The organism is Glaesserella parasuis (assembly GCF_002015085.1).
GTDB lineage: Bacteria > Pseudomonadota > Gammaproteobacteria > Enterobacterales > Pasteurellaceae > Glaesserella > Glaesserella parasuis.
Map to the genome: position 1 here is coordinate 1 of NZ_MUXW01000015.1, position 57,671 is coordinate 57,671.

The window sequence follows — 57,671 nt, forward strand, 5'->3', positions numbered from 1 at the left end:
GTTTTATTAAAGAGAAGAAACTGCAGGTTAGAGATAGCCTGCGGTTTTTTGTTTTCTGTATACATATCTGATTTAATTCTCCGCTTTTACTTTTTTCCAAAAAATGTTAAATTGATCACATTTTTAATCCATTGAGATAATCACTGATGAAAGAGCTGATCTTACCTAAAATAAGTCAAAACTTAGCAAGCTCATCTCTTTTCCACGATCAATTATCTTATATAAAACATCGAGTTGATATGCTCGATCAGTTCCGTATTCATAACACGTTACGCAATCATTCCGAAGCTTTCCAAAGCGTTTTTTCATTATTACCCGCTTTATTACACTATAATATTCCAAGTTTGCCTGCGTATGTTGAAAATGCGCCAAAAGGTATTTTTAATTTCAACTTATCGGCTACTCAGAAAGCTCATTTGTCTACTTATTTTCCCTTGCCTGAAGATACAAAAAATATTGCTTTTGATGGTTTGTATGTGATGGGGAGCATTGGGTCAATTACGCAAACCTGTTTATCAGATTTGGATCTCTGGCTTTGCCATTCGCAATCTTTTAGTTCAGAAGAATCTGAATTGCTACAGAAGAAATTGAGTTTAATTCGGCAGTGGGCAAAACAGCAGGGGATTGATGTCAATTTTTATTTGATGAATCCAAATAGGTTTAAAGCAAAAAACTACAATAGCGATGTGTGTGACGAGCATAATGGCTCTGCACAGCATTTCTTCTTGCTTGATGAGTTTTATCGTTCGGCAATTCGTTTGGCGGGTAAACGGATTTTATGGCTACATATGAATAATGGCGAACAGGATTATGAGCAATATGTTCAGAAAGCGGTGAGTTTAGGGCAATTAAATCCAGCGGAATGGATAGACTTTGGCGATTTCTCTGCATTAGCGATTGATGAATATTTCGGGGCAAGTCTTTGGCAACTTTATAAAGGGATTGAAAGTCCTTATAAGTCTGCGATTAAAATTTTATTGTTGGAAAGCTATGCAGAAACTTACCCTGAAACACACCTTATTTCTAAGAAATTCAAGCAGTTATTGCTTTCAACAGCAGAAGTTAGCTATCATTTTGATCCGTATTTGGCTATGTTAGAGCAAGTAACAACATATTTAGAAAATCGTAAAGAGTTTGTTCGATTAGACCGCTTGCGTAGCTGTTTTTATATCAAGGCTTATGATGGTCAGCACGATAGCTGGCGTAAAGAAGCATTGAGAGAGTTGGTGACTCAGTGGCAATGGAGTGACCGTGAAATCCAATGTTTAAATAATTGCCGTCAGTGGAAAGTAAAAAAAGCGATGACGCATCAGCAGATGATTGTTGAACAGTTATTGCAAAGTTACCGTAATTTAATTCAATTTGCTCGCAAATTTCATATTGATCCCAGCATTTTGCCACAGGATACCGACATTTTAATGCGTAAACTCTATTCCGCATTTGAAGTCGTGCCAGGTAAAGTGCCTTTAATCAATCAAAATATCGCTCGAAATTTGGCTGAAGATGAAGTGACTTTCATTGAAGTCAATGAAGGTGTTTCAACTAAAGCAGGCTGGTATCTGATCAATCACGCCCCGTTAAGTTCCTATGACTCAACAACCCGTCACGTTCAGTATCAACGAACACTTATCAAATCAGTGGCTTGGGCTTATTTTAATCGAGTTATTACAGCCTCTACGCAAATTCACTTGGTCAGCCAAAGCCTCCAGCTTTCAACCTTACGTCAATTTATTACAGATTTACGCCTTTCATTTCCTGTCGTAACGCCAGCATTGAAAGATGATGATCTTTATCACCCAAATGAAATTCGTAACCTGATTGTCGCGATTAATTTAATTCAAGATCCCACAAAAGCTCTCCCTTCCTTGTCTAAAATGGAGATGGCACAACTGGATCTGTTTAATTTAGGTTCTTCTGAGCAAGGAATGATTGGTAGTGTTAGCATTATTTATCGCAATATGTGGAATGAAATAATGACACAGCACTTTGAGGGAAATGATGCTATTTTGAAATCCCTCAAGTTAATTTCTAATAAAATTTATCGTAATTCTGCCCCGCCACAATCGGTAAATGTATTTTGTTACAGCCATCAGTTAAAAAATGAGTTGCAAAATGCAGTAATGAGTTTGGTCAATCGTTGCATTACCGTACAAACAGGCTCAATTTTCCAACGCCAGCAGGCACAAACATTCAAAATGGCAGGGAAAAAATGGCAACTGATCTTTAATAAACATAATAATTTACAAAATATTGTTGCCGATGAACTCAACAATTTGAACGATGAGTTGTCAGAGTTTACTGGCAATATTCCTAAAGAGATTTATGATTTTGCCAGTGAAGGCTTTTTACAATTTTTCTTTGATGATAACACCGACGGCAGTTTTAATGTTTATGTCCTTGATAAAAATAACCAGACTGAATGTTATTGCAACTGTGTTGGGGATAAAGAAAATAAAATCCGTCGCATTAGCCGATCTTATTCAGACACGGAAAATACTAAAGAAAGCCTTAATAGCTTTAATTTTCCTCAGTTTTATCAGCTATTAAAACAAAATGATACAATTAAAATTGTACCCTTTAAGAGTAAACAACATCGAGAATTTTTAGAACCACATTAAAAATAGGAAAGTTTATGTCCTCAACTTTAGCTAACCCCGAATTAATTAAAACCGTGGTATTACTTGCAACAAGTATTACCATTGTTCCGCTTTTTAAACGAATTGGACTGGGCAGTGTATTAGGCTACCTCGTGGCAGGTTGCTTAATTGGACCTTCAGGTGCAGGACTATTCCAAGATCCAAATGCAGTTGTACATATGGCTGAGCTTGGGGTAGTGATGTTCTTGTTTATTATCGGCTTGGAAATGCACTCTGAGCGTTTGTGGAGTATGCGTAAAGCGATTTTCGGTCGAGGTTTTTTACAGGTCGCTCTATGTGGGACATTGCTCACTTTTGCAGGTATTTTTATTCTAGGTTTACCAAAAGAAGTTGCGTTCATTGCAGGAATGGGCTTTACACTCTCTTCAACTGCGATTGTAATGCAAGTGCTTGAAGAAAAAGGGATTAGTACTACACCTAAAGGACAGCGTATCGTTTCGACATTAATTTTTGAAGATCTAGCTATTGTGCCACTATTCGCTTCTATTGCATTTTTAGCACCTGAACAAGCTGGAGCAGAGCAAGGGACAAATTGGACTGCGATTGGTGCGGGCTTAGTGGGAGTGCTGATCTTAGTTGCTTCAGGTAAATGGTTAATGAACCCGCTGTTTAAGATGATTTCTAAAGCTCACATTCGCGAAATGATGACCGCAGCGGCATTATTAGTGGTATTAGGTTCTGCTTTGTTAATGGAATTGAGTGGTTTATCTATGGCAATGGGGGCATTCGTTGCAGGGGTTATGTTGTCTGAATCGTCGTTCCGTCATCAGCTAGAGGCAGATATTGAACCATTTAGGGGTTTATTACTTGGTCTATTCTTTATGGGCGTGGGAATGTCCCTCGATCTTTCTCTCGTACTAAATAATTGGTTATGGCTACTGGGTGTGATATTACTTTATGTGGTAGGCAAAGGGTTATCTATTTATGTTGTTGCATTAGTCACAAAATTAACTAACCGTGAAGCTATTATGCGTACAGCGATTATGTCGCACGGCGGTGAGTTTGCGTTTGTCCTTTTTTCTGCTGCCGCTACCGCAGGTGTTTTTACAGCAGATAATCAAGCGACTTTCACAGCAGCAGTGATTGTATCAATGCTTTTATCTCCATTGGTGGTGATCGTCATTCAACGTTTAGTGAATTTGAAAGCGAAAAAATCCACAGGAGAAGCTCAGCCAAATTTAGAGGGCATTGAATTTGCAGAAAATTTAGAAAGTAGTGTTCTTGTTATTGGCTTTGGACGTTTTAGCCAAATCGTCTGTCAAGTATTGTTAGCTCGCGGAATTAATGTTTCGGTGATTGATTCTGATGTTGAGAATATCCGTATGGCAACCCGTTTCGGCTTTAAGGTTTACTATGGTGATGGAGCAAGAATTGACGTATTAAGAGCCAGTGGTATAGCACAAGCAGACTGTGTGATTGTTGGTTTAGCTGAACCTGATCGCACTTTGCAAATACTAGAATTGATTAAACACGAATATCCATTAGTGCCTGTTTTTGCTCGTTCTTACGACCGATTAAATACTGTGAATTTAATTAAACATCACGTTGATTACCAAGTGCGTGAAACCTTTGAATCTGCTTTATTGCTGAGCAAGGTGACCCTTGAACGATTAGGTGCAACAGAAACAGAAGCTCAAGATGTAATTAACCTTGTTCGCCATTTAGATCAGGAGCGTTTGAACGAAGAAGTGCTACACGGTTTTTCCGATGAAATTGCGAAAAAATATTGGCGAGTTGAACCCTTCGTAAAACCAGCACACGAAGCGACAGCTTTAAATGAAGAAACTGCAGATATTTTAGAAGAAGTTGGCGAAAGTATTGAGGTGGTTGAAGTTGAACTTGATGATCAGCGTGAAATGGAAAAGATTAAGTTAGCGACTGATGAAAAGAAAGAAGATGAATTAAGTTAAAACAATTTTTAGCTATTTGAAAGTTAAATTACTTTATAATTTAACTTTAATATGAAATGTAAGATAGATTAAGACAATGATTGAAGCTGACAGAATTATCAGTGCCTCAGCAAAGAAAGAGGACGAAACTATCGATCGTGCAATTCGCCCTAAAATGCTTGCCGATTATGTCGGACAGCCGTCAGTGCGAGAGCAGATGGAAATTTTTATCAAGGCGGCTAAATTACGCAATGATGCTTTAGATCACCTGTTGATCTTTGGGCCACCAGGCTTAGGTAAAACGACACTGGCGAACATTATTGCAAACGAAATGGGCGTGAATATCCGCACGACATCAGGGCCAGTGCTGGAAAAAGCAGGGGATCTTGCCGCAATTCTGACAAACCTCGAACCCTACGATGTGCTTTTTATTGACGAAATTCACCGCTTGTCGCCAGCCATTGAGGAAGTGTTGTACCCTGCAATGGAAGATTATCAGTTGGATATTATGATTGGTGAAGGCCCAGCGGCACGTTCAATTAAACTCGATCTTCCCCCATTTACCCTCGTTGGGGCAACAACACGAGCAGGTTCTTTAACGTCGCCTTTGCGTGACCGCTTTGGCATTGTGCAACGCCTGGAGTTTTATTCCGTTGAAGATCTCACTTCGATTGTAAGCCGTAGTGCTGGCTGTTTAAATTTAAATCTTGCCACCGATGCCGCTTATGAAATTGCACGCCGTTCACGCGGAACTCCTCGTATTGCAAACCGCTTGTTACGCAGAGTACGAGATTTTGCAGACGTACGAAACAACGGCATTATTTCCTCTAACATTGCAAAACAAGCATTAACGATGTTAGATGTCGATTCCGAAGGCTTTGATTTTATGGATAGAAAATTACTTTCTGCTGTAATTGAGCGATTTGATGGCGGACCCGTTGGATTAGATAACCTTGCAGCCGCCATTGGCGAGGAACGGGAAACCATTGAAGATGTGCTAGAGCCTTATTTAATCCAACAAGGCTTTTTGCAACGTACACCAAGAGGGCGGATAGCAACGTCGAGAACTTATAGCCATTTGGGGTTGGTAAAATCTGAATAGTGTAAATCGGTAGAATTTTTAAGGTTCTACCGATTGTTTTTTGTTTTATTCATTGATTTTCTTTACTCAAGTCACATTTTTACAAATAATTTCTGTAAAAGTAACTTAAAAACTTTACAAAACTAATTTTTTAAGTTACTAATTACCAATTTTTAACATACAACTAAAATCGGAGATTATTTATGCAAACAACCTTTACCCGTTCTTTATTAGCCAGTGCGATTGCGCTTGGTCTTTCTGTTTCGGCTTTTGCAGCTAAAGTACCTGAAGGTACGGTGCTTGCAGAGAAGCAAGAAATTATTATTAATAACGGCTCAGAACCATCAAGTTTTGACCCTCATAAAACAGAAGGTGTGCCAGAAGCTCAGGTTTCTTATCAGTTACTTGAAGGCTTAGTTACCAAAGATTCTGCAGGTGAAATCATTCCTGGTGTGGCTGAAACCTGGAAAAGTTCTGAAGATTTCAAAACGTGGACCTTTAATTTACGCAAAAACGCAAAATGGTCTAACGGCGAACCTGTGACTGCTCACGATTTTGAGTTTTCGCTTAAACGTTTAGGCGATCCAAAAACCGCTTCCCCTTATTCTAGTTATTTAAACTATCTTCAAGTTGAAAATGCCCAAGAGATCATTGATGGTAAAAAAGCACCGAGTGAGTTAGGGGTTAAAGCTGTTGATGATTACACTTTAGAGATCAAATTAAGCAATCCAGTGCCTTATTTAGTCGGTATGATGACGCACCAAACGATGTTGCCTGTACCAAAAGCAGTCGTTGAGAAGTTAGGTGATGCTTGGGTGAAAAAAGAGAACTATGTGGGTAACGGCGCTTATAAATTAGTAGAACACGTTATTAATGAAAAAATCGTGTTTGAACGTAACCCATTGTATTGGAATGATAAAGAAACCGTGATTAATAAAGCGACATTCTTAGCCATTCCAAATGCAAGTACCGATGTTCAACGTTATCGTGCTGGCGATTTACATATTACAAACCATGAATTACCGCCAGAACAGTTCCCGACACTTAAGAAAGAAATTCCAAATGAAGTGTTTGTAACTCGCACACTTTCAACCTACTACTACGAGCCAAACAATGAGAAAGCTCCATTTAATGATGTGCGTGTGCGTAAGGCGTTAAACTTGGCTTTAGATCGTAATATTATTACCGATAAAATTTTAGCACAGGGGCAAACGCCGACTTATGTATTTACGCCTCCGTACATTACCGAAGGTCACTTAATTCAACAACCTGAGTATTCAAAACAGGATATGGCATCTCGTAAAGCAGAAGCGATTAAGTTGTTAGAAGAAGCTGGCTTTAGCAAAGCGAACCCGCTTAAATTTACGCTTTTATATAACACTAACGAGAACCATAAAAAAATTGCGATTGCAGCACAGTCGATCTTAAAACAAAACACAGGCGGTTTAGTTGATATTAAACTTGAAAACCAAGAGTGGAAAACCTTCTTAGATACACGCCGTGCAGGTAACTATGATGTGGCGCGTGCAGGTTGGGCGGCTGACTATAACCAAGCATCGACTTTCGGTAAGTACTTCTTGTCTAACTCAAGTAACAACACCGCTCGTTATAAGAGCGCGGCTTATGATGCTGAAATCAATGCGGCATACCAAGCAGGCAATGCGGAAGAGCGTGCGGCAGCTTATGCAAAAGCAGAAGCTCAGTTAGCGAAAGATTATGCAATCATTCCTATTTATAACTATGTAAACCCACGTTTAGTTAAGCCATTCGTGAAAGGTTATGAGGGTAAAGATCCGCAAGATAATATTTTATTAAGAAACCTTTATATCATTAAGCAGTAACTTTTAAGCGGTGCGATTTTTTAAAATCTTTGCAAATTTTGCCAAAAATCGCTCCGCTTGTTTTCTTTTGTTGTGTGGATCGGAGAACCGAGCAATGTTGAAATTTATAATAAAAAGGATTTTAGAAGCGGTTCCAACGCTTTTTATTTTAATCACATTTTCGTTTTTTCTAATGCGGTTAGCACCAGGTAGCCCATTTACCTCTGAGCGTGCTTATCCACCTGAAGTGATAGCAAATATTGAAGCCAAATATCACTTAAATGAACCCTTATATAAACAGTATTTTATCTACCTTGAGAACTTAGCTCAGGGGGATTTTGGTCCTTCTTTTAAATATAAAGATCAAACCGTTAATGATTTAATTGCTTCTGCTTTTCCTGTTTCATTTAAACTGGGGATTGTTGCTTTTTGCTTTGCGGTAACTCTTGGCTTGCTGGCAGGAACGGTGGCAGCCTTGAAGCAAAATAGTAGGTGGGACTACTTTATAATGTCCTTTGCGATGACGGGGATTATTATGCCGAGCTTCGTCTTTGCCCCTCTTTTAGTGTTAATTTTTGCCATTTATCTCAAATGGCTACCCGCTGGCGGTTGGAATGGCGGTCAGCTCTATTATATGGTGTTACCTGTTTTATCGCTTACCATTGCCTATGTCGCAGGGATTGCGCGTATTACGCGCGGTTCAATGATTGAAGTGCTACATTCTAATTTTATTCGTACTGCACGAGCTAAAGGCTTGCCGATGGGTAAAATCATTTTTAAACACGCTTTACGCCCAGCTATGTTACCTGTGATTAGCTATCTTGCCCCTGCGTTTGTGGGGATTATTACAGGATCAATGGTAATCGAAAGTGTCTTTGGTTTACCTGGTATCGGACAGCTTTTCGTCAATGGGGCATTAAACCGTGACTATTCCCTTGTGTTAAGTTTAACGATTTTGGTCGGCACATTAACCATTTTCTTTAATGCGGTGGTTGATATTCTTTATGCTGTGATTGACCCGAAAATTCGTTATTCATAAGGAGTGTGAGATGTTAATTAATAATAAGAAAAATCAAGAACTTGCAGAAAAATTAGCGGAACAGACCGCTGACATCGCCGTGGAAGGTCGCAGTTTATGGCAAGATGCTCGTCGTCGCTTTTTCCGTAATAAAGCGGCGGTAAGTAGTCTGATCATTCTCTTTTTTGTGGTGTTATTCATCACTTTTGCACCGATGTTAATGCCATTTAGCTATGAAGATACAGATTGGAATATGATGAGTGCCGCCCCTGATTTTGCATCAGGACATTATTTTGGTACTGATGCCTCTGGTCGTGACTTGTTGGTACGAATTGCAATGGGCGGACGAATTTCGCTGATGGTTGGGATTGCAGGGGCATTGATTGCCGTTGTCATTGGCACAACCTATGGGGCAATTTCGGGCTATGTTGGCGGCAAAGTCGATATGGTGATGATGCGTTTGCTCGAAATTTTAGGCTCATTCCCATTTATGTTCTTTGTGATTTTATTGGTGACATTCTTCGGTCAAAACATTCTGTTGATTTTTGTGGCAATCGGTATGATTGCGTGGTTAAGCCTTGCTCGTATCGTGCGAGGACAAACCCTTAGCTTAAAAAACAAAGAGTTTATTGAAGCGGCGATTGTCTGCGGTGTGCCGAAACGCCAAATCATCTGGAAGCACATTATCCCGAATGTATTAGGTATCGTGGTGGTTTACGCTTCCCTTGAAGTGCCAGCATTAATACTCTTTGAGTCCTTTTTAAGTTTCTTAGGTTTAGGCACACAAGAGCCGATGAGCAGTTGGGGAGCTTTATTAAGCGATGGTGCCGCTCAAATGGAAACATCACCGTGGTTATTGGCATTCCCAGCCTTTTTCCTCTGTTTAACCTTGTTCTGTTTTAACTTTATTGGCGATGGTTTGCGTGATGCCCTCGATCCGAAAGACAAATAGGAAGTTGCACAATGAAATTATTAGAAGTCAATAATTTAGATGTCTATCTTAAAACCGATGAAGAATTGGTACACGCAGTGCGTTCGGTTTCTTTCAGTGTGGAAAAAGGACAAACTTTAGCGATTGTCGGCGAGTCAGGATCAGGGAAATCGGTCACTTCAATGTCGATAATGCAATTGCTGCCACATAACATTGTTACCTATGGCGAAAATTCTTCGATTATTTTTGAAGGGCAAGATATTTTACGTTTCTCAGATAAGCAGATGCAATCATTGCGAGGTGATCGTATCGGTATGATTTTCCAAGAGCCGATGACCTCTCTTAACCCATTTATGCGGATTGGGGAACAGGTTGCCGAAGCGGTGAGTACCCATAATCCACTGTTGAGCAAACAGCAGGCTCACGAAAAAGCATTAGCGATGTTACAGAAAGTGAAAATCCCAGATGCTGAGAAAAAAATGGTCTGCTATCCTCACGAGTTTTCAGGCGGACAGTTGCAACGCATAATGATTGCAATGGCGATCATCAATAAACCTGACTTATTGATTGCAGATGAACCAACCACTGCCCTTGACGTAACTACTCAAGCGGAAATTTTAGACTTAATGCACGATCTGCAAGCAGATATGGGAATGGCGATCATTTTGATTTCCCACGATCTTCGTTTAGTGCATAAATACAGTGACGATGTATGTGTAATGCAAAATGGCGAAATCATTGAGCGAGGGAACACTGAAGAAGTCTTTAAAAACCCTCTGCACCCTTACACCATTGAGCTACTTACGCCGATACCAAGCGATCTAAAACATCAAGTGGCGGAAAATGCTCCAACGCTCATTACTGCAGAAAATGTGGATATAGATTACATTTTAAAACGCAATCTATTTGGCAAACCGACCAAAGTATTTAATGCCGTGAAAAATATTTCACTCGATCTGAAAGTAGGAGAAACCTTAGGGATCGTGGGCGAGTCGGGATCAGGCAAATCGACACTTGGGCGAGCGATTATGCAGATCTTAACCTATCGAGGAAAAATTGCCTTTGCAGATCAAGAGATCGCAACGCTATCCAACGAACAGCGTCAAGCCTTGAAGAAAGATATGCAAATGGTATTCCAAGATCCGTTTAACTCACTCTCTCCACGCTTGACAGTCGGTGAGATCGTCGGCGAAGGCTTATCCGTGCATTATCCACAAATGAGCAAAGAAGAGCGTCGTCAAAAAGTGATGAAAACTTTGGAAGAAGTTAATCTTTCGCCATCAATGATCAACCGTTATCCCCACGAGTTTTCAGGCGGACAACGCCAACGGATTGCGATTGCCAGAGCGATTATTCTTGAGCCAAAATTCGTCTTACTTGATGAGCCAACCTCAGCCCTTGACCGTTCAACACAATTAACGGTGGTAGAATTACTGAATAATCTCCAACGCAAATATGGCTTAAGCTACATTTTTATCAGCCACGATTTAGCGGTGGTAAGAGCATTGAGTAACAGAGTAATTGTGATGAGCAAAGGGGAAGTGGTAGAGCAGGGCGAAGCCAAACAGATCTTCGAGCAACCAAAAGACGAGTACACCAAGCGGTTAATTGAAGCGTCGAATTTGTAAATCAGCAAGGCATAGTAGAACAGGGGAATTTATCTTTTTCTACTATGCCCCAAGTTTTAGGTAACTGTATTAACAAATGCCATTCTTAATATTCTCAAGCTCTTCCCAACGTTCAAACGCTTGTTCTAATGCCATTTCCGTATCCGCCAGTTTTTGTAACTGGGTTTGCGTATAGCTTGGATCTTTAGTAAAGAAATCCGCACTATTCACTTCGGCTTGTAAGGCTTCAATTTCTGCTTCAAGCTGTTCCATTTTTTCAGGCAGGGCTTCTAACTCTCGTTGTTCTTTATAAGAAAGTTTGACCTTCTTTCCCTCCCCCTGCTTGCGGGGGGAGGTGTCCGCAGGACGGAGGGGGGCATTCTCGCTTTCTACAAGCGGTGCTTTCTCAACGTTTTTTTGCAAATTCCCATTGCCCTCTCCCTGATTGCGGGGGGAGGTGTCCGAAGGACGGAGGGGAGCTTTTGAGGCAAAATAATTAGCCTGTTGTTGCTTCGCATCGTGGTAGCCACCGATATATTTATTCACAACCCCTTCGCCTTCAAAGATGTAGCATTCCGTTGCAGTATTGTCGATAAATTGACGATCGTGGCTGACAATAATCAAAGTGCCTTGATAATCCGCCAACATCTCTTCCAGTAGCTCTAAGGTTTCTACATCAAGATCGTTGGTGGGTTCGTCCAAAATCAGTAAGTTATTTGGTTTCAACAATAATTTAGCTAATAACAATCGGTTACGCTCACCGCCCGATAACGCTTTAACTGGGGTCATCGCTCGTTTCGGTGGAAATAAGAAATCTTGCAAATAGCCAAGAACGTGACGTTTTACCCCATTGACTTCAATATCTTGCTTGCCGTCCGCTACGTTGTCCATCACCGTCTTTTCAGGATCAAGCTCTGCTCGGTATTGATCGAAATAGGCAACTTCTAGCTTGGTTCCGCAACGCACTGTTCCTGCTGTCGGTTGAATTTCGCCAAGCAATAACTTAATCAACGTCGTTTTACCAATCCCGTTTGCACCGATAAAGGCAATTTTATCGCCACGCAAAATCGTAGTGCTGAAGTTTTTCAGCAAGGTTTTGCCTGTCACTTCGTAACTGGCATTTTCCACTTCAAATACAATTTTGCCTGAACGAGCGGTCTGATCGAGCTGAATTTTTACCGTGCCTTGTACTTCTCGGCGTGCTTTACGCTCTTCTCGCAAGGCTTTCAAGGCTCTCACACGTCCTTCATTACGAGTGCGACGAGCTTTAATCCCTTGGCGGATCCAAACTTCTTCTTGGGCTAATTTTTTATCAAACAGCTCATTTTGTAAGGCTTCTACACGCAAGTCTTCGGCTTTAGTTTCAAGGTAAACATCGTAATTACTTGGATAGGAAACTAGTTTGCCCCGATCTAAATCAACGATACGAGTTGCCATTTTACGAATAAAAGCACGGTCGTGAGAGATGAAAATAATACTACCTTTAAACTCTAACAACAGATTTTCTAACCAAGCAATCGTATCCACATCTAAATGGTTGGTCGGTTCGTCCAACAGTAACACATCAGGATCCGCCACCAACGCACGAGCCAACGCCGCACGGCGAACCCAACCGCCCGACAGCTCGCACAACCGTTTTTCAGGATCAAGCTCTAACAGCTTCAAGGTATCTTGAATACGGTTTTCAAACTGCCAACCGTTTGCGTGTTCTAGTTGGGCCTGAACTTGCGAAAGTTGCGACATCAGCGTATCGCTGTAATCTGTCAGCATTTGTTGAGAAATGTGGTGATATTGCTTTAAAAGATCGGCTAAATGCGCGATCCCTTCTGCGACATAATCAAAAACGGTATCTTCAATATGGCGGGGCGGATCTTGTTCTAAACGGGTGACAACAATATCTTTTTCAAAAATCAACTTGCCATCGTCTAGCTGAACTTCGCCAGCCAGCACTTTCATTAAGGTCGATTTGCCTGCCCCGTTTCGTCCGACAAGACAGACACGTTCGCCCTGTTCAATGTGTAATTCAGTGTGATCAAGTAGTGGATGATCGCCAAAGCCTAAGTAGGCGTTAGAAAGGTTAATTAAAGCCATAGAATATCTGTTGAAATAAAAATTTCGCAAATTTTAGCAGTTTTCCTACCGCTTGTAAGTGATTTAATAAAGTGAAGTAATGAAAGTATAAAAGTGGTTTGAGATTGCATTAAACTTAGTGAGATTGTACTGATTTGGGAGGTAATGGAAAGAGAAGCTATTACTGCCCATGGGTAATACTGTTCTTTTTGTGTATGAAGTTTATTACAAAGTTTGCTACAATCCATTCCCATCATAGATACGGAGGCAAAATGCAAGTTGTTACAAAGCTCATACCTACCAAACTGATTTCCAGTAAATCTACACAAAACACACGTTCAGCAAATCAAAATATTGAACGCAGTGAGCTTTTAAAAAAACTTGCCGATGTTCCGCACTACCCTTTAACTGTCGTGATTGCCCCTGCTGGCTATGGCAAAACGACATTAATTTCCCAATGGAAAGAACGCTTATTAGCGAAAAATGAGCAAGTCGCTTGGTTTGCTTTAGATGAAAGCGATAATAACGCTGAACAGTTTTGTCACTATTTTTCATCGGCATTAACCAAAGCCACAGGCATTTCACTGCAAGGGATAACCTATAAAAATAACTTGGTGGATTATTTTGGACAGCTCTTGGTCTTACTGGATAATGTTCCCCGTCGGTTTTATCTGATTATTGACGATTACCACCTGATTGATAATCCCGAAATCCACGATGCCCTGCGTTTTTGGTTGAAACATCAACCTGATACAATGAGCCTAGTGCTACTTTCTCGCCTTACGCCACCATTAAGCATTACCAACTTGCGTATTCACGAAAAACTGCTCGAAATTGACGTGCATCAGCTAGCCTTTACCCCAGCAGAAACCCGTCAATTTTTTGAACAAAAACTCAATGAAACATTGAGTGACGAAGTGATTTTTGCGTTATGTGAACGTGTGGAAGGCTGGGCAACGGCATTGCAACTGATGATCTTTGCCATTAAACAAAATGCAGAACTGTTACATTTCCCTGAAAAATTACTGACCAAGCTCAATCAGCAACATATCGCTGACTATCTTAACGAAGAAGTTTTTCATTATGTCGATCCTGACATCAAACGCTTTATGCAACGTTGTGCGGTTTTACGTTCAATGAATGAAAAGTTGGTTGTAGCTCTTACTCAAGATGAAAATGGGGTCAAGCGGTTAGATGAGCTAGAAAAATTGGGATTGTTCATCACACGAATGACCCACGATGATGACGAAATCTGGTGGAAATTTCACCCGATTTTAGCTGCCTATCTCTCACAAAGTTGTCGCTTGGAATTACCAAATGAATGGCAACAGCTACACCAAACTGCCGCAATGATGTGGCTAAAACTGGGCTATGGCTCAGAAGCTCTCTACCACGCTCAAATGCTAGAAGATCCACAAACGCTCTACCAAATACTGCAAGAACACGGCTGGGCATTATTCCATCAAGGGCAACTCAAATTATTGGAAGACTGTTTAAGCCACTTGCCATCAGAACAGATATGGCAAAATGAAAATCTTGTTCTACTCAAAGCGTGGTTAGCACAAAGTCAGCACCGTCACCAAGAAGTAAGCGGTATTTTGCAAAAATTCCAACCAAAGTTACCGCTTACTGAGAGTTTGCAAGGGCGTTTTGACGCATTAAAAGCCCAAGTGGCAATCAATGCTGGCGACGAAGAACAAGCCTATTTAATTGCCAACCAAGCCTTAGCTAATTTGTCTGATGAATTTGATTATGCCCAAATTGTGGCGAAATCCGTGATTGGTGAAGCTCAACATTGTCGTGGTTATCTCAAAGAAAGTTTAGCCTTAATGCAACAAGTTGAAAAAATGGCAACCAGTCAGCGAGCGTATCACCACTGGCTTTGGTCTAAATTACAACAGTCTGAAATCCTATCGGCACAAGGCTTTTGGCAATCCGCCTATGATTTATTAAAAGAAACCACTTTACAAACCAAAGAATTTCATCAAATTCCGATGAATGAATTTTTGCTACGCTTAAAAGGGCAAATTTTATGGGAATGGCACCATCTTGACCAAGCTGAAGCAATGGCGAATGCAGGTATTGAAGTGTTAGAAAAGGAAGAAGAACGTATTCAAAGCCTTGCCTTATTAGCCAAAATTTCCCTAACCAAAGGGGATTTAAACAACGCAGAACGTCTAATTGAGCAGTGCCGAATGCTACTGGCTCGTTGTTCGCCCCATAAAGACTGGGTAACAGCACTTGATGAAATCCAGCTAATCTATTGGCAAATGCGGAATGAAACTCGCTATTTAGAAGGCTGGCTGGCTCAAGCCAATTTCCCTAGTCAAGAGCATAACCACTTTACCCAACGCCAATGGCGAAATATCGCCCGTTGTTACCTGCTACAAGGAGATTACGAACAAGCATTGCGTATTCTCAACAGCTTACTACGTACTACAGCGATTTTTAATTTAGTGAGCGATAGCCAACGTGCATTAATTTTGCGTAATCGAGTTTACACTTTACAAGGCAAGCCTGATTTAGCTCAAAGAGATCTCATTCAAGCCCTAAATTTAAGCCAACAGACCAACTTTATCAGTGCATTTGTGATTGAAGGCGAAATAATGGCACAGCAAATTCGCCAGCTACTGCAACTTAATGTATTAGAAGAACTTTCTACCCATAAAGCCCAATTTATTTTGCGTAGCATTAACCAGCATAACCGCCATAAAACAGCACATTTTGATGAAGAGTTTGTCAAAAACTTACTTGCTAACCCACAAGTGCCAGAACTGCTCAAAATCAGTCCGCTTACTCAACGAGAATGGCAAGTGCTAGGGTTAATTTATTCAGGTTACAGCAACGAACAGATCTCTCAAGAACTGGTTGTTGCAATGACCACCATCAAAACCCATATACGCAATCTCTACCAGAAAATCGGCGTGGCAAATCGTGCTGAGGCGATTGAATATACTCGCAGTTTGTTGCGAATGATGGGGTATATCTAGATAAAGTAGAAAATCAACAATCAATTTAGAATCTATTCTTCATATATATTTCTTTTTATTTAAGTTGTTTTAGTCTAAAGTTTGGATGTATATGAATGTGGATATTATTTTATACAATAATATTTTCTATTAATCTAATTAATGTTTATTGGTAAATCACTATTATGATTTTTTCAAATGTGATTTGATATAAGAGAGAAATATAATGGCTAATTTGTCCCCTGATGAAGCAATTGAGCTTGCATATGATATTTTTTTAGAAATGGCTTCAGATAATTTAGAGCCTGCAGATATTTTACTTTTTAATTTGCAATTTGAAGAACGTGGAGCGGTGGAAATGGTTGAAACTAGTGAAAATTGGGAGCAAGAAATCGGTGTTTTAATTGATCCAGATGCTTTTGCTGAAGTTTGGATTGGTTTGATAAATCAGAATGATGAGATGGATGATATTTTTGCACGTTTTTTAATTTCCAATGATGCTGAGAATAGAGAATATCATGTAATTTGGAAGAGTTAGAGGATGTAATTGAGGGGACGGAGTCAAGGTAACCATTAATTTATTTTAGTCTAATCTTTTTAATCTGGATATAATAAAGGCAGCTTTTGAGAAGCTGCCTTTATAGTCATTATTTTTCGATCTCTTGTGGCAACGCCAACACTGTTTCCACTGGTTTGGCTTCGACATTGACCTCTTTCAGATCTTCTTGTTTTAATCTATTCGCTAATTCGACATCGTGGGTCTGCTCTGCGACATACAGTGCCATAATGCGATCTTTCGCGATACACTCTTTATGCTCAAGCAGTTGCACAAAGTAAGGTTTCGCTTTGTCGAAATGTCCTGCTCTGGTGTGGATATAACCTAGTACACGCGCGTAATCGTCACTGTAACGCTCTTCCGCTTTGCTGTTGCGTTTTAAGAGAACTTTGAATAGTTTATGTTCTTCATCAACTTGTAAGCGTGTTAATTCTGGATAGAGCAACACAAGTTGTTCATCTTGATATTTTTTCACAGTTTCAAGAGCGATTTCTTGAGCAGACTCGTGATCGTCTGTGTCAATTAAGCGTTTAATCAAGCCAACGCGAACGTAAATAGAACGACGGCGGCGGCTTGGTTGATTATCCCACCATTTTAATAAGCCTTCTTGACCTTCTTCATTCATAATTTCATCTAATAAGCCGTCATTGACTTGCTGTTCAAGTCTTTCGTACTCTTCTGCCAATAAGAAACTACGTTGTCCGATTTGTTCTAATACGTCATCGAGTGCTTTGTAAGCCTTCGATTTTTGGTAGATTTCAATCGCAAGGCGTAAGGCTTCAACGTTGTTTGGAGCAAGGACTAATAAGCTATCGACCGCACTGCGTGCCGCAGGGAGTTTGCCTTGTAGCAGTAAAATTCGTGTGCGAGCAATTTCAACGGCAACATTGTTTGGGCCAGCGATTTTAGCGGCTTCAATTAAATACTTGTTCGCATTGAGTTCGTCGCCTCGTTGTTGAGCAGCTTCGGCAGCTTTGATGAAGTTTAACACTGGCTCGGCGGCGTGTTTTGCATTTTTTGCAATTAATCTCTCCGCTTTAGAGTAATCCCCTTCGGTCATTTTCATTAAGCCTTTGAGGGTTTGCTGTTGTGCTTTTTTACGTTTGCGATCGCCAAACCATTGATAAGCACCTCGACTTAACCCAAAGAAACGGCGGACAATCCACTCTATTGCATAAACCACTGCCATAGCTACCGCAAAAAAGACCACGAGCATTACTAGGCTCATTTCAATCACTTTGCCTGCGGTTTCAATGCGTACATAACCTTGATGCCCCGAAATATAAGGCCCTAAAATTAAGCCTGCAAGGACAATTAGCATTAAAAAGAGAACGCGAAACATAATCTATCTCCTATTGTTGCTCTGTAGCAGGTTTTGCTTCGGTTGGTGTTTCTTGAGCTGGTGTTGCTTGCTCAAGGGATTTGTCTTGTTCCAACTGAATTTTGCTAATCGGTTTAGGGGCTTTATTGAGCAGTTGATCTAATAAGCCTAAACTGTGCAGGCGATTTGGTGCGTCAATGTAGATAGATTGTTCAATCATCTCGTCAATTTCTTTTAAGAAGGTTTTGACTTGTTCATTCTGCACATCAAAGTAACTTCTCACCCAAGTGCTAACTGCTTCAAGCGATTGTTTATAGAGTTCATTTTGCTGACGTGGGATTGCCAAAATCGCAATTTGTAAACGTAAGCGGATATTTTCTCGTAAGTAAATCTCTTGATTTGGTGCAACAAAAGCTTTCTCTTTTGCCGTCGCTTTATCGCTAATGCGGATAAAGTGATTTAAGAAAGAGTTCGCACTTTTTTCTAGGTTTTGTTGCCAGTCTTGCACTGAGTTACTCACTTCGCCTGTGTCAACACTTTCTTCTTCCGCCGTGTTGTCGATCATCGGCATATCATCAAGCAAATTCGCTAATTGCGTTAATCGTTGCATTAAATTATTTTGATCAACATTGTTTACACTAGCAAGTTGGCTGAGGTCTTGTTTAATCGCTTCACGAATGTTAAGAACTCGATTATCGCTCACTTGGCTTAATACGTTATCCGCTTCAATAAGCAAGCTACGAGCCGTATCAATATCGTTATCTAACACTACTTTGCGTAAGGCATTGTTAAGTAAGAAATCAGCGTCAGATAATAGCCATTCACTTTGGTCTGCTTTTGGTGTCGCCCCTAATTTTTGAATTTGGCTTTGTAGGGCGTTGATTTGCTGAGTATAAGCCGTTTGTGCATTCTCTAACTGTGCAATTTTATCTAATGATTGTTGATAATCTTGAGTAAGTTTGGCAATTTTGACTTTTTCTTCATCAAAGTTAGGGATTTCAGCAACTGTTTGTTCGGGTTGATTTTGGGTTGCTTTTGCTTGTAATGCTTGAATTTGTGTATCAAGTTGAGCAAATTTTTGGTTGCCGAAGAAATACCCTGTTGCCCCCACGCCTAAGGCAATCAAGATAGCCAGCAGAGAGAGTGCTTTTCCCCCTGATGATTGTTTTGGTTGTTCTGATTGAATAGGTTGAGCAATTTCCACTTGTTTTTCCTCTTCTTCAGTTTTTGGATCAATAGCGGTGACTTCCTCTGTCTCTTTTACCATTTCTGGCTCAGAGACTACCGCTTGTTCTACATCGACTTTCACATCTTCAGTCACGACTGGCTCAAGGTTTTCTGCAACGTTTTCTGTTGCTTCAACCGCTTTTGGCTTTTTGCTCTGTTTCGACATAATGTTCACCTATTTTAGTTAAAATTTCCCACAGTTGAGTATTGTTTCCAGCAGACTATGATTATCCGCTTTCATTGAAATTTGAATTTGTTCGCTTTTCCAGCCTGATTTTCGGGCAAGTGTGGCGATACGTTTGCCAACCACAATTAAACGACATTGGTAGAGCCAAGGCAGATCCGCTTCTGCGGTCTGTTCGATAAACGTGGTTAAAATCTCACCGCTTGTCACGACAATGGTATCTGTTCCTGCTCGTTTTGCGAGGCTTATCTGTTCGCTTAAATTATCCGCCAACATTGTACGGCGATAACATTCGAGGATCTGCACTTCAGCACCTCGTGAAGTTGCCTGTTCAGCAAAAAATTCTCGCCCTGTATCTGCGCGTAAAATCAGAACATTTTTTCCAGACAACTGAGCCATTTCAGGCAGTGCCAGTAGCCCTTCACTGTTTTCTGATTGAATAGGGTAACGTACCGCTTGTTCAATTTGGGAAGCGAAATGGTTTGCCGAACGTTGTCCAACGGCAAAATAGAGTAAATCACTTCGCCAGTGAAATCCCGTTTGCTTTAAGGTTTCAGTTGCAAAATCAACGGCATTTTTTGACACGGCAAAAACATAATCCCCCGAATTTAAACGAGATAAACTGCTTGGCAAGGTCGGCAAATCCGCCCCTGCTTCAACTCGAAACAGCGGTTGATGAATGGCAAAAATTTGCTGTTCTGCCAACATTTCAACTAATTGTTGCCCTCGATGATCGGGACGTGTAATTAAAACATTCATACTATTCGCTTTGATAAACGGTTTTTAAAATGTGATCAGCCCCTTTTGCAAGTAACGCTTCTGCCACTTCAACACCTAATTTCTCTGCCTCTTTTATGTTGCCTTTTGCTGACGCTCTTACAATGGTTGAACCGTCTAATGAACCGACGAGGGCATTTAATTCAATTTCATCACCTGTTAATGTTGCAAAACCGCCGATAGGCACTTGGCAACCGCCTTGTAAACGACTGTTCATTGCTCGCTCTGCTTGTACACAGTAAGCGGTCGGTTGGTGATTTAACTCTGCAAGATAGGCTAACACTCGCTCGTCATTCAAACGGGTTTCAATCCCAACTGCCCCTTGCCCACAGGCTGGTAGTGATGTTTCTACAGGGATAAAGGTGCGGATACGTTCGCTTAAGCCTAAGCGGATTAAGCCTGCTGAAGCTAAAATAATCGCATCATATTCACCATTATCTAATTTGCTCAGGCGAGTTCCGACATTGCCTCGTAAGGATTTGATCTGTAAATGCGGATATTTTGCCATTAGCTGACATTGACGGCGTAGGCTTGATGTCCCCACAACAGCCCCTGCTGGTAAGGCTTCAAGGTTTGCATAGTGATTAGATACAAACGCATCTCTTGGATCTTCACGCTCACAAATGACCGCAAGCCCTAGCCCTTCAGGAAAAGTCATCGGTACATCTTTCATTGAATGGACGGCAATATCTGCTCGGTTTTCGAGTAAGGCTAACTCTAACTCTTTGACAAATAAGCCCTTTCCACCGATTTTTGCTAACGGTGTATCTAAAATGATGTCGCCTTTTGTTACCATTGTAACCAGCTCGACTGATAATTGTGGAAAACGCTGTTCTAATGCGTCTTTAACGAAATTTGCCTGCCAAAGTGCTAGAGGACTTTGACGAGTAGCAATGCGTAAAATCTCTTTCATTCGTTTACTTTTCTTTAAATAAAGATAGCCGTTATCCTACCACTATTTGCCCTTTCTTGCCAAAAAAATTGAACAGTGATCTTGACGACAATAAAAGAAACATTAAAATTCGCAACGCTTTAAAAAAGCAGTTCGGATGAAGATAGCTGGAGAGTGGGGAATAACCCTACACCGACGAGGTAAAATCTTTCAGGTGCGACAGCGAGGACAGCTATTGGACGAACCCTTGGAGAGATCCACTCTGCATAGCAGAAAATGGACGCCGAAGGCGAAAGCAATGAATGCGAAACGCTCAGGCAAAAGGACAGGGGAGAAAAGTAACCATCATTTCAAGCGGTGGGATTATATTTATTGCTTTTGTGTCAGGTATCCTTGAAACACGCAAAAAATTCATCACATCATTCCGCTTGTCTTATTGCTTTTCTTTCCTTGTAAGTTATTTTTACGAGGAATTATTTATGTCAATTGACATCATTCTTAGCTCAATAAATAGTATCGTTTGGGGACCACCACTGTTGTTATTAGTTTCAGGTGTGGGGATCTACTTCACCCTTAAACTTAAATTACTGCAATTTTTCCACTTACCTAGAGCCTTTTCTTATATGTTCAAATCAGAAAAAGGCGATAATCAATCAGGGGATATTTCTGCTTTAGGTGCATTAGCCACTGCACTTGCCGCCACTATCGGCACAGGTAATATCGTCGGGGTCGCCACTGCTATTCAAACTGGAGGACCAGGGGCAATTTTCTGGATGTGGCTCATTGCCCTGTTTGGTATGGCAACTAAATATGCCGAATGTCTATTGGCGGTGAAATTCAGAGGCAAAGATAAAGACGGCTATATTGCTGGCGGACCGATGTACTATATCGAAATGGGTATGGGACAGAAATGGAAATGGCTGGCAAAACTGTTTGCGATATTTGGGGTAATGGTGGCTCTCTTTGGTATTGGTACTTTCCCTCAGGTCAATGGAATTACCACATCATTACAAGATACGTTCAACATTCCGATTAGCATTACCGCCGTTATCTTAACGCTTACCGTTGCGGCAATTACACTCGGCGGTGTAAAACGTATCTCAAAAATTTCAATGGTGATCGTGCCTTTTATGGCGATTAGCTATGTTGGGGCTTCCCTGCTGATTTTAGTGCTTCACGCCGATAAGGTGCCAGATACCATTGTCTTTATCGTAAAAGCCGCTTTTAACCCCGAAGCTGCATTAGGCGGTGTAATTGGTTTTACCGTCTTACAAGCTATTCAAGCTGGGGTTGCTCGTGGGATATTCTCTAACGAGTCGGGCTTAGGCTCTGCACCTATTGCCGCAGCGGCTGCACATACTAAAGAGCCTGTTCGTCAAGGGTTGATCTCAATGACTGGTACATTCCTTGATACCATTATTGTCTGTTCAATGACAGGCTTAGTGATTGTATTGACGGGGGTATGGACAGGTCCGACACAAGGGGCGGTTTTAACTAACTCAGCTTTCTCAGAAGGTTTAGCAAGCTCTATCGGAGCAATGATTGTCACCATCAGCCTTGTATTTTTTGCATTCACCACAATTTTAGGCTGGTGTTACTACGGCGAACGTTGTTTAGTCTATCTGACAGGCGGACGCACCAAAGGAATTAAATTCTACCGCTTGATCTTCATTATGCTGATTGCCGTTGCACCATTTATCAAACTCAATACGATTTGGACAATTGCAGATATTGTAAACGGCTTAATGGCATTCCCTAACTTAGTCGCGTTGATCGGCTTACGCCACGTTGTGATTGAAGAAACCAGAAGTTATTTTGAGAGATTGAAGAAAGGGTTGGTGGAGTAGTTATGATAGATTTTAAATATCTATAGGAATTTAAAGTCTTATGTGAAACGGGCTGTATTAAGGGAATACAGCCCGTTTATTATAATCTAATCAATTAGTTTACGTTTTGCTTGTGCACGTTTACCTAGAATTACGGTAATAACGAATGCAATTGACGCTGAAATTGCCATACCAACACAGTACATCGCAAGGCTTTCAGGTTTAATTGATGGAATACCTGGTAAACCTGCTGCACCTAATGCGATTGCTTTTACATTGAATAGTGCGATAAATGCACTTGATGTACCCGCTGCAATCATTGCTGCGATAAATGGATAACGGTAACGTAAGTTCACACCGAACATTGCTGGCTCTGTGATACCTAATAATGCTGAGATACCTGATGGAACAGCCATACCACGCACTTTCGCATCTTTCATCACGAATGCGGCACCTAAACACGCTGCACCTTGAGCAATGTTAGACATTGCAGCGATAGGGAAGATAAATGTACCGCCAGTGTTCGCCACTTCTGCTAATAATTGTGTTTCTACCGCAATAAAGGTTTGGTGCATACCTGTGATAACGATTGGTGCGTAGAATGTACCGAAGATCGCACCGCCTACAAAGCCTAAGCTATCGTATAACCAAGTTAAACCTGCAGAGATTAATGAACCTGCTTCACGACCTAATGGACCAATGATAGTGAACGCTAAGAAACCTGCAATGAATAATGAGAATAATGGCGTGATTAAGTTATCCAAGAATGAAGGAACAACTTTGCGGAAGCCTTTCTCTAAAGTTGCTAATACCCACGCAGAAACTAAAGTAGGGATAACAGTACCTTGATAACCTACTTTCTCAATTTCTAAACCAAGTACATTCCAGTACTGGATTTTGCCATTTGCAAGGGTTAATGCATAGTTCCAACCGTCTGCTAATGCAGGGTGAACTAATAACATACCAAGTGCAGCCCCTAAGAATGGGTTACCGCCGAATTTACGGGTTGCAGAGAAACCTAAAAGAACTGGCAAGAACACGAATGGTGCATTTGCGAAAGTGTTCATTAAGTCCACTAAATCCGCAATACCTGGGTACATATCAACAACATTCAAACCTTCTGCAAAGAAGCCTTTTGCAGTAAGCATTGAGTGAATACCCATTAACAAACCGCCAGCGACGATAGCCGGAATGATAGGTACGAAAATATCCGCTAAACCTTTTACAACGCTTTGTAAGAAACCTTGTTTGTCAGCACCAGTACTAGCAACTTCAGATGTTGTCATATCGCCAATACCTAAGATTTTCGTCAATTCAGCGTGAACTTTATTTACTGTGCCAGAACCAAAAATAATTTGGTATTGACCTGCAACCGAGAACTGACCTTTAACGCCTTCAATGTTCTCAATGCCTTCTTTATCGATTAAAGTTTCATCTTTAACCACCATACGCAAACGGGTTGCACAGTGTGCTGCGGCAGAGATGTTATCTTTGCCCCCGAGTTTATCAATCACTTGTTGAGCGATTTGAGGAAAGTTCATAGTTACCACCTATTGTGTATAGAAATACTAAAAATTAAACAGTGGCATTTTAACTAAAACGGTTTAGCTAAGAAAGCAAATTTTGCTAAAACGTTTTAGTTTTGTAATCTAGATCACATTTTTAGCAAGTTTAGCTACTATGAGAATAATGCGTCTGATAGCATATGAAGGATTTGTTATAATTGAATATTCTCAGTGTTACAAATTAGAGAGAACAAATATATTTTTTAGGAAATATGGAACTTATTTTTAAAATGCTTCTCTAATTTATGTAGAAGTTGATTCTATTTTTCTATAGAACAGGAGAAACAATGAAAAAATCATTATTAAGTTACAGTTTATCGTTAATCTTAGGCTTAGGAGCGGTGGCTTCCTTGCCTGTTTTTGCAAATTCTGCGACCCAACCTACCATTATCACAAATACTCAACAGCAGTTAGGCTTTGAACTAATCAAAACAACCATTAATAAAAGCCCAACGGATAAAGCTATCTATCAAGGTATTCGCCTTGCGAATGGAATGGAAGTATTGCTGATTTCAGATGACAAAGCAAATAAATCGCTAATGTCTGTCGGTTTGCCTGTCGGTTCAATGGACGACCCAGTTAAGCAACAAGGTTTGGCTCACTATTTAGAACATATGATTTTGATGGGGTCAAAAGCCTTTCCTGAAACCAACAGTTTAGATGGCTTTTTAACGAAAAACGGGGGCTACAATAATGCCTTTACTGCGTCAGATCGTACCGTTTATTATCTTGAAGTAAATAACAACGCCTTTGATGAAGCGGTGGCTCGCCTTGCTGATGCTTTTGCACAACCGCTATTGTCCGAAGCGAATGCCAAAAAAGAAGTGAATGCGGTTAATGCGGAGATGGTGCGAGCAAAATCCAACGATGGCTTTTTAATGCAAGATGTTAATCTTGCTACCGCTAACCCTAACCACCCGATTACTAAATTTGCCGTTGGGAATAATGTCACTCTATCCGATAAAGCCGAGAGTAAGTTACAAGATGAATTAGTGAAATTTTATCAACAATACTATTCTGCAAACTTAATGAAAGCGGTGCTTTATGCTAATCAACCGATTGAAAAACTAGCAAAACTCGCAGAACAGACTTTAGGTAAGGTTGAAAATAAAAAGCTCACCGCGCCGACGGTGGATATGCCATTTTTCCGTGCAGAAGATAAATCGGTGATGATCCATTATAAACCAGTGAAACCCAGCAAGATGTTAGCAATTTCCTTTGATATGCCTGAAGATAAAGCTCAGTTTAAGCATAAAACAGGGGATTATCTCGCTTATGTGTTCAATAATAATACTGACGGCACATTGTCCGATTATTTGATTAAACAAGGACTGTCTGACAGCGGTGTTCAATCAGTAGCGAATAATGATGTTAGTCGCAACCGTGGCGATTTTACCTTTTATATTGAATTGACTGACAAAGGCTTAGCAGAACAAGACAAAATTATCTCGTTGGTTTTTCAGCAAATTGAAGCAGTTAAAAAAGCAGGTATTCAACAGAGCTATTTTGATGAGCTAAAAGAGAGCTTAAGCCAAGAGTTTCAACATCTTCAGACGGAAAAAAGTGGCAACTATGTTGCCGATTTGGTGAGCCAAATGATGAGTTATCCGCTCGAAAATATCATCGACCAGCCTTATGCCATTGAACAAATGGATACGCAGGCGATCAATGCAAAACTTGCAGAGATGACCTTAGCCAACGTGCGTATTTTGCTCGTTGATGATAAAGCGAAAACCGATAAAAAAACCAAATATTTTGAAGCACCTTATGCAGTGCATAAAATCAGCGAGCAACAAAAGGCAAAATGGCTCAATTTTAGCCAAAATCCTGAGCTTAAACTGCCTGCGTTGAACCCATACTTTGCAACGGATTTCAGCTTAAATGAAAGCGATAAATCTCGTTTAAAACCGCAACTGATTGAAGCAGAACAAGGCACGCAAATCTATGCAATGCCAAGCCACTATTTTGGTAACGAGCCAAAAGCTAAAATTTCATTAGGGTTAGGCATTACGCCAAAAGTAGAAGATCTCAGACAATCAGTCAGTGCAACGTTGCTTGGCTATATGAGTGATTTAGTCCAGAACAAAATTGATTTCCAAGCCTCTATTGCAGGAATGAGTGCGAGTGTATCAATGGCAGAAAATGGCGTTGTATTACAAGCGGATGGTTACACCCAAAATTTAGCAAAATTGCTGAAAGATAAAATGGTGTTATTCCAACAATTTACGTTAAGTGAAGATACCTTAGCTCAAGCGAAACAGCGTTATCTTGAAGCCTTAGATCGTGCAGAAAAAGAGAATGCTTTACGCCAAGCAAATGCGGTAATTACTCGTTTCTCCAGTTATCCCTATTTTGAAATGGCAAAACAACGAGCAATGATCGAACAGATCAGCTTGGCAGATATTCAGCAAATGCGTGAAAAATTGCTGAACAAAGCGACATCATTACGCGTTCTTGCGGTAGGAAATCTTTCAGATAACCAAGTGAAACAGATTGCAACAGAAGTCGAAACGGTCTTTAACAATCAAAATAGCCAGATTGATTTAGGACGTTATCTCGACATTAATCAGAGCCAACGCAAGCTAAATCATATTAAACAGATTTCTCACGAAGATAACGCCTTAACAATCGCCTATTTTCCAAAAGGTTATGATGAGTTACAGGGATTAAGCCGTGCCAGTTTATTAAAAGATATTCTCTCACGTTGGTATTTTGATGATCTGCGTACAGATAAACAGCTAGGTTATGTGGTTTACGCCTATAACACCCGTATCGGCACAACATCAGGCTTGCAATTTTCGGTACAAAGCCCGACGGCTTCACCAAAAGAGATAATGCAACATAATGAACGCTTCTTCAAAGAAAGTTTGGCTAAACTCAACGCAATGAGTACCGAAGAGTTTGAAAAATATCGAGCAAGCCTACTTGAAGTGTTACAACATAAGCCAGAGTCCTTAGATCAAGAATTTGCTGAATTTGTCACCGATTTTTCACGAGGCAACGGGCAGTTTGACCATAAGGCAAAATTGATTGAATTGATTAAACAGCTCACTAAACAAGATATTCTTGATTTCTATCAGCAGACCATTATCGACCAAACAGGTTTTGTTTTTGCCAGCCAAGCCGTTGGTAAAAATCCGAAAATTAGCCAAGTCGCAGAACTAAAAGGCTTTGAGAAGGTTGAGAGTGTGGAAGCATTGCAGAAGGGGTTTGAGATTAAGCGGTATTAGTGTTTTGTAAGCCTTTAATGGCACATGTTTGATTAAGTAAAACATGTGCCATTGTAAGATAGGTATAGTTACCAAAGTGTTGGGAAGAAGGAAATTTTCTTTACAACGAGCCCATTTTAATATTATTACGGATACTACTCTTTAATTAAAAGGATTTATATAACTGTCGAGTATGTTCTAATAGCTTACGGCGTGAAAAGAAAAATTGCCAACGGCTACCGCCCATTTGTTGCCACAAAATCCCTGCACGGATACCTGCCAATAGCGACGCTCTTACCCGATTTTGAATATCAGGGCGAGAGAGGTAATCGTGCATACCCAAAACGTGAATGCGAGAACCCAGTGGGCTGATAATATCGCTATAAATACTCGCAATGTTCGCAATCATCTGATCGTGTAAAATATCGTTATCATAGAGAGCAAGCTGGCGTTCAAGTTGTTGCAAACGTTGTGCTAAATTCGCTTTTGCTTGGGGATTTTTAGCTAACTTTTGGCTTAACGCTAATATGCTGATCCAATAGCGACCAATTTCTGTGTCAAGTTTCCCATTCGCCCCACCAAATTGAGCTAATGCGGTTTCTAACCCTTGCTTCAAATGAGCTAAATCGCCCCCGAAAACATCAAGTGTTGAGTCAGGTTGGGTAATAAGTAAACTAGAAAGAGAGTGTCTAAATGCATCACGATCCGCAAAGCCTTTATGAGCAAATTGTTGAACAAGGCTTGCAGACTGGCATACGCCAGCTAATGCGATGGAAATATCTTGATAGTGAGCCATTTTCTTGAAAAAAAATTTACAAAATTAGCTGGGAATATAGCATTTTTTCATTAAGTTTTGAACGCTTTTATTTTATTGCATTTTCCCCTTGTATTTCCTAAATCTACCCCCATAATGTACAAATTCTATTTTAGGAGAGCAATCCAATGGCAAGAAAAAAGAAACCTATTGAATTACCATTACTTCCACTGCGTGATGTGGTTGTGTTTCCTTATATGGTAATGCCGTTATTTGTTGGACGTGAAAAGTCAGTCCAAGCCTTGCGTGCAGCGATGGATACCAACAAACAACTGTTTTTAGTGACACAAAAAGATCCAAACAAAGAAGATCCTACGGCAGAAGATATTTATGATGTCGGGGTGATGGCGAATATTATCCAAATGTTAAATCTTCCAGATGGCACGGTGAAAGTGCTGGTGGAAGGTCAAGTGCGTGGCAAAATTGAACATATTCGTGATGATGAAAGTGGTTTTTGGGCTGGCGTTTCCTCGATGCCTTCTGATTATCAAGATGATAACGAAGAGTTAAAAGCGATTGCCAAAACTGCACTCAACGAATTTGAAAATTACGTTAAAAGCAATAAAAAAGTCCCTGCAGAAATTTTGCCGAAATTGCAAAAAATTACCTTTGAAGACCGCTTGGCAGATACGATGTCTGCAAATTTGATTGCTTCGGTAAAACAAAAACAGGCGTTGTTGGAAGAGCCTAATCTTATTGCTCGTTTTGAAGCTTTGTTGTTAGCGATGGCAACGGAAATGGACACAATGGAAACCGAAAGCCGTATCCGTAACCGTGTAAAACAGCAGATGGAAAAAAATCAGCGTGATTATTATTTGAATGAGCAAATTAAGGCAATTCGTAAAGAGCTGGGTGGCGAAGAAGAAGCGGAACAGAGTGAATTAGATAAGCTCAAAGAGAAAATTGCTGAAGCAAAATTACCAAAAGAAGTACAAGAAAAGGTGGATAGCGAGTTTAATAAGCTGAAAGCAATGCCACAAAGTTCTGCTGAAGCGACAGTTGTGCGTAGCTATATCGACTGGATTTTACAAATGCCGTGGCATAAGCGGTCTGTTGTGAAGAAAGATTTGCAAAAAGCTCAAGAAGTGTTGGATAAAGATCACTACGGATTAGAGCGTGTTAAAGAACGTATTTTGGAATACCTTGCGGTACAAAGCCGTTTGAACAAGCTCAAAGGTCCGATCCTTTGCTTAGTTGGGCCACCGGGCGTGGGGAAAACGTCACTGGGTCAGTCGATTGCCAATGCGACAGGCAGAAAATATGTGCGTATGGCATTAGGTGGCGTGCGTGATGAAGCGGAAATTCGTGGTCATCGCCGTACTTACATCGGTTCAATGCCGGGACAGTTGATGATGAAAATGGCAAAAGTTGGCGTGAAGAACCCGCTTTTCTTACTCGATGAAATCGACAAAATGGCACAAGATATGCGTGGCGATCCTGCGTCTGCACTGCTGGAAGTGCTTGATCCTGAACAAAATAAAGCCTTTAACGATCACTATTTAGAAGTCGATTACGATCTATCTGATGTGATGTTCGTGGCAACATCAAACTCAATGCACATTCCACCTGCATTGTTAGACCGTATGGAAGTTATTCGCCTTTCGGGTTATACGGAAGATGAAAAAATGCACATTGCTAAAGAGCATTTGATTGCGAAACAGCAAGAGAATAACGGCTTGAAAGCTGGTGAACTTGTGATTGATGATAGTGCGATTTTGGGCATTATTCGTTACTACACCCGTGAAGCTGGGGTGCGTAGCCTTGAACGTGAGATTGCGAAAATCTGTCGTAAAGCGGTAAAAGCGTTAGTGATGGATAAGAAGCTCAAATCGATCACCGTTATCCAAGAAAACTTAAAAGATTACTTGGGCGTACAGCGTTTTGATTACGGCAAAATGGATAGCCAGAACCGTATCGGCGAAGTGACAGGTTTGGCGTGGACGGAAGTTGGCGGTGATCTATTGACGATTGAAACCGCTTCTGTGGCTGGTAAAGGGAAGTTCTCTTACACAGGTTCTCTTGGTGATGTGATGAAAGAGTCCATTCAAGCGGCAATGATGGTCGTGCGTGCAAGAGCTGAAAAATTAGGTATTGCGAGCGATTTCCACGAAAAACGTGATATTCACGTTCACGTTCCTGAAGGTGCAACGCCGAAAGATGGCCCAAGTGCAGGTATTGCAATGTGTACTGCATTAATCTCTAGCTTAACGGGCAATCCAGTGCGTGCAGATGTTGCAATGACGGGTGAAATTACCTTACGTGGTAAAGTCTTGCCAATCGGTGGCTTAAAAGAGAAATTGTTGGCGGCACATCGTGGTGGTATTAAGACTGTGATTATTCCAAAAGAGAATGAAAAAGACTTGGAAGAAATCCCTGAAAATGCAAAACAAGCTCTAGCCATTCACGCTGTCGAAACCATTGATGAAGTGTTGGCAATTGCATTACAAAATCCACCTGAAGGGATTGAGATTGTGTCAAAATCTATTCCATCAATTAAAGTGAAGAAAACAAAGGCTCGTCCGGCTATGCAATAAATAGTTGATACTAGCTAAGGTGACTATGCCTCATTATTTAGAGTGTAATAGACAAATTTTCTGCTAAAAATGGTTTAAAGCCTTGTACTATACGGTATTATAGGCTTTAAGCCGTTTTTTAGCAGTCATTTTGTAAACTATGCCAAACAATTTCAAAATTAGAAAATCGCTCTACGCAAAATTTGAATTTCTACTATCTAAATAATCTTATTTACTAAAAACGTCAAAACTTCATAATGTGCCGTATGGGGAAACATATCGAATAGTTGGACTTTTTTGAGTTCATAATGGCTGAGTGAGGCAAAATCTTTTGCCATTGTTTCTGCATTACAACTAGAATAAATCAAGTAGGGTGAGCCGAGTTGATTGATAAATTCGGCTAACGGTTTTCCGATTCCCCGCCTTGGTGGATTGACGATCACAAGATCGGGCTTTGTTCCTTGTTCATTCAAGGCAAATTGAGCCGAGTCCAACGAAGCGAATTTGACATTTTGTAAGCCAAGTTGTTGGGCGGATTTTGTGGCACTGGCGATGGCAGAGGCAGAAATCTCAATGCCTGTAAGTGCGACATTCGGATTATTGGCTTGTAATGTGTGGGCACAATGTAGCCCAAAGCCCCCAACACCGCAGAACAGATCCCATAGTTGGGTAATCGGCAATGCTTTTATCCACGCTTGAGCAGTGTGATAAAGTTGGCTGGCGACCGTTGGATTGGTTTGGAAAAATCCTTGCGGACGAATAAATAGTGGAATTTGATTAAAGCGTTCTTCTAACACTTGCTGTTCCGTCAGAAAAATCTCTTGTTCACCTTCCAAAATGGCGGAATGTTTCGGTTGTATATTCAAACTCACCACCGATTTTTCAGGCAGTTGAGCCAGTAACATCGGCAATTCACGCTCAACAAGCGGTCGTTTTAGCTCACTTCTTAACACAAAGCGGATCATCAAAGATTGATTATGCTGACTTTGGGTAATCAAGATGTATTTGAGTTCGCCCCGTTTTTTTGCCACGTTGTAAGGCACAAGCCCAGCCCGTCCGATAAAGGTTTTCAGAATAGGAAAAAGTGACGTAAAGGCTTGCGGATAGAGCGGACAGTCCGTTAAATCCTCTTCATTTAAAATCCCTAAAATCGGGCGTTCAACACTGCCTGTGACTACCATTTTGGCTTTGTTACGAAAATGTGCCAACGGCGATGTAACCGCCGGTAAAAATTCTGTGCTTTGCAAAAGATAAGGCGAAACTAACCGCTTGAGATCAGCGCTTTTCTCTGCTAGCTGTTCGGTGTAGCTTTTATGAAGCCATTGGCACGAATTGCAACGGTTCTGTTCAAAATGGTGGCAGTTGAGTTTAGGCATGTTGGGCTTTCCATTCCAACCATTGATCTTGAAGTGTAACAAGTTGTTGATGAGCCTGTTGCCAACGTGGGCTGGCGGTTAATTCCGACCAGCTAATTTGCTTCCGTTTCATTAGGCTTAAGTAGCGTTCTTTCTGTGTTGGGGTAGGTTGATATTTCAAATTATCTAACACTTGCACCACACCGTCAGGCTCATTGCAGAGTAGTAATAAATCACAACCTGCTTGTAAGGCTTTCTCGCTTCGTTCTACATAGTTCCCCATAAAACCAGCCCCTTTCATTCCTAAATCATCAGAGAAGATCACGCCGTTAAATTGCAACTGTTTGCGTAAAATCTCTTTTAGCCAGTAACTTGAACCACTGGCAGGTTGGCTGTCACATTGGGTGTAAATAACGTGAGCAGGCATAATCGCCGATAATTTTCCTTTGGCGATCAGCTGTTTAAACGGCTGAATGTCGTGATTGAAGATCGTTTCTTTTGGGCGATCATCAAAGGGCGTTTCAAGATGAGAATCGGCAATAACGTGACCGTGACCTGGGAAATGTTTGCCTGTGGCTGCCATACCGATTTCTCGCATACCGTCAATAAAGGCTTCAGCGACAGGTAGCATTGTGGCTACATCTTCCCCAAACGAGCGATCGCCGATTGCCTTGCTACAATGCCCGAGATCCAACACAGGGGCAAAACTTAAATCAATATCTAATGCAAACATTTCTGCGGACATTAGCCAGCCAGCTTCTTGGGCTAGTTGCAAGCGGTCTAATTGTAAAAAAGATTGCATTGCAGGCAATTTGGTAAATCCTTCACGGAAACGTTGCACTCGACCGCCTTCTTGATCGACGGTGATTAATAATGGCTTTTTCACTCGTTGGCGGACAGATTTAACTAGAGCTTGTAATTGGGTTTTATCGTGAAAATTGCGTGTAAAGAGAATAAGTCCTGAAACCAGTGGGTGTTCGAGTAACTCTTGTTCTTCTTGAGTAAGTTCGTAGCCAGCAAGATCGATAAGTAGCATGATAAACCTTTGTAAAAATTATTATTTTTCTTTTAAGAAAGTCAGTACTTTTGCCAAATCCCTTGTCCGTTTCGACGGTGGTAGGCTTTTCAAAAAAGTTGAGCCATATTGTCGCATTACAAGACGAGAGTCACAGATAATCACCGCCCCCCTGTCCGTTACATCGCGGATCAAACGCCCCACACCTTGTTTTAAGGTAATCACCGCCTCGGGAATTTGAATATCATTAAAGGGATCGCCACCTTGCAACTTACAATCTTCCATTCGAGCCTTCAGCAATGGCTCATCGGGTGCGGTAAAAGGCAGTTTGTCGATAATCACCAACGACAACGCATCGCCCCGTACATCAATCCCTTCCCAGAAACTTTGCGTTGCAACCAGTACACTATTTGGCTCTGCAACAAACTTCTCAAGCAGACGACTTTTACTGGTTTCCCCTTGCAACAACACGCTCAACGAACTCTGTTCTCTTAAAAAATCCGCTAAACCACGCATCATAAAATAGGACGTACAAAGTAAAAAACAACGCCCATTATTCGCTTCAATCACAGGTTTGAGCAACTGCCCCAATTCCGTTAGTGTATGGGATTTATTGGTATCCGGCAGATAACGTGGCACACAGAGCAACGACTGATGAGCATAATCAAACGGGCTTTGCAACACCATCTGTTCTGCATTCTCAATGCCTAGCCGCTGGCAGAAATGGTCGAACTTTCCGCCGACTTCAAGGGTTGCAGAGGTAAAAATCCAACCAACTTGATTTGCTCTCATCTGCTCACCGAATTTATCGGCGACCGTCAGTGGCGTAATGTGCAAGCCGAAGGAACGCCCATTGATTTCATACCAATAACAATAGCCGACAACACTAGTATTGCCCAATCTTTTTAACTGTGCTTTGACTTCAGCCAAACGTTCAAAGATTTTATCCAAGGTTTCTGAACGACCGAGCGATTTTTTCACAACTTCGCTTAAAAAATCAATGTTCTCATTCAGCTTAGCAAAGCCTTCGATCACTTTCGGATCTTGCAAAATTTCACGCAAATTCCCCCGCTTGTTACCGTCCCCTAGCAACAAACGGAAATCCTGCACCACTTTTTGTAGATGATCGGACGCTTTACCCAACTGAGCAAGATCTTTCAACTCTGTACGATAAACAATGTTACTGTCTTTGCAAATATCAAATAATTGACGAGATGTCAGCGATTGCCCAAAGTACTGGCTAGCAATATCGGGCAACTGATGTGCTTCATCAAAAATAATCAGCTCTGCATCAGGGATTAACTCACCAAAGCCTGTTTCTTTCACAGCCATATCGGCACAAAATAGGTGATGGTTCACCACAACCACATCAGCTTCCAACGCCCTACGTCGAGCTTGTACCACATAGCACTCTTTATAATTCGGGCAATCCGATCCCAAACAGCTTTCTGCCGTCGAAACTAATTGCGGTAAAATCGGACTATCTTCCGCAATGGTGATACATTCGCTCAAATCCCCTATTTTTGTTCCCGTGTGCCATTTCCGCACCTTCGCCAAATCCGCCAACACCGATTTATCGCCAACCACACCCATTGCGATCACCTGATCTAACCGCTCTAAACAGAGATAATTAGCACGCCCTTTCAATAACGCCACTTTTCCCTTATATTTCAAGGCTTTTTGAATGGTTGGCAAATCACGATTAAATAACTGATCCTGCAGATTTTTAGAACCCGTAGAAATGATCGTTTTTTTGCCCGATAGCAACGCTGGCACAAGATAAGCAAAGGTTTTCCCCGTTCCCGTCCCTGCTTCAATCACCGCACTTTTGGCAAATTTCACGGCTCTTCCAACCGCTTGTGCCATTTCTAACTGAGCATCTCGCGGACGAAAACCGTGAATGTTTTGGCTTAACGTGCCTTCGGGGCTAAAAGCGTCGGTGATTTTTTCGGATAGTTTCATTTGAATAAGTAACGTAAAGAATCTTACATCCATGTAAGAGATTTAACGATAGTTGGAGAATGGAAAATACATCAATAATCTGTACTCAGAATATTAAATTAACACTATTTTGTACCAAAAATCTTATCGCCAGCGTCGCCTAAGCCTGGGATAATATAGCCGTTTTCATTTAAATGGCTATCAATTGCAGCGGTATAGAGTTCAATATCAGGGTGAGCTTCTTCAAGTGCTTTAATACCTTCAGGTGCGGCAACAAGCACTAACACTTTGATTTGTTTACAGCCTGCAGCCTTTAAAAGATCAAGGGTAGCAATCATCGATCCACCTGTTGCTAACATCGGATCAACCACAATTGCTAAGCGTTCGCCCACATCGTTAGCTAATTTTTTGAAATAAGGCACAGGCTCTAAGGTTTCTTCGTTACGATAGATACCCACAACGCTAATTCTCGCACTTGGAATATGCTCAAGTACGCCGTCCATCATACCTAAACCTGCACGGAGAATAGGCACAACGGTCACTTTTTTACCTTTAATACGTTCAATTTCAACTGGACCATTCCAACCTTCAATGGTAACTACTTCCGTTTCCAAATCTGAGGTCGCTTCGTAAGTTAAAAGGCTACCAACTTCCGTTGCTAAGGCACGGAAATCTTTAGTGCTTACATCAGCGGCACGCATTAAACCAATTTTATGTTTAATAAGCGGGTGTTTTACTTCAACAATTTTCATTTTTGGTCTCCGGTTATGTTTAAAAAAAATCGGGCTATTCTATCAGAATTTAGCAAAGAAAGTTTAATCTAGATCAGATAAAAGTTCCCAAAATGCCCGAATGATCGGTTCTTGCAAACGGCGTTGCTGAACGCAAACACCTAACTCAAATGCATCAATCGGGGTTTCTAATTGAATATGGGAAATCTGGTTTGCCACAGGGCTTTGTTGCACCACAACATCGGGGATCAACGCAACACCACAGCCCAAGGCAACCATCGGCACAATCGCTTCGTGTCCTTCCACTGTCGCATAAATTTTAGGCTCTTTAATTTTTTGCAATTTAAACCAATGATCTATCCGCTTGCGAGCAGGCCCATCAACGGGCAAGATAAAAGGCATATTCTGCCAATCAATCGGCGTTTTCTGTAACAATTGCGTTGCAGCACAAGCAATTCGCGGGGCAACTAACGATAATTGAATATCATCAATATAGTGAAAAATAATGTTATTCGGCAAGTTTTCAGGCTTCCCTGCAAGAGAAATATCCGACTGCAACGATTGAACGCTATACAGTGCTTTAGCAGGATCGCCTGTACTCAATTTGATCTCAATCTTGGGATAGCGTTTTCTAAATTTCGCTAAAATGCGTGGTAAGTGGCTGTAAGAAGCGGTTACAGAGCAGAAAAGTTTAAGCTCGCCTTCCAATTCAGTTTGATCTGGAGAAAAATGTCGTTGAATTTGTTGCCATTCCGCCCAAGTCTGCTCCGCAAAATGTGAAAAACGTTCCCCCGCTTCTGTCAAAATCACTTGCCGATTATCTCTTAAAAACAACGGCTGCCCAATCTCTTGTTCCATACGTTGAATATGGCGAGAAAGGGTAGAAGCACTCATATAGTTTTTTTCTGCAGTGCGAATAAAACTACGGGTTTGAGTGATGTCTAAAAAAAGTTTAAGGGATTGGAGGTCCATTTATTTATATTTCAACATACAATGTTATACAAATATACATAAAAATAATCATTTTCTATGTCAAATACATATGTAATATTTTTCACTATTTAAATTCAACAGTTCTTCTACGAATTTTTTCAACAAATCTTCTAAATTCTTTAGCTATACTATTTAGTATATTTTTTTTCTTTCTATACTCACCAATTTTCTTAAGGCGAATTGCTCTATCAGTTTCAAGATAACTTGGTAAGGCTGATACTTCATTATTATAAAATCTTTCTTGAATGCACAAGGCAGGATTTAATTGAAAAACAGTTAGTTCTTTATTTAAGATAAAATGATTAAATAAGAGTTCATCAATAGCGTCTAATGAATTTGGTGGTAATTGCTTGATTAACTCAACTGCTTTAACTGCAGCTCTCTTAGAGATTATATATCCAGCAGCTCCTACATACGATCTGTTTAACTTGAAAATCTCTCTATCTAATACAGAATAGCGGGGCGTTCCTTTAATTACTTTTTTAGGAAATGATTCTAATTTTATAATAAATTCTTTTCTTACATCTAAATGCTCAAACCAGTCATAATTATTTAAATATTTATTACTATTTTCACCTAAGATAATATCATCTTCAAATATAGTAAAATAATCATAATTTTCATTAATACCTTTTAATAAAAGCATATAATGGCTCATAAAACAGGCTTTTTCTACTTCAGTAAGCGAACTTTCTTTTAAATTAGGAAGATAGTTATTGATATGCTCATTAAGTATCTCAGATGGGTATAATGCATCAAAGAATGCAAAATCTATATTATGTATTTTAAATTCAGAAATAATATGCTGTCTTCTTTTTTCAGAATCTTTTAAACTAATGACATAATTAACCATTATAATTTCCTTCAATATGAATTAACTCTATTTGTTATTCAAGTAATTATTAAAACTTTTCCATAATCATAGAAATAAGGAAGAACTTTAAAATATAGCATACTTGTAAATAACATATTTTTATGCTATCTTAGCATAAAGTTTATTTTAACGGAAGAGTTTTATGGTAACTAATTATATAATTAGTCTTATATCAGCTGATATAAGACGCTCACATATTAATAAAGAGTTTTCGTCTAAGAATATTAAATTTGAATTTTTTGATGCATTTCAACCACTAGGAAAAGAGAATATAATAGAAAATATATTGCCACAATTAAATAAGAACACTGTTCTCACAGTTGGAGAGAAAGGTTGTCTGATAAGCCATTTATTACTATGGCAAAAGTGTATTGATGAAGATATGCCTTACATTAGTATTTTTGAAGATGATGTTATCTTAAGTGAAGATGCGGAATATTTTCTAAATGACTATTCTTGGATTTCAGGTTCTATGATTAAACAAGATAATTTTATAGTACGTTTTGAAACATTTTTGATGCCTGTAATCAGTGAAAAAGCTCAAAATATCGCTCCTATTAATGGTAGAAATATATGTATTCTTAAATCTAAACATTATGGTACGGCAGGATATATTATTTCTAAAAATGCAATTAATTATTTATTAAGATTAATTAAATTCTTGGAAGCAGAAGATATTAAGCCTATAGATCAAATAATTTTTAATCAATTGTTATCAGATCAGAACTTATTTATATATCAATTATCTCCTGCTATTTGTATTCAAGAACTACAATTGAATAAAGAAGAAAGCTCATTATATAGTCAAATTGAAGAAGATAGAGCAAAACGTTTTATAACTAAGCCTAAAGAAAAAATGAGTATATTAGGTAAGATTCTAAAAGAATTAGATAGATATAAAAATAGAGATAAACGCAAAAAACAGAGAATAGAAGAGATAGAGCTAGAAAATCAGAAAAGTATTATTCCTTTTGAATAACATTAAACCTCAAGTCTTTTACTATAAGGCTTGAGGTATTCTTTTTTTGTGTGTTTTTGATTAGTATATCCCAAATTTTATTCGATCTTTAAAATCATTTTTTAATTTCTTGAAAATTTGGCGATAATCATTCTGAGCTACCTTATTTAACCAATGTTGTGGTTTATTATTAATTGAATTAAATAGCTTAATAAATAATTGAGACTTAGTATGATTGCATTTACTATGCCAAGGCTTATCTTCACCACAATAATGGAAAATAGAGATTGGGAAATTTGGTCTTTCTTGATCACTCAATTGCTGTTTTTTTAATATTCGATATCTAAGGTAAGGTTGGAAATTATATTTGGTGTTAATTATCTTAACCTTATTTTTAAAAATAATATTCAAAATATCCTGATCTTGAAATTCAATATATGGATATTCTTTTATACATACTATGGCTTTAGTATATAAATCAAAATTTTTTAACTTATTAAGATCTATTAATAATACTCCAGCGTTAAAGTAACTATTAGATTCATCAAAGCCTATTTTTGCTTTATAATTATCCAAACCATATTCAACAAATGAATCAAAACAAGCCGCAATATGATATTTATCTAGATTTATATTCCATAAATCAATAATGCTACCTGCTATTAATAAGTCTATATCTAGATAAATAACTTTATCTACATTCTTTACATAATCAGCTATTTTTAATCTTGCATATGTCGTTTTAGAGATATGTGAAATTGTTTGGGGAAATTCACTGAAATCATCTTCATTTATAGGAATAAACTCTATAGAGCCTCTATGATTATCTACTATGTTTATAATACATTCTTTACTTTCACTAGATATACCTAAATCCAATACATAAAAATTCATCATAATTTTATGATGGTTTAGAATGCTTAATATATTTACTGCAAGATAGGGGGAATATTTTTCATCGCAACAAAAAACAATATTCATCTATAACTCCTATTATATATTACTTATATATTTATATGGTCTAAGCATTTTTTTTATTATCTTAATTTTTTGTTTAAAAGTAAAACATTTGGCATTACTAGTAAAAATGGTTCTGCATATGGTGTATGAATCTACTTTTGCAGACATAAAGCAATCGAATAATATTTTTTTAAGATTTTCTATATCTTTATAAGTTAGTCTATTCCAAACATCTTTTTCCAGCAAGAGCTTATTAAGTACACTAAATTTGATATTATCAAAATCTATTATATTAACGAAGCCTAGATTTTCCATATAGTAGGTAATAATCTCTCGTCTAATTTTTTTTGCAGTATTTATTTGTGAGGCATTATGATTTGATGATGTTTGTTCTGAATGTAATCTATAATAAACTAGAGCTTCAGGATAATTTGCCATCTTTCCTAACTTACTTACTTCAAACCAGAATTTATAATCTTCAGCATGTATATAATTAAGATCATATATTAAACCATATTTTTTATGTATTAAACTTTTCATAATCATTGTATTATTATGAATAGGATTATAGAATAACATATCATTCTTAATATGAGCATCTGTTAGTGCATTTTTCCAAATATCTCCTGTTTTATAGTATTTACCCAGCTTTCCATTGACAGATATGATTTCTAGATAGCAACCCATTGCAATAATTGTAGGATCTTCCAACATTTTCTCTAAAATGTTTTTAATCCAATCAGGTTTGGCTACATCATCAGAATCTATTTTAGCAATATATTCTCCTTTTATATGTTGTATCCCTTTATTTAATGAAGATATATATCCAATGTTCATTTCATTATTTATGATACTAATTCTATTATCTTGATTAGCTAACTTTTCTATGATATGTTTTGTATTATCTGTAGAACCATCATTTACAATAACTATTTCTAAATTAGTATATGTTTGATTTATTACAGAGTTTATACACTGTTCAATATATTTTTCCGTATTATAAGCACAAATTAAAACTGAGACTAAAGGGAGATGCATAAGATCCTCTAAATATAAATTTCATTTTTGAGAAGCTACACTATCTATCGTAGGCACTTCTCTCATTTGAGATTGGATTATATTATTAAATTTCAAGGGGATGGTAAATCCCGTTTTCAATGATTTATTAATTTTTTCAATTATAAAAATCTCTCATATTTAAATTCATAAAATTAGTAAAGTTTTTACAAAAAATCATTTACCATGATCCCATTATTTTACTTGTAATCTTATCCTTATATTTTATAGATGAAAAAATCTTATATTTTGATTATTACAGCTCATTCTCTTCTTACAATAACCCTAAACACATTCCCAATCCGCTCATCAATAAACTCAACATTAGGATACTCTTTTAATACTCTTAATATACCACTTCCTAGCCCTCTATAAGGAAGTGCTCTAGGAGCGAAAGAGGCGAGAATCGGGTTTCGTATATTGGAGTTACCTAGTTTTATATTTTCAATTGTAAGATTATTCGGCAAATGCCCAGGGCTAATAATCTCAATACGATCATTAAATATTAAAATTCGGATTGGAGCAGAAATAAAATAATCTCGATGAATGATCGCATTAGCAATCAGTTCTTCAAACACAATTCTTGGTATTTCAGGTTCTCCAAGAGAGTTAAAACTTTGTCCATTTTGTTTGTGCTGAATATTGGTTAAGATAAAACTTATGGCTTGGCGGAACTGTTCCGTGATATTACCTCGAATGTCTTTACTATCAATATAGTGTTGTTCCGTAATATCATTTCCTAGAAATGAAACAGCTTTTATGATAAATGTTGGTAAATATCTACTTGGATCTTTAGTAAATAATAACGCTCCGCAAATATTAAATTCACCCTTTTTCATTACATTCATATTTTCAAGTAATTGAGCTTTAGAAAAATGTTGGCTAGTTACGGGTTCACCATAAAACTTCTCAAAAAAGTGATCAAAATAAACTTCATCAAGATCTTGAATAGATGACCCAGTAACAGGTAATTCATCTGCGTGTACAAGGGAAGCTTCACGAAACATTCTTAATAATTCTTCTCGAGCTGTTATTTTACGTTTATCGGCTCCACTTTTTGTCCAAAAATAGCCCTGAGAATCCATATACGGCTTGCTAATTCCCTCGGAAATATGGACAACGATAACAATTCCATCTGGAAAGGTAATATTTTCAGTAAGTGGAGAAATTGATGGACGGACATTTTGAGATGCGACATTAGCAATAAGTTGATTAAGTCTAAATACATCATCATTAGTTAGACCACTTAATGTACCATTATCATTTACGCCAATAAGTAAGATTCCTCCTAGCGAGTTTGCAAAAGCAACCATCTCAGCGGCTAAAGCATCAGGGTGAGTAACATTAGCTTTAAACTGTAATTTGCTATCTTCCCCTTTTTGTATCAAAGCAAGTAATTCAGTATCTAACATAATCTTAGCGTAATTTTCAAACATAAAAAAACTACATTATTGTGGAGCTTTTTTCGAAAAATTTCAAATCATTTTGTGCTTGAAACGTTCAGGGTTACCATCGGTATCAATAATACAATGAATGAGTTAGATATAACTAGAAAATAGTCTATCCAATTCCATCTCTGAATTATCAGACACCAATATTTTTGGAGAGCTATATTGGATAACTCCTTCTTTTCTATCGGTATAGTTATAGAAAAATCTAATCATTTCATCATTATCTTTGAGATCAAAAGATTGATGGGTAATGTAATCCAATTCATTATTCAAAACATCTCGGATAATATTGAAATTTTTTTGTTTATTAAAAAAGTGATTTACTCTTTCATTGTTGGCTTCTACTAAACGATATTTTAATTCTTTTTTATCTGGATTACAGATTAAGATACCAACATTAGCAAATTCTTCTGTTTCAATATAAGGGCGGTAGCGGATAAAACTATATAGTAATCCTTCATTCATTTAAATTCCTCCCAAAATTCATCATTTTCTATTCTTTTTAATATTTGTGTTATATGTTTTAAATAATCTTCAAATGGTTTGGTATATCCGATTTGAGTTTGCCCAAGTATTGATATAATTTGAAGATCTTGCTTTTGATTCATTATTGTATTGCTTTCCTAATTATCATATCATTGTCAGAGTAGCATTTTACTGGATACATTCTTTAGGCATAAAAAAACCTCCACTATTGTGGAGGTTTTCCCGAAAAATTTCAAATTATTTTGTGCTTGGAATGCTGAAGCGTTTGTTGAAGCGTTCAACACGACCACCAGTATCAACAACACGTTGTTTACCAGTGTAGAACGGGTGGCAGTTGCCACATACGTCTAAGTTTAAATCTTTACCCGCTGTTGAGCGAGTTTTGATCACGTTACCGCAAGAACAAGTTGCAGTAATTTCTACATAATTTGGGTGAATACCTTGTTTCATTATAGAAAACCTCTAACGAAGCCATATCGCCACTAGAGCATACTACTCAGCTGTCTAGTACCATATGTATGAATAAAAAAACTAGGCAGAAGCCTAGCACCAAAAAGAGTGAGCATTCTACTCGAAATTTTTGAAAATGACAATATTGAATCAAGATTGTAGATGATACCTGTACTTTTTTGACTATTTTTAGGTAAGTGTTTTTGCTTATCAAGAAAATTTTCATTAAAATCTCGCCGCTTATTTACTTTATTTGAAAAGATTATGATTGATTTTCGTCCTTTTTATCAACAAATTGCCCCCTCGCCGTTATCTGCTTGGTTGGAAACACTTCCTTTACAGCTCAAACAATGGGAAAAACAGACGCACGGCGATTATGCCAAATGGGCAAAAATGCTAGACCATTTGCCTAGTTTGCCTTGTGAAATTAATTTGGCAGATAAGGTTGAAGCCCGTTTGGTTGAGCCGTTGTCTGCAGGTGAAATGCAACGCTTGGTACATCACCTAAAACAGCTTATGCCGTGGCGAAAAGGTCCTTACCATCTGTATGGTGTACATATTGATTGTGAATGGCGTTCCGATTTTAAATGGGATAGGGTTTTGCCCCATTTATCACCGTTAAAAGACCGCTTGATTTTAGATGTGGGCTGCGGCAGTGGCTACCATATGTGGCGAATGGTGGGCGAAGGGGCAAAAATGGTGGTGGGGATCGACCCGACGGAACTCTTTTTGTGCCAATTTGAAGCGGTGCGAAAATTGTTAAATAACGACCGCAGAGCCAATTTAATTCCGTTAGGCATTGAGCAAATGCAACCCTTGCAAGCCTTTGATACGGTATTTTCGATGGGGGTGTTGTATCACCGTAAATCGCCGCTAGACCATCTTGCCCAACTGAAAAATCAGTTAGTCAAAGGGGGAGAGCTGGTGTTAGAAACTTTGGTTATCGACGGTGATATTAATGATGTGCTGGTGCCAGCAGACCGTTATGCCAAAATGAAAAATGTGTATTTTATCCCGTCTGTACCAGCGTTGATTAATTGGCTTGAAAAAGTTGGCTTTAAAAATGTTCGTTGTGTTGATGAAGCCGTCACCACATTAGAAGAACAGCGTAAAACAGATTGGTTAGAAAATGAATCGTTGGTTGATTTCCTCGACCCTCAAGATCATTCCAAAACGATAGAAGGGTATCCTGCACCGAAAAGGGCAGTGATTATTGCGACGAATTAAAATATCATAATCTCTCTAGCATCCAAAGTTTTCCCCATTCTTCAGAACGGGGATTTCTACTAGAATCCAGTAAATCTAATGCGCATCTTTTATAACCCAGCTTTCAAACTCGCTTCAATAAACTTGTCTAAATCACCATCTAACACAGCTTGTGTGTTACGGTTTTCAACGCCTGTACGCAAATCTTTGATACGCGAATCATCTAGCACATAAGAACGGATTTGACTGCCCCAACCAATATCAGACTTACTCTCTTCCATCGCTTGTTTTTCTGCATTTTTCTTCATCATTTCCATTTCGTAGAGCTTCGCTTTGAGCTGTTTCATCGCCTGATCTTTGTTTTGATGTTGCGAACGTCCGTTTTGACACTGCACCACAATACCTGATGGCATATGGGTAATACGCACTGCAGACTCCGTTTTATTAACGTGCTGACCGCCTGCACCAGAAGCACGATACACGTCAATACGTAGATCGGCAGGGTTGATTTCAATGTCAAAATCATCATCAACTTCAGGATAGACAAAGGCTGCTGCAAAAGAGGTGTGACGGCGGTTATTGGAGTCAAACGGACTTTTACGCACTAAACGGTGGATCCCTGTTTCCGTACGAAGCCAACCGAAAGCATATTCGCCTGACACACGAATTGTCGCCGATTTTAATCCTGCCACATCGCCATCGGATACTTCGATCAACTCGGTTTTAAAGCCTTTGCTTTCCGCCCAACGTAAATACATACGCAGTAACATTTCCGTCCAGTCTTGCGCTTCCGTGCCGCCTGAACCAGCTTGTAAATCCACATAGCAATCGGCCGCATCGTGCTGACCGCTAAACATACGACGAAACTCCAACAGGGCTAATTTTTCTTCTAACTGGTTAGCTTCTTGTTGAGCTTCGTTAAAAGTTTCTTCATCTTCCGCTTCAACGGCAAGCTCAATCAAGCCTTCGACATCTTCAATGCCTTGCTCAAGTGTTTTAATCGTATTCACAATAGTTTCAAGAGCAACACGTTCTTTGCCTAACGCCTGAGCTTTTTCAGCATTATTCCAGACATCAGGCTGCTCTAATTCGGCATTGACTTCTTCTAAGCGTTCGACTTTCAGATCGAAGTCAAAGATACCCCCGAAGTGTACGGGTTCGTTCGGCTAAATCATCTAATTGGGTTCTAATCGGATTGAGTTCAAACATAGTTATTCCTTGTAGTTTTAAAAGCGGAGCATTATAGCGAAATCTAGGAGGATGACAAACTAGGGGATTTATCCTTGTATAAGAATCATGTATTTACCTTTACCCTTTAAACCCTAGATATAAAACACAAATGTTGTAAGCTAGCGGCCAATGTCTATTAGCCGATCAATAACCTTTGACTTTCAACACATTGTGCGGTATTATTGAGAGATAAATTAAGGAGTTTTATATGCAAACACTTACTCAACAACTATTAAATGATGTCCTTAATATTGCCGTTCAAGCAGGAGAACATCTCAAACGCTTTTATCAGCGTTCTGTGGAAATTCAGATTAAAGCAGATAAAACCCCTGTGACTGAAGCTGATCTTTTTATTAGCCAGTTTGTGATTGAACAATTACAGAAATTGACCCCAAATGTGCCGATCTTGTCAGAAGAGAACTGTAAAATTCCACTTTCGGAGCGTTCGCAATGGCAAGAATATTGGATCGTCGATCCACTTGATGGAACACAGCAATTTATTGATAGAACAGATCAATTTTCAGTTGTGATTGGGTTGGTTCAGCAAAATCGCCCTGTTCTGGGTGTCATTCATTCGCCGATCTTAGACAAAACCTACTATGCAATGCGTGCAAGCGGTGCTTTTGTTAGAGAAAATGGCGAGATCCGTCGTCTTAATTCGAATAGCCAAAATGACGATAAATCACACCGCTTGCAAGTGACTATTGGTACGTCAAGTAGCGACAAAATTCGCCAAGCTGTGCTTCCCCCTTATCAAGTAGATTTTCTTCAATTCGGTTCAAGTAGCTTAAAAGCTGGGTTGGTTGCTGAAGGTAAGGCGGATTGCTATGTGCGTTTAGGGGATACTGGAGAATGGGATACGGCTGTTGCTGAAGTGTTACTCGCAGAAACAGGCGGTCAGGTCTTCGATCTTCACTTCCAACCGTTAAGCTATAATCAACGTGAAACCTTTGTAAACCCTTATTTTATAATGGTGGCAAATAAACAACGTGATTGGCAACAGATTTTTTCTTTTAATTGATTTTATTTATTGTTATATTTTGTTATGAAATCTAACAATTTTTTTACATTTTCTAGGATTGCAAATGAAAGCAGACAATAATTGTATTGTGATTTTTGGTGCGTCTGGGGATCTCACCTACCGCAAGTTAATTCCAGCCCTTTATAATCTTTATAAAATCGGCAGACTTTCTGAACATTTTTCTGTATTAGGGGTCGCTCGTTCCCCTTTGACCGATGAAACTTTTCGTCAAAAAATGCACGACACCTTAGTCAAACTTGAAAATGCAAGCGGTGATGTGTTAGAAAAATTTTGCGAATACCTTTATTATCAATCGGTAAATACGTCTGATGCAGTGGATTATGCAAAATTATTGCCACGTTTAGATGAACTGCACGACAAATATGGCACAGGCGGTAATACGCTATATTATCTTTCTACGCCACCCAGTTTATACGGCGTTATCCCTGAATGCCTTTCAGCACACGGTTTAACAACAGAAGAATTTGGCTGGAAACGGATCATTGTTGAGAAGCCTTTCGGCTACGATATTGAAACGGCAAAAGCCCTTGATATTCAAATTCACAAGTATTTTGAAGAGCATCAGATCTACCGTATCGACCATTATTTAGGCAAAGAAACCGTTCAAAATTTGCTCGTTTTGCGTTTTTCTAATGGTCTATTTGAACCGCTCTGGAACCGTAATTTTATCGATTATGTTGAAATCACAGGGGCAGAATCTATTGGTGTAGAAGATCGTGGCGGTTATTATGATGGCTCAGGGGCAATGCGTGATATGTTCCAAAACCATTTATTGCAAGTGTTAGCAATGGTCGCAATGGAGCCACCTGCGATTATTAATGCCGATTCAATGCGTGATGAAGTAGCGAAAGTACTACATTGTCTGCATCCACTTTCAAATGATGATATTAAAAATAACCTTGTTTTAGGACAATATACCGCAAGCACCATTAACGGCGAAGAAGTTAAAGGCTATCTACAAGAAAAAGGTGTGCCTGAAGACTCTAACACTGAAACCTATATGGCAGTACGTTGCCAAATTGACAACTGGCGTTGGGCTGGTGTGCTATTCTATGTACGAACAGGAAAACGTCTACCAGCTCGTGTTACAGAAGTGGTTATTCACTTTAAAACCACCCCTCACCCAGTCTTTAGTCAAAATGCCCCTGATAATAAATTGATTATTCGTATCCAACCCGACGAAGGCATTTCAATGCGTTTCGGCTTGAAAAAACCTGGTGCTGGCTTTGAAGCGAAAGAAGTATCAATGGATTTCCGCTATGCCGATCTTGCGTCACCAAGCCTATTAACGGCTTATGAACGTCTATTATTAGATGCAATGAAAGGCGATGCAACCCTATTCGCTCGTACCGATGCAGTACACGCCTGCTGGAGATTTGTTCAACCGATTTTGGACTATAAAGCGGAACGTGGGCGTATTTATGAATACGAAGCAGGTACTTGGGGGCCTTCTGAAGCCGATAAATTGATCGCCAAACACGGCGAAGTATGGCGTAAACCAAGCGGTTTGATGAAGAAAAAAGTGTAATCGTAGGGACACACTGCGTGTGTCCATATACATTATTGATAACGGATACCTGTGTCCCACAAGGGTTTTATGAACTACATCACATTCCCGACAGCACAAAGTGCGGTGGAAAAAATCGCACAAGAATTTGTGTTATATAGCCAATTAAACCGCCCCGTACATATTTCCCTATCAGGCGGAAGCACGCCAAAACTGCTGTTTAAAACCCTTGCCCAAGAGCCGTATAAAAGCCAAATTCAATGGCAAAATCTCCATTTTTGGTGGGGCGATGACCGTATGGTTCCGCCTCAAGATCCTGAAAGCAATTATGGTGAAGTGCAAAAATTACTGTTCGATCATATCCAGATCCCCGCAGAAAATATTCACCGCATTCGTGGTGAAGAGCCTGTGGAGCAAGAACTGGTAAGATTTTCACAAGAATTGACCGCTTGTGTACCTAATGGCGAGTTTGATTGGATTATTTTAGGTATGGGAGCAGACGGACATACCGCCTCCCTATTCCCACATCAAACAAATTTCAATGATCCAAATTTAGCGGTTATTGCCAAACACCCTGAAACAGGGCAAATTCGTATTTCCAAAACTGCCAAATTGATTGAACAGGCAAAACGAGTGACTTATTTGGTCACAGGGGCAAGCAAAGCAGAAATTCTCAAAGAAATCCAAACAACACCAGCGGAAAACCTGCCTTACCCAGCAGCAAAAATTAAAGCCAAAAATGGCGTAACGGAGTGGTATTTGGATAGCGATGTGGCGAAGTTGTTGTAAAAATATATCTTAATTTTTAAGCGATTACCGGAGCTAAATATGGATTTAATCAACAGCAGTTATCTTTTAGAAATTAAACAAATTCTCGCCAATGCACGCCAAAAGGCTTATACCGCTGTCAATTCAGCAATGGTTGAAGCCTATTGGAAAATTGGCGAACGTATTGTGTTGGAAGAACAAAATGGAGCTGATCGGGCGGCTTATGGGAAAGAGATTATAAAAAATCTTTCTGTTGAATTAACGAATGAGTTTGGCAAAGGTTTTAGTAAACGTAGCCTGTGGGAAATGCGACAATTCTATGTTTTATTTCCTGATTTTCCAAAAGTGCGAACGGTGTTCGCACAATTATCGTGGTCTCATTTTCAGCGTTCATTAAAGGTATCAAACGACAAAGCTCGTCTTTATTATCTAAAAGAGGCCGCTGAAAATAATTGGTCGGTAAGAACTCTTGATCGTAACATTTCTACGCTTTATTACGACCGCTTGTTGGCAAGCCAAGACCAGAGTATCGTCAAAGCGGAGATGCTGGAAAAATCCGTGCCATTACAAGCCAGCGATTTGATTAAATCGCCCACCGTATTGGAATTTTTGAATTTACCGACTAACTTGGCATACACCGAAGCAGAGCTAGAAAAAGCGTTGATTGATAATCTGCAACAATTTATGTTGGAACTGGGCAAAGGCTTTGCTTTTGTGGCTCGCCAACAGTGTATTCGCACCGAAACGTCCGATTTCTTTATTGATTTAGTCTTTTACAATTACATTTTAAAATGCTTTGTAATCGTTGAGTTGAAAACAGAAAAGCTCACTCATCAAGATATTGGGCAGCTGGATATGTATGTGCGAATGTACGATGATTTGCAAAAACGCCCTGATGATAATCCCACTATCGGCTTGTTACTTTGCACCGAAACCGATAGCGTGGTGGCGAAATATTCGGTATTGAACGACAGCTCGCAGCTTTTTGCCAGCAAATATATGGCGTATTTGCCAAGCGAAGAAGAGTTGGTACGAGAAATTGAAAATCAGAAGATGATTTTTGAGCAAAATCATAGTGAGCAATAATGGCAGAAATATTGGCAAGCTAAATAGATTTTTCAGAGTCTCTAAGGTCACAAATTGTGACCTTAAAATTTAAATTTGCGATCTGTGTCGAAAAAACATAAAAAAGTATTAGAACTTGGTTGGAAAATGGCTCATCCTAATTTCTATTTGAAATCACGAGTTGTGACCTCAAAATGCTGAAGGAAAAAAGATGAACCAATTAGTACAAATTAATCCTAAATTGGAAACACAAATTTTTACGGTAAGAAATGTCCAAGTAATGATTGATAGCCATTTGGCAAGCCTTTATCAAGTAGAAACGAGAACATTTAACCAAGCAGTTAAACGAAATTTGGAGCGCTTTCCAGAGGAATTTCGTTTTCAATTGACGGAAAGTGAGTGGCAATCTCTAAGATCACAATTTGTGATCTTAGAGAAAGAAGAAAATAAAAATGCAAAGGGTAAACATAGAAAATATTTACCCTATGTATTTACCGAACAAGGTATTGCAATGCTTTCAACCGTATTGCGTAGTGAAGTTGCAATTCAAGTCAGCATTAAAATTATGCAGGCTTTTGTGCAAATGCGGCATACATTGCTAAATAACGCGGGTGTTATTCAGCGACTAGAAAATGTAGAACGCAAACAGATTGAAATGTCTGGGCAATTGGAGCAGGTATTCTTAGCTCTAGAAGGAAATAAACCTCGCTCTCAAGGTATCTTTTTTGATGGCGAAACCTTTGATGCCTATACTTTTGTAGCAGATTTAGTAAGAAAAGCAGAATTTTCTATTATTTTGATTGATAATTATCTTGATGATTCTGTTTTAACATTATTTAGTAAACGTAAATTAGGTGTTAATGTCACACTTTATACAAAAACAATCAGCAGACAGTTATCACTTGATTTAGAACGCTATAATAGTCAATATGAACCAATAACGATAAAACCGTTTAGTCAATCACACGATAGATTTTTAATTTTAGATCGCTCCGAACTCTACCATATCGGTGCCTCATTAAAGGATTTAGGCAAAAAATGGTTTGCCTTTTCTAAAATGGACTTATCAACCAGTAAAATTTTAGAACAGTTAGAAGAACAATAAGCAAGCGGTCAGAACTGCAAAAAATTTTGCAAAACGCACCACTTGTAAGATAGAGAGAAAACAATGTCAATACTGGCGTATATTTTAACCACCCTTGTCGCCCTTGAGCATTTCTACATTATGTATTTAGAAATGTTTGCCTTAAACAGCCCGAAGGCGAGAAAAATTTTTAATTTAGACGAACAAACGGCAACCGATCCAAAAATTCTGTTGTTGTTTGCTAATCAAGGGTTGTATAACGGATTTTTAGCTGCTGGGATTATTTTTTCCCTTTGTATTCAACAAAGTGCGGTCACTTATTTCTTTTTAAGTTGTGTGATTATCGCTGCGGTTTATGGGGCGATAAGTGCGAAGAATAAGGGGATTTTGATTAAACAAGGAATGCCGGCGGTGTTGGCGTTGGTGGTGAATAATATGTAGGAGAACATAAAATGAGTGAACATTTATTTATTTTATATGGTGCAGCTAATACAGGTAAAACAACGAGTTTTAATGAATTATTTGAGAAAATATGCCATAACTTTTTAGCCAACTTGATCTACTTTGAACGAAATGAAAATCTCATTGATTTTATAGCCGTTTTCCAAAATAGTGATATTACAGTCGGCTTATATTCTGCTGGTGATGGAGAAATACAAATTCGCCATAATTTATATCAACTTAATAATCATAATTGTGATTATATTTTAGGGACATCAAGAACTAGAGGAAAAGGTGTTGGAGTACTCAATAAATATGCTGAGTTATTTCATGATACCAATGAGAGTATTAAATGGTATAAAAAAGAAGATGCAACAGATGAAGATAATTCTAATATTGTTAAACAACTATTTAAAGAATTTCAAAAATTATTGAAATAGTTTTTTTGTAGGGTGCGTATAAACGCACCAAAAATTCAAAACGGTGCGTTGACACGCACCCTACACAACAGGAGCAAAAAAATGTCAGTAAAAGGCGATATCGGCGTTATCGGTTTAGCGGTAATGGGTCAGAACCTTATTTTAAATATGAACGACAACGGCTTTAAAGTCGTGGCGTATAATCGTACTACTTCAAAAGTGGACGAGTTTTTAGAAGGTGCGGCGAAAGGTACAAATATTATCGGGGCGTATTCCTTAGAAGATTTAGCCGCTAAATTAGAAAAACCACGCAAAGTGATGTTAATGGTGCGTGCAGGTGAGGTTGTCGATCAATTTATCGAGGCATTATTACCGTACTTAGAAGCAGGCGACATCATCATTGATGGCGGTAACTCAAACTACCCAGACACAAACCGCCGTGTGAAAGCCTTAGCGGAAAAAGGCATTCGCTTTATCGGTTCGGGCGTGTCGGGCGGTGAAGAAGGCGCACGTCACGGCCCTTCGATTATGCCGGGCGGTAACGAAGAAGCGTGGCAATATGTAAAACCGATTTTCCAAGCAATTTCAGCGAAGACCGACAAAGGCGAGCCTTGCTGTGATTGGGTGGGCAAAGAAGGTGCTGGTCACTTCGTGAAAATGGTACACAACGGTATCGAGTACGGCGATATGCAGCTAATCTGCGAAGCCTACCAGTTCTTAAAAGATGGTTTAGGTTTAAGCTATGATGAAATGCAAGCGATCTTTGCTGAATGGAAAAAAACGGAACTTGATAGCTATTTAATCGACATCACGACCGATATTTTAGGCTACAAAGACACAGACGGCACGCCGTTAGTGGAAAAAATCCTTGATACCGCAGGTCAAAAAGGCACAGGTAAATGGACGGGGATCAACGCATTAGATTTCGGTATTCCATTAACTTTAATCACCGAGTCAGTGTTTGCTCGTTGCGTATCTTCATTCAAAGATCAACGTGTCGCTGCATCTAAACTGTTCAACAAAACCATCGGCAAAGTTGAAGGCGACAAACAAGTTTGGATCGAAGCGGTGCGTAAAGCGTTATTGGCATCAAAAATCATCTCTTACGCACAAGGCTTTATGCTTATTCGTGAAGCCTCTGAAAACTTCGGTTGGGACATCAACTACGGTGCAACAGCGTTATTATGGCGTGAAGGTTGTATCATTCGCAGCCGTTTCTTAGGCAACATTCGTGATGCGTATGAGGCAAACCCAGACTTAGTATTCTTAGGCTCAGATGCGTACTTCAAAGGCATTTTAGAAAACGCCTTAAGCGACTGGCGTAAAGTGGTAGCGAAGTCTATCGAAGTGGGTATCCCGATGCCTTGTATGGCAAGCGCGATTACCTTTTTAGACGGTTATACTTCTGAGCGAGTGCCTGCAAACTTACTTCAAGCACAACGTGACTACTTCGGCGCACACACTTATGAGCGTACCGATAAACCACGCGGCGAGTTCTTCCACACCAACTGGACGGGACGTGGTGGAAATACGGCATCGACGACTTATGATGTATAAATAAAATAGGTGTAATAGACAAATTTGTTGCTAAAAAGTGGCTTAAAGCCTTATGATACAAGGCTTTAAGCCCTCTTTTTGAAATATGAACAAAAAACTGCCCATTTTGCCAAAGTTTGAAAATAAAGAAACATGGTATACAAAATAATACTCAGCGTTATTTTTGTAATGAATGTCATAAATGTCATAAAACGTTTATCTTAAAAAACTAAATTAGATCCAATTAAGATTTGGAGTGATTACACATCCGGAAAACAAACCTATAAACAACTTGCCGAAAATATCATTGTTCAATTAGAACAATTCAAAGATATCTCGAAAAAGCCCCTAAAACAGTATTAAATCCACCCCAATCACGTGATTTAAATATTATTGCGGATACCACCTTCTTTGGTCGTGAATTTGGTATTCTACTCCTGATGGATTCGCTTTCTAAAAAGGTGGTTCACCATCGTGTTATTAAAACAGAAAAAGATGTTTATTACAGAATAGCATTTAATTCACTTCGTATGAAAGGCTATAACATTCAATCAATTACCTGCGACGGCAGGCGAGGTTTATTGAAAGATTTATTGAATACACCGACGCAAATGTGCCATTTTCATATGGTAGCCATTGTGATGAGAGCATTACGAAAAAAACATCAATCTATAGCTGGAAAAGAATTAAAAACAATAGCATTAACGCTTAAACAGAGTTCTAAAAAAGACGTCTATTTACGATTACATCATTGGTATTTAAAACATAAAGCGTTTTTAGAAGAACGGTCAGATAAACCGAATGAAAAGGGCTATTATCCTTATAAACATCGGAATGTAAGAAGTGCTTATCATAGTTTTAAACGTTATATGGATTATTTATTTACCTATGAAAAGCATGGCGATTTAAATATCGAAAAAACGACAAATAGACTTGAAAAAGGCTTTAAGCCACTTTTTAGCAACAAATTTGTCTATTACACCTATATCTGTTACCACGTATAGATAGTCTAAATAAAAAGCCAACCATAGATATATGGTTGGCTTTTTATATGCTTCTTAAATTAGTTGGCGGAATGGACGGGACTCGAACCCGCGACCCCCTGCGTGACAGGCAGGTATTCTAACCAGCTGAACTACCACTCCGCAGCGAACGAGGCGTATATTAATGATTTCGCTCTCTACCGTCAAACACTTTTTTGAAAAAATTTATTGATTGTCTTTTTACTATACAAAACGCTCTCTTTTTAATTCACAGTCGTGTTTTCTGTCGCCAGTTCTCTCGTCCAAAGGCAATTTCCTTTTGATTTTTTATTTATCAACTCAAGATATTTAAGATGTTCTGCTAATTCTTCTTCGTCAGGGGCTAATACAATCAAGTTAGAGGTATCGATATTTAACGGCTGGTAAACTTGCTCTACTGAAGATGTTTTTGCTTGCTCGTGTTCATCTTCACCAATAAGGGCAATTTGACCGCCTGTCATTATCAGGAACACATCAGCCAAGATCTCCGCATCCAGTAATGCACCGTGCAGGACACGTTTACTGTTATCAATCCCCAAGCGGTCACATAACGCATCTAAATTGTTACGTTTCCCTGGATACATCTTACGAGCAAGTTGCAAGCTATCCGTGACGGTACACATCTGTGCCACTTTTTCAGGGGGATTTGGCAAGAAGGAAAACTCGTGGTCAATAAATCCTACGTCGAAGGGGGCATTATGGATAATCAGCTCTGCCCCTTTGATAAATTCAATAAACTCATCGGCAATTTCAGCAAATGCAGGCTTATCCGCCAACATTTCGTTGGTAATACCGTGAACTTGTATTGCCTCTGCCTCGACTTCTCTTGGCGGTTTGATATAAACGTGAAAAGTCCGCCCAGTTAAACGGCGGTTAATTACTTCGACAGCACCAATTTCAATGATGTTATGCCCAATGTGTGGAGCACCATTGAAATTCATTCCCGTAGTTTCAGTATCGAGTACAACTTGGCGTAATATTTGTTGTTTGCTCATTGTATTTTCCTAAGTTACAAGCGGTAGGATTTGCAAAATGTTTTACATATCTTACCGCTTGTGCTTCAAATTAACTATCCGTTTTTAATTCATCAATCGCTTTTTGGTCGAAGAAATATTGCGCACCACAACATTCACACTGCATATCAATTACCCCCTGTTTTTCGGATAACATCTCTGCAATGTCTTCTTCAGGCAGTAACAAAATTGCCGCTCCTGAACGCTCTCTTGAACAACCACATTTAAATTCTGTGGACTGCGGTTGATAAACTTCCACTGTTTCTTCGTGGAATAAACGATAGAGTAGTTCTTCTGCCGTTAAACCAAATAGCTCTTCATCTTTGATCGTCGAAGTTAATGTCGCCAAATGCTCAAAGTCGTCTGGTGAACCAGTGCCATCTGGCACGATCTGTAGTAATGTTCCACCAGCAACGGCTTTGCCTTGATATTCACCAACACGGATCACAAGCTGTGTGGCGAGCTGTTCTGAACGAGCAAAATAGTCTTCTAAACACTCACTAACAGTAGGTTTATCTAAGGCTATAACCCCTTGATAACGTTCACCTTTTTCTGGAATAATCGAAATAACGAGAACACCATTTCCAACCATTTCAGCAAGTGTTGCGTTATCCGCAATATCACCTTCAACACGAGCTAAAGCGCGAAATTGTTGTTGATGATTGCCGTTTACCACCGCTAATTTTAACGCTCCGTCACCTTGAATTTGAACGGTAATTGTCCCTTCAAATTTGAGTGTTGCCGTTAATAAACTGGTTGCTACCAACATTTCACCTAGTAGATTTTGCACTGCTGTTGGATAGTGGTGGGTATTTAAGGTTTCCGTAAAGGTGTCATTTAAGCGAACCCATTCTCCACGCACCGCACGGTTTTGAAATAAAAAACGATAAAGTTTATCGTTATCTTGTGTGTAAGTTGTCATTAACAATCCTTCATAAAATACAAGCGGTGAGAAAAATCACCGCCATTACAAAACATATATGGGGACGATTTAAGTAATTACAAATCGTTCTCTTGATATTTAAATTTAATCAAATCCCGCCGCTCTTTTTTATTTGGGCGACGATCTGGGTGTGGCATTGATAACGCATTTGCTTTACGGGCAAAGGCGATTTTTTCTCGTTCTTGAATACTTTTTTCCGTTTCTTGATAAAGCAGTTGTGCTTCAGGTACACCACGTCGTTGATCGCTCAACGCAGTGACAACAACTTCTTTTTCATCGTTGCCTTGGCGTAATTTAATTGTTGCCCCGACTTCGACAATTTTACTGGTTTTATCCCGTTGCCCATTGTAATAGACTTTACCACCTTCAATGATCGCCTTTGCAATTGAACGAGTTTTGTAAAAGCGTGCTGCCCATAGCCACTTATCCAAGCGAACTTCATTGATATTATCAGCCATTTTTTCCCCTTTTTTTCAACTATTTTACCCTTTTTCACACAAACAAGCGGTAATAAGGCAGAAAAAATTTGCAAAATTTTCCTTTTCGCTGTATTCTTCGCCACCACAATTCATACAAACAAATCTGAATTAACCTGTTTTAATCCAATCTTTAAATAACACAATTATTATTTCTATGCATCTTACAGAGTTAAAAAATACACCCGTATCGGAACTTGTCCGTATCGGTGAAGAACAAATGGGGCTAGAAAACTTAGCTCGCTTACGCAAACAAGATATTATCTTTGCCATTTTGAAACAACACGCAAAAAGTGGTGAAGACATTTTCGGTCAAGGCGTGTTAGAAATCTTACCTGATGGTTTTGGTTTCCTCCGTTCTGCCGATAGTTCTTACCTTGCAGGTCCTGATGATATCTACGTTTCCCCAAGTCAAATCCGCCGTTTCAATCTTCAAACTGGCGACAAAATCGAAGGTAAAATCCGCCCACCGAAAGAAGGCGAACGTTACTTTGCATTGCTCAAAGTAGATTTAGTTAATGATGACAAACCTGAAGTTTCTCGTAGCAAAATTCTCTTTGAAAACTTAACGCCACTTCACGCTAACTCACGTTTGCGTATGGAGCGTGGTAATGGTTCAAAAGAAGATTTAACTGCGCGTATCTTAGATTTGGCTTCACCAATCGGTAAAGGTCAGCGTGGTCTGATCGTTGCACCACCAAAAGCAGGTAAAACCGTTTTACT

47 protein-coding genes, 1 tRNA gene, 1 pseudogene and 1 riboswitch (1 of these 50 running past the window's edge) are annotated in these 57,671 nt (G+C 39.2%); of the genes and pseudogenes, 25 read left to right on the plus strand and 24 right to left on the minus strand.

Translation table 11 applies throughout. The features are described from left to right. The first annotated feature begins 146 nt into the window (after positions 1-146). From B0183_RS05265 to B0183_RS05295, 7 genes are all read left to right on the plus strand, one after another. Positions 147-2,618: a class I adenylate cyclase gene (locus tag B0183_RS05265; RefSeq protein ID WP_078208456.1), complete on the plus strand. Its 2,472-nt coding sequence runs from the start codon at positions 147-149 to the stop codon at positions 2,616-2,618. Positions 2,619-2,632: 14 nt separating this feature from the next. Next, complete coding sequence (locus B0183_RS05270) at positions 2,633-4,567, plus strand: monovalent cation:proton antiporter-2 (CPA2) family protein (protein ID WP_021119042.1); 1,935 nt, start codon at positions 2,633-2,635, stop codon at positions 4,565-4,567. A 76-nt stretch (positions 4,568-4,643) separates the two neighbouring features. Next, positions 4,644-5,648: a Holliday junction branch migration DNA helicase RuvB gene (gene ruvB, locus B0183_RS05275; protein WP_021115724.1), complete on the plus strand. Its 1,005-nt coding sequence runs from the start codon at positions 4,644-4,646 to the stop codon at positions 5,646-5,648. Between the two features lie 182 nt (positions 5,649-5,830). Then, on the plus strand, positions 5,831-7,468 hold the full coding sequence (locus B0183_RS05280; RefSeq protein ID WP_075606208.1) for an ABC transporter substrate-binding protein: 1,638 nt from the start codon (positions 5,831-5,833) through the stop codon (positions 7,466-7,468). 94 nt (positions 7,469-7,562) lie between these two features. Then, positions 7,563-8,486: an oligopeptide ABC transporter permease OppB gene (oppB, locus tag B0183_RS05285; RefSeq protein ID WP_021118379.1), complete on the plus strand. Its 924-nt coding sequence runs from the start codon at positions 7,563-7,565 to the stop codon at positions 8,484-8,486. A 10-nt stretch (positions 8,487-8,496) separates the two neighbouring features. Beyond that, positions 8,497-9,417, plus strand: coding sequence for an oligopeptide ABC transporter permease OppC (oppC, locus tag B0183_RS05290; RefSeq protein WP_005711630.1), 921 nt, complete (start codon positions 8,497-8,499; stop codon positions 9,415-9,417). Positions 9,418-9,428: 11 nt separating this feature from the next. Next, positions 9,429-11,024, plus strand: a complete 1,596-nt coding sequence (locus B0183_RS05295) for an ABC transporter ATP-binding protein (RefSeq protein WP_021118380.1) — start codon at positions 9,429-9,431, stop codon at positions 11,022-11,024. A 69-nt stretch (positions 11,025-11,093) separates the two neighbouring features. Here B0183_RS05295 and B0183_RS05300 read toward each other — a convergent pair whose 3' ends face one another. Continuing rightward, complete coding sequence (locus B0183_RS05300; protein WP_078208457.1) at positions 11,094-13,094, minus strand: ABC transporter ATP-binding protein; 2,001 nt, start codon at positions 13,092-13,094, stop codon at positions 11,094-11,096. A gap of 251 nt (positions 13,095-13,345) precedes the next feature. Here B0183_RS05300 and malT point away from each other — a divergent pair, with 251 nt between their 5' ends. Further along, complete coding sequence (gene malT, locus B0183_RS05305) at positions 13,346-16,063, plus strand: HTH-type transcriptional regulator MalT (protein ID WP_078208458.1); 2,718 nt, start codon at positions 13,346-13,348, stop codon at positions 16,061-16,063. A gap of 205 nt (positions 16,064-16,268) precedes the next feature. After that, positions 16,269-16,580 carry an HI1450 family dsDNA-mimic protein gene (locus B0183_RS05310; protein WP_005711639.1) on the plus strand — a complete coding sequence of 104 codons (312 nt, stop codon included), beginning with the start codon at positions 16,269-16,271 and terminating at the stop codon, positions 16,578-16,580. A 109-nt stretch (positions 16,581-16,689) separates the two neighbouring features. Here B0183_RS05310 and B0183_RS05315 read toward each other — a convergent pair whose 3' ends face one another. Genes B0183_RS05315 through hemC form a run of 4 tightly spaced genes read right to left on the minus strand, consistent with a single transcriptional unit; the run spans position 16,690 to position 21,020 of the window. Then, the gene (locus tag B0183_RS05315) at positions 16,690-17,940 is read right to left on the minus strand and encodes a heme biosynthesis protein HemY (RefSeq protein WP_078208459.1); all 1,251 of its coding nucleotides are present in this window, start codon (positions 17,938-17,940) and stop codon (positions 16,690-16,692) included. 10 nt (positions 17,941-17,950) lie between these two features. Further along, positions 17,951-19,312 carry a uroporphyrinogen-III C-methyltransferase gene (locus tag B0183_RS05320; protein ID WP_021116108.1) on the minus strand — a complete coding sequence of 454 codons (1,362 nt, stop codon included), beginning with the start codon at positions 19,310-19,312 and terminating at the stop codon, positions 17,951-17,953. Between the two features lie 18 nt (positions 19,313-19,330). After that, positions 19,331-20,089, minus strand: a complete 759-nt coding sequence (locus B0183_RS05325; protein WP_078208460.1) for a uroporphyrinogen-III synthase — start codon at positions 20,087-20,089, stop codon at positions 19,331-19,333. A gap of 1 nt (position 20,090) precedes the next feature. Beyond that, positions 20,091-21,020, minus strand: a complete 930-nt coding sequence (gene hemC / locus B0183_RS05330; protein ID WP_016527703.1) for a hydroxymethylbilane synthase — start codon at positions 21,018-21,020, stop codon at positions 20,091-20,093. Positions 21,021-21,236: 216 nt separating this feature from the next. Next, a riboswitch (glycine riboswitch) is annotated at positions 21,237-21,338 on the plus strand. Between the two features lie 140 nt (positions 21,339-21,478). Here hemC and B0183_RS05335 point away from each other — a divergent pair. Continuing rightward, a complete protein-coding gene (locus tag B0183_RS05335; protein ID WP_078208461.1) occupies positions 21,479-22,846 on the plus strand; it encodes an alanine/glycine:cation symporter family protein in 1,368 nt (455 codons plus the stop codon). An 86-nt stretch (positions 22,847-22,932) separates the two neighbouring features. On the opposite strand, the gene B0183_RS05340 is transcribed toward B0183_RS05335, so the two are convergent. After that, entirely contained in the window at positions 22,933-24,366 is a 1,434-nt protein-coding gene (locus B0183_RS05340) for a sucrose-specific PTS transporter subunit IIBC (RefSeq protein ID WP_021118387.1), read from the minus strand. A 311-nt stretch (positions 24,367-24,677) separates the two neighbouring features. Here B0183_RS05340 and ptrA point away from each other — a divergent pair, with 311 nt between their 5' ends. After that, entirely contained in the window at positions 24,678-27,620 is a 2,943-nt protein-coding gene (gene ptrA, locus B0183_RS05345) for a pitrilysin (RefSeq protein ID WP_078208462.1), read from the plus strand. Between the two features lie 145 nt (positions 27,621-27,765). Here the strand turns inward: ptrA and hflD are convergent, their stop codons facing one another. Then, the gene (gene hflD / locus B0183_RS05350) at positions 27,766-28,395 is read right to left on the minus strand and encodes a high frequency lysogenization protein HflD (RefSeq protein ID WP_021113746.1); all 630 of its coding nucleotides are present in this window, start codon (positions 28,393-28,395) and stop codon (positions 27,766-27,768) included. Between the two features lie 146 nt (positions 28,396-28,541). Between hflD and lon the strand changes: the two genes are divergently transcribed. After that, positions 28,542-30,947: an endopeptidase La gene (gene lon, locus B0183_RS05355; protein WP_078208463.1), complete on the plus strand. Its 2,406-nt coding sequence runs from the start codon at positions 28,542-28,544 to the stop codon at positions 30,945-30,947. A 197-nt stretch (positions 30,948-31,144) separates the two neighbouring features. Here the strand turns inward: lon and rlmC are convergent, their stop codons facing one another. From rlmC to B0183_RS05385, 6 genes are all read right to left on the minus strand, one after another. After that, positions 31,145-32,302 (minus strand): 23S rRNA (uracil(747)-C(5))-methyltransferase RlmC, encoded by a 1,158-nt coding sequence (gene rlmC, locus B0183_RS05360; RefSeq protein WP_075592892.1) that lies wholly within the window; start codon positions 32,300-32,302, stop codon positions 31,145-31,147. After that, a complete protein-coding gene (gene nagZ / locus B0183_RS05365; RefSeq protein ID WP_078208464.1) occupies positions 32,295-33,317 on the minus strand; it encodes a beta-N-acetylhexosaminidase in 1,023 nt (340 codons plus the stop codon). Before nagZ ends, rlmC begins: the two co-directional genes overlap by 8 nt. A gap of 21 nt (positions 33,318-33,338) precedes the next feature. Further along, the gene (locus B0183_RS05370) at positions 33,339-35,258 is read right to left on the minus strand and encodes an ATP-dependent DNA helicase (RefSeq protein ID WP_078208465.1); all 1,920 of its coding nucleotides are present in this window, start codon (positions 35,256-35,258) and stop codon (positions 33,339-33,341) included. A 104-nt stretch (positions 35,259-35,362) separates the two neighbouring features. Further along, positions 35,363-35,989: a uracil phosphoribosyltransferase gene (gene upp, locus B0183_RS05375; RefSeq protein ID WP_010787093.1), complete on the minus strand. Its 627-nt coding sequence runs from the start codon at positions 35,987-35,989 to the stop codon at positions 35,363-35,365. A 63-nt stretch (positions 35,990-36,052) separates the two neighbouring features. Continuing rightward, entirely contained in the window at positions 36,053-36,940 is an 888-nt protein-coding gene (ilvY, locus tag B0183_RS05380) for an HTH-type transcriptional activator IlvY (protein WP_078208466.1), read from the minus strand. A gap of 85 nt (positions 36,941-37,025) precedes the next feature. Next, positions 37,026-37,814 carry a glycosyltransferase family 25 protein gene (locus B0183_RS05385; protein WP_021109785.1) on the minus strand — a complete coding sequence of 263 codons (789 nt, stop codon included), beginning with the start codon at positions 37,812-37,814 and terminating at the stop codon, positions 37,026-37,028. A 163-nt stretch (positions 37,815-37,977) separates the two neighbouring features. Between B0183_RS05385 and B0183_RS05390 the strand changes: the two genes are divergently transcribed. Further along, a complete protein-coding gene (locus B0183_RS05390; protein WP_021115131.1) occupies positions 37,978-38,814 on the plus strand; it encodes a glycosyltransferase family 25 protein in 837 nt (278 codons plus the stop codon). A gap of 60 nt (positions 38,815-38,874) precedes the next feature. Here B0183_RS05390 and B0183_RS05395 read toward each other — a convergent pair whose 3' ends face one another. The 6 genes from B0183_RS05395 to rpmE form a co-directional block, all read right to left on the minus strand. After that, the gene (locus B0183_RS05395; protein ID WP_021109787.1) at positions 38,875-39,774 is read right to left on the minus strand and encodes a glycosyltransferase family 8 protein; all 900 of its coding nucleotides are present in this window, start codon (positions 39,772-39,774) and stop codon (positions 38,875-38,877) included. A gap of 12 nt (positions 39,775-39,786) precedes the next feature. Continuing rightward, positions 39,787-40,791: a glycosyltransferase family 2 protein gene (locus B0183_RS05400; protein WP_021109788.1), complete on the minus strand. Its 1,005-nt coding sequence runs from the start codon at positions 40,789-40,791 to the stop codon at positions 39,787-39,789. A 281-nt stretch (positions 40,792-41,072) separates the two neighbouring features. Continuing rightward, positions 41,073-42,245 carry an RNA-binding domain-containing protein gene (locus tag B0183_RS05405; protein WP_202114199.1) on the minus strand — a complete coding sequence of 391 codons (1,173 nt, stop codon included), beginning with the start codon at positions 42,243-42,245 and terminating at the stop codon, positions 41,073-41,075. Between the two features lie 102 nt (positions 42,246-42,347). Next, positions 42,348-42,725: a DUF3037 domain-containing protein gene (locus tag B0183_RS05410; RefSeq protein WP_005711680.1), complete on the minus strand. Its 378-nt coding sequence runs from the start codon at positions 42,723-42,725 to the stop codon at positions 42,348-42,350. Then, positions 42,722-42,868, minus strand: coding sequence for a hypothetical protein (locus B0183_RS12305; protein WP_005711682.1), 147 nt, complete (start codon positions 42,866-42,868; stop codon positions 42,722-42,724). The genes B0183_RS05410 and B0183_RS12305 overlap by 4 nt, the downstream gene beginning before the upstream one ends. A 115-nt stretch (positions 42,869-42,983) precedes the next feature. Next, a complete protein-coding gene (gene rpmE, locus B0183_RS05415; protein ID WP_005711684.1) occupies positions 42,984-43,196 on the minus strand; it encodes a 50S ribosomal protein L31 in 213 nt (70 codons plus the stop codon). A gap of 264 nt (positions 43,197-43,460) precedes the next feature. Between rpmE and cmoB the strand changes: the two genes are divergently transcribed. Further along, on the plus strand, positions 43,461-44,423 hold the full coding sequence (gene cmoB, locus B0183_RS05420) for a tRNA 5-methoxyuridine(34)/uridine 5-oxyacetic acid(34) synthase CmoB (protein WP_035493381.1): 963 nt from the start codon (positions 43,461-43,463) through the stop codon (positions 44,421-44,423). 89 nt (positions 44,424-44,512) lie between these two features. Here cmoB and prfB read toward each other — a convergent pair. After that, a protein-coding gene (gene prfB, locus B0183_RS05425) for a peptide chain release factor 2 (protein ID WP_096334835.1) occupies positions 44,513-45,611 on the minus strand; the annotation gives its coding sequence in 2 pieces (ribosomal slippage) (positions 44,513-45,535 and positions 45,537-45,611; 1,098 coding nt in all). A 229-nt stretch (positions 45,612-45,840) separates the two neighbouring features. Between prfB and cysQ the strand changes: the two genes are divergently transcribed. From cysQ to B0183_RS05475, 10 genes and pseudogenes are all read left to right on the plus strand, one after another. Next, the gene (gene cysQ / locus B0183_RS05435; RefSeq protein WP_021115137.1) at positions 45,841-46,653 is read left to right on the plus strand and encodes a 3'(2'),5'-bisphosphate nucleotidase CysQ; all 813 of its coding nucleotides are present in this window, start codon (positions 45,841-45,843) and stop codon (positions 46,651-46,653) included. Positions 46,654-46,717: 64 nt separating this feature from the next. Next, a complete protein-coding gene (zwf, locus tag B0183_RS05440) occupies positions 46,718-48,202 on the plus strand; it encodes a glucose-6-phosphate dehydrogenase (protein WP_078208468.1) in 1,485 nt (494 codons plus the stop codon). A 69-nt stretch (positions 48,203-48,271) separates the two neighbouring features. Continuing rightward, on the plus strand, positions 48,272-48,970 hold the full coding sequence (pgl, locus tag B0183_RS05445) for a 6-phosphogluconolactonase (RefSeq protein WP_062924354.1): 699 nt from the start codon (positions 48,272-48,274) through the stop codon (positions 48,968-48,970). A gap of 39 nt (positions 48,971-49,009) precedes the next feature. After that, positions 49,010-50,035: a PDDEXK nuclease domain-containing protein gene (locus B0183_RS05450; protein ID WP_021113712.1), complete on the plus strand. Its 1,026-nt coding sequence runs from the start codon at positions 49,010-49,012 to the stop codon at positions 50,033-50,035. Positions 50,036-50,225: 190 nt separating this feature from the next. Further along, positions 50,226-51,119: an ORF6N domain-containing protein gene (locus tag B0183_RS05455; protein ID WP_021113711.1), complete on the plus strand. Its 894-nt coding sequence runs from the start codon at positions 50,226-50,228 to the stop codon at positions 51,117-51,119. A gap of 63 nt (positions 51,120-51,182) precedes the next feature. Further along, the gene (locus B0183_RS05460) at positions 51,183-51,539 is read left to right on the plus strand and encodes a DUF1304 domain-containing protein (RefSeq protein ID WP_021112602.1); all 357 of its coding nucleotides are present in this window, start codon (positions 51,183-51,185) and stop codon (positions 51,537-51,539) included. 11 nt (positions 51,540-51,550) lie between these two features. Further along, positions 51,551-51,979 (plus strand): hypothetical protein, encoded by a 429-nt coding sequence (locus B0183_RS05465; RefSeq protein WP_078208469.1) that lies wholly within the window; start codon positions 51,551-51,553, stop codon positions 51,977-51,979. Positions 51,980-52,060: 81 nt separating this feature from the next. Beyond that, the gene (gene gnd, locus B0183_RS05470; RefSeq protein WP_078208470.1) at positions 52,061-53,515 is read left to right on the plus strand and encodes a decarboxylating NADP(+)-dependent phosphogluconate dehydrogenase; all 1,455 of its coding nucleotides are present in this window, start codon (positions 52,061-52,063) and stop codon (positions 53,513-53,515) included. Positions 53,516-53,631: 116 nt separating this feature from the next. Beyond that, positions 53,632-53,727: a hypothetical protein gene (locus B0183_RS13180; RefSeq protein ID WP_415579018.1), complete on the plus strand. Its 96-nt coding sequence runs from the start codon at positions 53,632-53,634 to the stop codon at positions 53,725-53,727. 75 nt (positions 53,728-53,802) lie between these two features. Continuing rightward, positions 53,803-54,498, plus strand: a pseudogene (locus tag B0183_RS05475) (IS256 family transposase, variant Zn-binding type); the annotation flags it as partial. Positions 54,499-54,562: 64 nt separating this feature from the next. Here the strand turns inward: B0183_RS05475 and B0183_RS05480 are convergent. The 4 genes from B0183_RS05480 to hslR all read right to left on the minus strand — a co-directional run bounded on the left by B0183_RS05480 (position 54,563) and on the right by hslR (position 56,930). Next, positions 54,563-54,639, minus strand: a tRNA-Asp gene (locus tag B0183_RS05480). A 101-nt stretch (positions 54,640-54,740) separates the two neighbouring features. Next, entirely contained in the window at positions 54,741-55,511 is a 771-nt protein-coding gene (gene dnaQ, locus B0183_RS05485; protein WP_075592889.1) for a DNA polymerase III subunit epsilon, read from the minus strand. A 70-nt stretch (positions 55,512-55,581) separates the two neighbouring features. After that, positions 55,582-56,451 (minus strand): Hsp33 family molecular chaperone HslO, encoded by an 870-nt coding sequence (gene hslO, locus B0183_RS05490; RefSeq protein ID WP_078208472.1) that lies wholly within the window; start codon positions 56,449-56,451, stop codon positions 55,582-55,584. Between the two features lie 77 nt (positions 56,452-56,528). After that, a complete protein-coding gene (hslR, locus tag B0183_RS05495; RefSeq protein ID WP_078208473.1) occupies positions 56,529-56,930 on the minus strand; it encodes a ribosome-associated heat shock protein Hsp15 in 402 nt (133 codons plus the stop codon). Between the two features lie 175 nt (positions 56,931-57,105). Here hslR and rho point away from each other — a divergent pair, with 175 nt between their 5' ends. Continuing rightward, a protein-coding gene (gene rho / locus B0183_RS05500; protein WP_005714322.1) for a transcription termination factor Rho crosses the window boundary here: on the plus strand, positions 57,106-57,671 show its start. The gene runs 697 nt beyond the window's last position; only the first 566 of its 1,263 coding nucleotides appear in the window; it begins with the start codon at positions 57,106-57,108; its stop codon lies off the right edge, out of view.

Coding starts and splice junctions, on each gene's coding strand:
- lon (WP_078208463.1), top strand. CDS start 28,542: ATGGCAAGAAAAAAGAAACCTATTGAATTACCATTACTTCCACTGCGT.
- B0183_RS05465 (WP_078208469.1), top strand. CDS start 51,551: ATGAGTGAACATTTATTTATTTTATATGGTGCAGCTAATACAGGTAAA.
- ptrA (WP_078208462.1), top strand. CDS start 24,678: ATGAAAAAATCATTATTAAGTTACAGTTTATCGTTAATCTTAGGCTTA.
- B0183_RS05280 (WP_075606208.1), top strand. CDS start 5,831: ATGCAAACAACCTTTACCCGTTCTTTATTAGCCAGTGCGATTGCGCTT.
- ilvY (WP_078208466.1), bottom strand. CDS start 36,940: ATGGACCTCCAATCCCTTAAACTTTTTTTAGACATCACTCAAACCCGT.
- hslR (WP_078208473.1), bottom strand. CDS start 56,930: ATGGCTGATAATATCAATGAAGTTCGCTTGGATAAGTGGCTATGGGCA.
- B0183_RS05340 (WP_021118387.1), bottom strand. CDS start 24,366: ATGAACTTTCCTCAAATCGCTCAACAAGTGATTGATAAACTCGGGGGC.
- B0183_RS05450 (WP_021113712.1), top strand. CDS start 49,010: ATGGATTTAATCAACAGCAGTTATCTTTTAGAAATTAAACAAATTCTC.
- hemC (WP_016527703.1), bottom strand. CDS start 21,020: ATGAAAGAGATTTTACGCATTGCTACTCGTCAAAGTCCTCTAGCACTT.
- oppC (WP_005711630.1), top strand. CDS start 8,497: ATGTTAATTAATAATAAGAAAAATCAAGAACTTGCAGAAAAATTAGCG.
- B0183_RS12305 (WP_005711682.1), bottom strand. CDS start 42,868: ATGAATCAAAAGCAAGATCTTCAAATTATATCAATACTTGGGCAAACT.
- ruvB (WP_021115724.1), top strand. CDS start 4,644: ATGATTGAAGCTGACAGAATTATCAGTGCCTCAGCAAAGAAAGAGGAC.
- B0183_RS05385 (WP_021109785.1), bottom strand. CDS start 37,814: ATGGTTAATTATGTCATTAGTTTAAAAGATTCTGAAAAAAGAAGACAG.
- B0183_RS05265 (WP_078208456.1), top strand. CDS start 147: ATGAAAGAGCTGATCTTACCTAAAATAAGTCAAAACTTAGCAAGCTCA.
- B0183_RS05410 (WP_005711680.1), bottom strand. CDS start 42,725: ATGAATGAAGGATTACTATATAGTTTTATCCGCTACCGCCCTTATATT.
- dnaQ (WP_075592889.1), bottom strand. CDS start 55,511: ATGAGCAAACAACAAATATTACGCCAAGTTGTACTCGATACTGAAACT.
- cmoB (WP_035493381.1), top strand. CDS start 43,461: ATGATTGATTTTCGTCCTTTTTATCAACAAATTGCCCCCTCGCCGTTA.
- malT (WP_078208458.1), top strand. CDS start 13,346: ATGCAAGTTGTTACAAAGCTCATACCTACCAAACTGATTTCCAGTAAA.
- B0183_RS05325 (WP_078208460.1), bottom strand. CDS start 20,089: ATGAATGTTTTAATTACACGTCCCGATCATCGAGGGCAACAATTAGTT.
- B0183_RS05460 (WP_021112602.1), top strand. CDS start 51,183: ATGTCAATACTGGCGTATATTTTAACCACCCTTGTCGCCCTTGAGCAT.
- B0183_RS05315 (WP_078208459.1), bottom strand. CDS start 17,940: ATGTTTCGCGTTCTCTTTTTAATGCTAATTGTCCTTGCAGGCTTAATT.
- upp (WP_010787093.1), bottom strand. CDS start 35,989: ATGAAAATTGTTGAAGTAAAACACCCGCTTATTAAACATAAAATTGGT.
- B0183_RS05390 (WP_021115131.1), top strand. CDS start 37,978: ATGGTAACTAATTATATAATTAGTCTTATATCAGCTGATATAAGACGC.
- pgl (WP_062924354.1), top strand. CDS start 48,272: ATGAACTACATCACATTCCCGACAGCACAAAGTGCGGTGGAAAAAATC.
- rpmE (WP_005711684.1), bottom strand. CDS start 43,196: ATGAAACAAGGTATTCACCCAAATTATGTAGAAATTACTGCAACTTGT.
- B0183_RS05395 (WP_021109787.1), bottom strand. CDS start 39,774: ATGAATATTGTTTTTTGTTGCGATGAAAAATATTCCCCCTATCTTGCA.
- B0183_RS05270 (WP_021119042.1), top strand. CDS start 2,633: ATGTCCTCAACTTTAGCTAACCCCGAATTAATTAAAACCGTGGTATTA.
- B0183_RS05405 (WP_202114199.1), bottom strand. CDS start 42,245: ATGTTTGAAAATTACGCTAAGATTATGTTAGATACTGAATTACTTGCT.
- B0183_RS05295 (WP_021118380.1), top strand. CDS start 9,429: ATGAAATTATTAGAAGTCAATAATTTAGATGTCTATCTTAAAACCGAT.
- zwf (WP_078208468.1), top strand. CDS start 46,718: ATGAAAGCAGACAATAATTGTATTGTGATTTTTGGTGCGTCTGGGGAT.
- B0183_RS05370 (WP_078208465.1), bottom strand. CDS start 35,258: ATGAAACTATCCGAAAAAATCACCGACGCTTTTAGCCCCGAAGGCACG.
- B0183_RS05310 (WP_005711639.1), top strand. CDS start 16,269: ATGGCTAATTTGTCCCCTGATGAAGCAATTGAGCTTGCATATGATATT.
- hflD (WP_021113746.1), bottom strand. CDS start 28,395: ATGGCTCACTATCAAGATATTTCCATCGCATTAGCTGGCGTATGCCAG.
- B0183_RS05455 (WP_021113711.1), top strand. CDS start 50,226: ATGAACCAATTAGTACAAATTAATCCTAAATTGGAAACACAAATTTTT.
- B0183_RS05400 (WP_021109788.1), bottom strand. CDS start 40,791: ATGCATCTCCCTTTAGTCTCAGTTTTAATTTGTGCTTATAATACGGAA.
- B0183_RS05335 (WP_078208461.1), top strand. CDS start 21,479: ATGTCAATTGACATCATTCTTAGCTCAATAAATAGTATCGTTTGGGGA.
- cysQ (WP_021115137.1), top strand. CDS start 45,841: ATGCAAACACTTACTCAACAACTATTAAATGATGTCCTTAATATTGCC.
- B0183_RS05320 (WP_021116108.1), bottom strand. CDS start 19,312: ATGTCGAAACAGAGCAAAAAGCCAAAAGCGGTTGAAGCAACAGAAAAC.
- gnd (WP_078208470.1), top strand. CDS start 52,061: ATGTCAGTAAAAGGCGATATCGGCGTTATCGGTTTAGCGGTAATGGGT.
- B0183_RS05300 (WP_078208457.1), bottom strand. CDS start 13,094: ATGGCTTTAATTAACCTTTCTAACGCCTACTTAGGCTTTGGCGATCAT.
- hslO (WP_078208472.1), bottom strand. CDS start 56,451: ATGACAACTTACACACAAGATAACGATAAACTTTATCGTTTTTTATTT.
- rlmC (WP_075592892.1), bottom strand. CDS start 32,302: ATGCCTAAACTCAACTGCCACCATTTTGAACAGAACCGTTGCAATTCG.
- nagZ (WP_078208464.1), bottom strand. CDS start 33,317: ATGCTACTTATCGATCTTGCTGGCTACGAACTTACTCAAGAAGAACAA.
- oppB (WP_021118379.1), top strand. CDS start 7,563: ATGTTGAAATTTATAATAAAAAGGATTTTAGAAGCGGTTCCAACGCTT.